This window comes from Amycolatopsis sp. H20-H5 (genome assembly GCF_035828755.1).
In the GTDB taxonomy this organism is placed as follows: Bacteria; Actinomycetota; Actinomycetes; order Mycobacteriales; family Pseudonocardiaceae; genus Amycolatopsis.
This window is the reverse complement of the sequence record NZ_JAYMZS010000022.1, coordinates 1-57,671: the sequence shown is the minus strand read 5'-3', so window position 1 is coordinate 57,671 and position 57,671 is coordinate 1. Positions and strand designations below refer to the sequence as shown.

Below are 57,671 nucleotides of genomic sequence, written 5' to 3'. Positions count from 1 at the left end.
CGTTCTCGAGGACCACGAACACGTCCGGGATGTCGATGCCGACAGCCGAGAGCTTGTCGAACACGTCGGCGGCTTCGACGCCGCGACCGGTGACGGTGTCCCCGGTGATCTCGGCGTGGTCCGCGGCCGCGTCCATCGTCTTCTCCGGCATGGTGTTCACGGTGTCGCGAACCACGAGCTGGTCGACGTAGCGGGTGTCGGAGTACGCCGGGTCCTTGACGCCGGTGGACGCCCACAGTGGACGCTGCGCGTTCGCGCCCGCGGCGGCCAGTGCGCGCCAGCGGTCGGTGTCGAGCAGCGTCTCGAAGGCCACGTACGCGAGCCGGGCGTTGGCGATGGCCGCCTCACCCTTGAGGGCCTTCGCCTCGTCGGTGCCGATGACGTCGAGCCGCTTGTCGATCTCGGTGTCCACACGGGACACGAAGAACGACGCGACCGAATGAATTCCGGCCAGGTCGTGGCCGTTGGCCTTGGCCTGCTCGAGCCCGGCGAAGAACGCCTCGATGACCGCCTGGTAGCGCTGAGTCGAGAAGATCAGCGTCACGTTCACGCTGATGCCCTCGGCGAGCGTCTGGGTGATCGCCGGGATGCCCTCTTCGGTGGCCGGGATCTTGATCAGCACGTTGGACCGGTCGACGGTCTTCCACAGGTCCTTCGCCTCGGCGAAGGTGCGGTCGGTGTCCTTGGCCAGGCGCGGGTCCACCTCGATGGACACGCGGCCGTCGACGCCGTTCGAGGCGTTGTAGACGTCGCGGAACAGGTCGGCGGCGTTGCGGACGTCGGTCGTGGTCAGCTCGCGGACCGTGGCGTCGACGTCGGCCCCGCGCGCGGCGAGTTCCTTGGTCTGCTTGTCGTACGCCTCGCCCTTGGACATGGCGTTCGCGAAGATCGTCGGGTTGGTGGTGACACCGACGACGTGCTTGTCGCGGATGAGCGCGGCGAGGTTGCCCGTCTCCAGGCGCTCGCGGGACAGGTCGTCGAGCCAGATCGAGACACCGGCTTCGGACAGCTGGGCAAGCCGATCAGTGGTGCTCATAACTGCTTCATCCCCTTCGGATGGTTCAGTCTCAGTGAATTAGCTCAGTGAATTACTTGGTCTTCGCGAGCGAGCGGCGAGCGGCGTCGACGACGGCTTCGGCCGTGAAGCCGAACTCGCGGAACAGCGTGCCCGCGTCGGCGGAGGCGCCGAAGTGCTCCAGCGAGACGTTCTCGCCTGCGTCACCGGTGAAGCGGTGCCACGTCAGCGCGAGACCGGCCTCGACGGACACGCGGGCCTTGACGCCGTTGGGCAGGACCGACTCGCGGTACGCCTCGTCCTGCGCGTCGAACCACTCGACACAAGGCATGGAGACCACGCGGACCTTGGTGCCGTCGGCTTCGAGCGTCTTCTTGGCCTCGACGGCCAGCTGGAGCTCGGAGCCGGTGCCCATGAGGATCACGTCGGGCGTACCGTCCGAATCGGACAGGACGTACCCGCCCTTGAGGACGCCTTCGGTGCTGGTGCCCTCGAGGATCGGCAGGTTCTGGCGGCTCAGCGCCAGGCCGGTCGGGTGGTGGATGTCCTCGAGCGCGCCGCGCCAGGCCGCCGCGGTCTCGTTGGCGTCCGCGGGGCGGACGATGTTGAGGCCGGGGATCGCGCGCAGCGTGCTGAGCTGCTCGACCGGCTGGTGCGTCGGGCCGTCCTCGCCGAGGCCGATGGAGTCGTGCGTCCAGACGTAGACGACCGGCGCCTTCATCAGCGCGGCGAGCCGGACCGGCGGGCGCATGTAGTCGGAGAAGATGAGGAACGTCGCGCCGTAGGGCCGCGTGCCGCCGTGCAGCGCGATCCCGTTGAGGATCGAGCCCATCGCGTGCTCGCGGATGCCGAAGTGCAGCGTGCGGCCATACGGGTTGGCGTTCCAGGAGTCGGTGGAGGCCTTCTCCGGGCCGAACGAGTCGGCGCCCTTCATGGTGGTGTTGTTGCTGCCCGCGAGGTCGGCCGAACCGCCCCACAGCTCGGGCAGGACGTCCGCGAGGGCGTTGAGGACCGCGCCGGAGGCGACGCGCGTGGCGATGCCCTTGGCGTCGGGCTCCCAGCTGGGGAGCTGCTCGGTCCAGCCCTCGGGCAGCGTGCGGGTGGACAGGCGGTCCGCGAGCTTCTTGCGCTCAGGGTTGGCCGCGGCCCACGCGTCGAACTTGCCCTGCCACTCGTCGTGCGCGGCCTTGCCGCGGTCGAGCGCCTGGCGGGTGTGCTTGATGACCTCGTCGTCGACCTGGAAGTTCTGCTCCGGGTCGAAGCCGAGGATCTTCTTGACGGCCGCGACCTCTTCGCCGCCGAGCGCCGCGCCGTGCGCCTTGCCGGTGTTCATCTTGGTGGGCGCCGGGTAGCCGATGATCGTCTTCAGCACGATGAACGAGGGGCGGCCGGTCTCGGCCTTGGCGGCCTTGATGGCCTCCTCGATCGCGACGACGTCCTCGCCACCCTCGACGACCTGGACGTGCCAGCCGTACGCCTCGTAGCGCTTGGCGGTGTCCTCCGAGAGGGCGATGTTGGTGTCGTCCTCGATGGAGATCTTGTTGTCGTCCCAGAAGACGACGAGGTTGCCGAGCTCCTGGCGGCCCGCGATCGAGGAGGCCTCGGCGGTGACGCCCTCTTCGATGTCACCGTCGGACGCGACCGAGTAGATGTAGTGGTCGAAGATGCTCTCGCCCGGAGCGGCGTCCGGGTCCAGCAGGCCGCGCTCGCGGCGGGCGGCCATGGCCATGCCCACCGCGTTCGCCAGGCCCTGGCCCAGCGGGCCGGTGGTGGTCTCGACGCCCTGGGTGTGCCGGTACTCCGGGTGCCCCGGCGTCTTCGAGTCCCACTTGCGCAGCTGCTTGAGGTCTTCGAGCTCGAGCCCGAAGCCCGCGAGGTACAGCTGGATGTAGAGGGTCAGGCTGCTGTGTCCAGCCGAAAGGATGAACCGGTCACGCCCCGGCCAGTTCTCGTCCGCCGGGTCGTGGCGCAGCGTGCGCTGGAAAAGCGTGTACGCGAGCGGCGCGAGGCTCATCGCGGTGCCGGGGTGACCGCTGCCGCAGTTCTCGACCGCGTCGGCGGCGAGCACGCGCACGGTGTCCACCGCGCGCGTGTCGGTCTCGGTCCAGTCGGCGGGCACGTTGCGCCGGAGAAGTGGGTTGTTCTCGCTGGTTGAGGCGATGTCGGACACTGAACTCGAACTCCCCGTCGTCAAGGTGATGGCTTCTTTACTCTGTGGTGTTGCCCACGCGCGCTGCTCTTAATCTCAATCGATCCCGAAGGGACGATATTCCAGGTCGGAGCTGTGCGCAGGGGCACTACGCGGCCCGTCCCGGCCAGCCTAATGGTTGGGCCACCCGAGGACCCGCGATCACCCTCAGGAAACAGCACGTCTACGATCGATCGCGGGTTCAAAGTCCCGTGAGTCCGGGGCCACCACACAGTTAGTCCGGGCCCACCGGGGACCACCCGCCCCGAACCTGACGCAGGGAGTGAAATGTCGTTGGTGAACGCTGCGCACGGCCGCAGTGACAGCACCAGCGCCGTGCATGACACCGGTGAGAAGCTGCCCGGTGGCCGGCGAACCATCCGCCAGGTCGTCGGCGCGTACGCCGCCCTCGCGAAGCCCCGGGTGATCGAGCTCCTGCTCGTCACCACGATTCCCGCGATGTTCCTCGCCCAGCGCGGCATCCCCTCGCCGTGGCTGGTGCTCGCCACGCTCGTCGGCGGCACCATGGCCGCGGGCAGCGCGAACGCGCTTAACTGCGTGATCGACGCGGACATCGACAAGGTAATGAACCGGACCAAGCGGCGCCCGCTGGTCAAGGAGTCCGTGCCGCGACGCGGCGCGCTGATCTTCGGGCTCGCCATGGGTGTGGCGTCGTTCGTCGTGCTGTATCTCACGGTGAACCCGCTGTCGGCGATCCTCGCGATCGCGACAATCCTCTTCTACATCTTCGTCTACACCCTGCTGCTCAAGCGCCGGACTTCGCAGAACGTGGTCTGGGGCGGCGCGGCGGGTTGTATGCCGGTCGTCATCGGCTGGGCCGCGGTGTCCGGCACCGTGCAGTGGCCCGCGTTCGTGATGTTCGGCGTCATCTTCTTCTGGACGCCGCCGCACACCTGGGCGCTGGGCATGAAGTACCGCGACGACTATGAGCGCGCCGGTGTCCCGATGCTGCCGGTCGTCGCCAGCCCGCAGCACGTCGCCCGCCAGATCGTCATCTACTCGTGGGTGATGGTCGCCTGGACGCTGCTGCTGATCCCGGTGACGAGCTGGCTCTACACCTCGTTCGCGATCGTCGCGGGCGGCTGGTTCCTCTTCTACGCGCACAGCCTGCAGGCCGCTGTCCGCCGTGGCGAAGAGACCAAGCCGATGTCGCTGTTCCACCGCTCGAACACGTACCTGATGATCGTGTTCGTCGCGCTGGCCGTCGACTCCGCGATCGGCATGCGCCAGATCGGCCTGCCCTTCTAACTCTTCTTGATTGCCCCTGAAGGCCACCTTCACGGCGTTTTACGCCGTGAAGGTGGCCTTCAGGGGCTTTCGGGTCAGGCGCGGAGGCGGGCCGGGGTGATGACCAGGGCGACGGAGAACATCTCGGCGAACTTGTCCGCGGTGCCGAACATCGCGCCGATGCGTTCGGTGTACTTGGCCACGTACTCGGGGTTCCGGTCCGCGGGCGGGACGTCGGTGGCCTGCTTCGCGGTGCCTTCGATGCGGATGTTGTCGCGGCCAAGGTCGGTCACGTCGAGTGCGAGCGAGACGCGGGGGTTCTCCTCGATGTTGCGCAGCTTGAACCTGTCCGGCTGGCTGTAGACGAGGACCGTGTCGTCCTCGCGCACGAGGAACCACACCGGCACGCTGACCGGCTGCCCGTCCGGGCGCACGGTGGTCAGCCAGGCGATGAGAGTCCCCCGCAGCCGGGCCTCCACATGGGTGCGCCGGTCGCCGGACAGCTCTGACGTGAGATTCACTTCGCCAACTCCTCTGGATGGGCTTGCTCCATCGCGAAGGTTAAGCGGGAGGTCCGACAAGAACCGCCGCTTCTAGCGGTTGGCCGCCAGGACGTCTTGGGCGGTCTGCGTGATCGCCTCGCTCAGCGCGGCGTGGAAGTCGGCGATGGCGCTGTGCGGAAGCGTGAAGAACCGGTCGTGCGGCCCGGCGATCGCGATCTCGCCGTTGTTGGCCTCGACCGCGCAGACACCCGGCCGCAGGTTGCTGTCGTAGCAGCGGACCAGCCACTCGCGCCGGGGTGAGTTCTGAGCGAGCACCGAGATGTCGCCGTCCATGAGGGGTCCCTTCGCTGACGTGGTGTATCCGCAAGTATTGATGTACATCAGATTTGCTGGCAATCCCTCGTTAGGGTGAGGGGACTGGCCATGGTCAACGCGGTGGAGTTGACTGATGCCAGTCCCGATCATGGAGGTGGAGTGTGTCCCGTCGTGCCGGTCCCTCGGTGAAGTCGCGCCGGCTCGCGATCCTGCTGCGCAGGCTGCGGGCGGCCAGCGGCCTGAGCGCGGCCGAGGTGAGCAGGCAGACCGAGATGTCGGCCAGCAAGGTCAACCGCATGGAGAACGCCGAAATCGGCTTCTACCTCGACGACCTGGAGAAGATCCTCGACTTCTACCGGGTTTCGTCCCAGCGGCGCGTCGAGATCATGGACATCGCCCGGCACGCCGAGCAGCGCGGCTGGCTGCGCATGACCGCGCCCAACCTGCCCGCCGACTGGCAGACCTGGGTCGACTTCGAGGACGAGGCGAGCGGGGTCCAGCAGTACGCGCCCTTGATGATCCCTGGTCTGCTTCAGACGGCCGAATACGCCAAGGCGATCATCGAGGCGACCGGCAACGGTTTGTCGCCTGATGAGGTCGATGCTCGAGTTGCCAGCCGGATGGCGCGTCAGGGCGTGCTCTCGCGGTCGAAATCGTTGCGGCTGCGAGTGATCCTCAATGAAAGTGTGATCGATCAGCCGTTTTCCTCAGCTGGTGCGCGAGCACGTCAGTTGCGCAGGCTGGTGGATGGCGCGACCCAAGACCACATCACGATTCAGGTGCTTCCCGCCGAAGCTGGATTGCACCCCGGTTTCGTCGGCGGGTTCACCATCCTCGAGTACGACGATGAAGCCAGCCTGGTGTTGCTGGAGAACAAGGTGTCGAGCCTGTTCCTGGATGAGGAAGAACACATCGAGGTCTACTCCCAGTCTTGGTCCACGCTGACCGACCTGTCACATGGCCCGGACGAATCGGTGGAGCTGATCGCTGCCGCTGCCGCAAGATTGTCCTGAACGATCGTGGGACGATGTCCCTATGAGCCCGCGCGATTTCTCCGGTCCCCACTGGAACAAGAGCAGTTACAGCAATGACAGCGCCAACTGTGTCGAGGTGTCTCTAACGGGCTCCGCGATCGGCGTCCGGGACTCCAAGGATCCCGTGCTGCCCGCGCTGGCCTTCGCCTCACCCGCGTGGTCGGCGTTCGTGGGACGGGTGTCGGGAATGAAGTAATCTTGAAGGTCGTTGGCTTCTTGAGCCTCACCACTCCCGATGCGAAAGCAGGCCACCCTTGTCCGTGTCCCCGTCTCGGGAACCAGACACCACGACCGACGACGACCTGGCCCGCGAGCAGGACTACGTCACCACGCTCTACCGCAAACTCGACGTCGAGCGGACCCACGCGCAGAGCAGGTTGACCGAGACGCTGCGCCAGACCGGCGGCACCCCGCAGGCGCGGACCGAACGCGACGTCGCCACCACGCTGTACTCCGACAGGCTGGCCCAGCTAGGGTCGGTCGAGCAGGGCTTGTGCTTCGGCCGTCTCGACTTCGTGCCCGAGAGCGTCGAGGAGACGACGTACGTCGGCAGGCTCGGCCTGTTCGCCGAGGACGACGACTACCGCCCGCTGCTGGTCGACTGGCGCGCGCCGGTCGCCCGGCCGTTCTACCTCGCCACGGCCGCCTCGCCGGACGGCGTGCGCCGTCGTCGCCACATCCGGTCGCTGAGCCGCAAGGTGGTCGGCCTCGACGACGAGATCCTCGACCTCGGCGCCGCCGACCAGGGTCAGGACCTCGGGCTCGCGGGGGAGGCCGCGCTGCTCGCCGCGCTGGAGAAGCGCCGGACGGGTGAGATGAGTGACATCGTCGCCACCATCCAGGCCGAGCAGGACAAGATCATCCGCGCGTCGCTGAGCGGGGTCCTCGTCGTCCAGGGCGGCCCCGGCACCGGCAAGACCGCGGTGGCGCTGCACCGCGCGGCGTACCTCCTCTACACCCACCGCCAGCAGCTCACCACGCGCGGCGTGCTCGTGGTCGGGCCGAACAGCACGTTCCTGCGCTACATCGGCCAGGTCCTGCCGTCGCTGGGGGAGACCGGCGTGCTCCTGGCCACCATCGGGCAGCTGTACCCCGGGCTCGACGCCGTCGCCGTCGAAAGCCGCGAAGCCGCCGAGGTCAAAGGCCGCCTCGCCATGGCGAAGGTGCTCGCCAACGCCGTGCAGGACCGCCAGCGCGTGCCCGAGCCGGTCATGGAGATCGTGTACGAGCACGACATCCTCCGCCTCGACCGCAAAACCTGCCTGGAAGCGCGCACCCGGGCCCGGCGCTCGCGGCGTCCGCACAACCAGGCTCGCCGCCTGTTCGTCTCCGACGTCCTCGACGCGCTGACCCGCCAGGCCGCCCGCAAACTGGGCGACGACCTGCTCGACGCGCGCGACATCCAGGACATCCGCGCCGAGGTGGCCGCCGACCCGAACATCGCCGAGGCGCTGGACGGCCTCTGGCCCAAACTGACCCCGGAAATCGTGCTCGACGAGCTGTTCGCCGACCGCGAACGGCTCGACAGCGCGTCCGGACGGCTCCTGAGCGAAGCAGACCGTGCCCACCTGGAGAGCCCCACCGACGCCGACTGGACCCCCGCCGACGTCCCGCTGCTCGACGAACTCGCCGAGCTGCTCGGCGAGGACGACACCGAAGCCCGCGCCGAGCGCGCGAAGCGGGAGCGCGAGGACAAGGCGTACGCCGAGGGCGTGCTCGACATCCTGGAGCAGGACGAGGAGATCATCGACGAGGAGATGCTGCGAGTCGGCGACGTCCTCGACGCGGAGCTGTTCGCCGAGCGGCAGGAGCGGCGCAGCGAGCTGACCGCGGCGCAGCGGGCCGCGCAGGACCGGACGTGGACGTTCGGGCACGTGATCGTCGACGAGGCGCAGGAGCTGTCCGCGATGGACTGGCGCCTGCTCATGCGGCGCTCGCCGAACCGTTCGATGACCCTGGTGGGTGACGTCGCGCAGACCGGTTCGGCCGGGGGAGCGCGGTCATGGTCGGAGGCGCTCTCGCCGTACGTCGCGGATCGCTGGCGGCTGGCGGAGCTGACCGTGAACTACCGCACCCCGGCGGAGATCATGGCCGTCGCGTCCCGCGTGCTGGCCGAGGTCAACCCGGAGCTGGAAGCACCGGTTTCGGTGCGGGAGACCGGTTTCTCCCCCTGGCAGCGCGACATCTCGCCCGCTTCGCTGGCCGAAGGGCTGCCGCCGCTGATCGCGTCCGAACTGTCCGAAGTGGACGGCGGAACGGTCGCCGTGCTCTGCCCGTCCGCGCGCGTCGACGCCGTCCAGCGCCTGCTGGGCCAGTCCGACGAGCGCGTGAGCGTCCTGAGCGTCGCCCGCGCGAAGGGCTTGGAGTTCGACTCCGTCGTCCTCCTCGCCCCGGACGAGATCCTCGCCGAGTCCCCCCGCGGCCTCAACGACCTCTACGTCGCCCTGACCAGGGCAACCCGCCGTCTCGGCGTGGTCAACACCGGCGACCCGGTCCCAGCCCTGGCTGACCTGGCCCCGTGATCAGACCGCCGCCACGCGTGTCCGCACCGCCGTCACGCGTGTGTGCGATCTGATCACGCGTGACGGCGATCTGATCACGGCTGGGCGTCAGGGAATGACGCGGTTCCTCAGGTTGTGCGGGTACGGGCCTTCACCGTGGGCGTTCAGCTCGGCGGCCACGTTGAAGCTGTAGAACGGGTGAGAGCTGAAGTAGCTGTCCAGATTGGTGCCCCCGAAGCAGATGAAGTCCGCTCCGCCCGCTGAGCGGGGCCCGTTGCACACGCTCAACGTCGGGTAGCGGAACGCGTCGAGCGGGCGGAAGCCGGCCCCGCCCGGTCCGGGAACTGGCAGGTGCCCGATGAGCCCGCCGGGGTCGCCCGGCCAGTTCGATTCGCCGGGCTGCCGCCTGCCGTCGGCGAACAGGACCCCTTGGATGTTCCGGCCGGGCGGTTCGGTTTCCAGGACGGTGCCCGCGACGAGCGCGCCGAGACTGAAGCCGACGATGTAGACCTTGGTGCCGAGGTCGCACCCGTAGGTGACGTAGAGGTTGTAGAGCGCCGTCCTGAGGTTGGCGACTCCGGCGTCGACGTCGGTGTAGAGGTTGATGTCGGCGGCACTGTTGGGGTACGGGATGCGGACAGGGTCGGCTCCTCCCGGCGCCGAAGCCAGCAGCTCCTGGGCGCCGCCGTCCCGGTAGCCCGGAACGACGAACATGACCGGCCCGCAGGGCCTGGCAACTCGGGCGGGCGCGGCCTGTGCCGCGTTGGCCGAGCCGAGGGCAGCACCGGCGAGGCAGACGATCGACAGGGCGACGGACAGGATCCGGCGCCGGTATTGCGTCGCGGAACTTCTCATTTTTTCCTCCTTGTTGCGGTGTGGTGGTCGTGCGTCAGAGAACCTGCCCGACCAGCAAACCGATGAGCAGACACCAGAAACACACTTTGACGATGGTCGAGGCCCGCACCCAAAGTTCCATTTCCCCCGCCTTTTCTTCCGTTCGGATCGCCCGGTGCGTGGAGGGCGCCGATTTCGTTGATTCACCTCCCACGGGTTGTTCTTCAGCCGGCCGACCCGACACGATCGGGTGAGCCGCCTTTCCCGCGATGGGCTCACGCGGTCTAGGTTCGTCAGGCAGTCAGCCGTCCACCTGGCAGGTGGAACTTGCTGATTGCAACCTTAAGAGTCACCGAACCGGTACGGAACGTGGCGGGCCCCGGGGGTGGCATGGGGGCTGGCCATGGGGTCCAGGGGTGGCGCGCCCGGTGGACGGTTCGCTCGCGCGGGCGCGACAATCTGCCGGTGACACTGTGGTTGAGGCTCACTTCGGGCGCCGGAATCGTGCTCGGCGGCGCTGGTCTGCTGTACAACTGCTGGAATGTCGTCGCGGTCTTCGGCCGGGCCCCGATCGTCTTCTGGCAGAGCCTGTTCGGGTTCGCGGTGGCGCCGTTGTTCGGGATCGCGGTGTGGCTGGTCCGCAAACGCCCGGATCATCCGCAGGTTCGGCGGCTGCTGCTGTTCAGCGCCCTGACGGAGGCCTTCTCCGGGTTCAGTGATCAGATCCGGACTTTCACCCTGCACAGCACCGGCGGCTGGGTGTGGCTGGCGAACCTGGTCGTGCTGGGCGCCGCCGCGGTCGCGGTGGTCACCTTGATGGTGATGATGGCGTCGTTCCCCGATGGTGTGGTGGAACGACGGTGGCAACGGGTGGCGCTGCGGCTTGCCTGGTTGCAGCTGGTGTGGGTACCACTGTGGTTGCTGAGCAGTCCCACCGTCCCGGCCGACCTGTATGTGCCCGACCTGTCCGCGCGGGTGCCCAACCCCTTCGCGGTGCACTGGCTGGCGTGGTTGTCCGGTCCGGCCGAGGTCGCGGGGAGGTTTGCCTGGCTGCTGCTGTTCCCGATCCTCTGGGTGCGGTTCCTCCAGGCGAACCCGGAGTTACGGACCCGGATGCGCCTGCTGGCGTACGGGACGGCCGTGACCATCCCGATCTACCTGCTGCTGGGTGCGCTGGCCAGTGGCGTCGCACCGGCCGCTCCGGTGTGGTACCAGTTGCTCATCGGCGCGGCGGTGGTGCTGATGCTGGCTCTCCTGGTGATCATCGTCGTCGGCATCGTGCGGCACCGGTTGTTCGACATCGACGTGGCCGTGCGGCGCTCCGTGGTGTTCGGCCTGCTCTCCCTGGGCATCGCGGTGGTCTACTTCGGGCTCGCCGCGGCACCCGGACTCGCGCTGGGCAACCGGATCCCGGTCGAGTACGCCGTCGTGATGACCATCCTCGCGGCCGCGGTCTTCCAGCCGTTGCGTCGTCGGCTGGACGTGGTGGTGGATCGTCTGGTGTTCGGCGAACGGGTGAACCGCTACCAGCTGCTGACCGCCTTCGGCGCCCGGCTGGAGCAGACCGACGAGCTGAACGAGCTGGTCCCGCGTCTCGCCGACGCCGTCCACCGGGGACTCGCGACCGAGTGGGTGCGGGTGACCCTGCCCGGCGCGAGCGCGTCGTCCGGCCTGCCGGTCGGTGCCGTCGCGATGAGCGTTCCGCTGCAACGCTCTGGCGAGGTGGTCGGCCACATCGAATGCGGACCGAAGAACGGTGGTTTCCACGCGGGTGACCAGGAACTGCTGAGCACCCTGGCCGGGCAGGCGGCCACGGCGATCACGAACGTCCAGCTCACCGCCCGGCTGGCGGAGCAGGTGGCGGAACTGGGACGGTCCCGCGCGCGGATCGTCGCGGCGCAGGACGCCGAACGGCGACGGATCGAGCGCGACATCCACGACGGGGCCCAGCAACACGTCGTCGCCTTGATCATGAAGACGCGTCTCGCCCGCAACCAGCTCGCGCGGGGCGAGCGAGCGGCCGAGGAGGTGCTCGGCGAACTGCAGCACGACACCCAGGAACTGCTCACCGACCTGCGCGAACTAGCGCACGGCATCCATCCGCCGGTGCTGAGCGATCAAGGGCTCGTCCCCGCGGTGCAGGCCAGGGCCGATCGGCTTCCCCTGCCTGTCCGGGTGCACGCCGACGCCGCGCTGCGCGGAACGCGGTTCGAGACCAAGATCGAGGGTGCCGCCTACTTCATCGTCTGTGAGGCGCTGACCAATGTCGTGAAACACGCCGGCGCGCGCCTGGTGGACATCAGCCTGTCCGCCGGCGACGGGTATCTGGCTGTGAAGATCCACGACGACGGCCGCGGTATGGCGTCGACGGACAAGAACGGCCATGGCCTGACCAACCTGCGGGACCGGGTCGAAACCCTCAACGGCCGCCTGCGGATCGACAGCGAACCGGACAAGGGAACCACCGTGCACGCCGAACTACCGAACCGGGACCAGTGATGGCCGCGATCCTCCGAGTGATCATCGCCGACGACAACTACGTGGTCCGCGAAGGCATCCGCCGGCTCGTGGCGGACTCCGGCGAGGTCGACGTGCTGGCCGCCGTCGGCAATGCCGAAGACCTGCTCGACGCCGTCCGCCGCCTGCGTCCCGACGCCGTCCTCACCGACATCCGGATGCCGCTTCCCGGTGACCGCGCCGAGGACGTCGAACACATGGAAGGCATCGAAGCCGCCCACGCGATCCGCGCCGCCTACCCCGGAACAGGGGTCGCGGTGCTTTCGCAGTTCAGCGACGAGAACTACGCCTTCGCGCTGCTCAGCAACGGCACGACCGGTCTCGCGTATCTGCTCAAGGACCGCCTGGCCGACATCGAGGACGTCATCCGCGCCCTGCGCGAGGTCGCCCAAGGCGGCGCGGTGATCGACCCGCTGATCGTCGACACCCTCCTGCGGCGGACCAAGGCGGTCAGCTCACCGCTGGATTCCCTCACCCCGCGCGAACTCGATGTGCTGCGCGAAATGGCCAGGGGGAGAACCAATCCGGGCATCGGGGAGGCGCTGAACTTGAAGGGGCCCACCGTGGAGAAACACGTCAGCTCGATCTTCAGCAAGCTCCACCTGACCGAGGAACCGGTACACCGCCGGGTCTCCGCCGTGCTGACCTATCTCCAGGAGCGCTCCATCGGCCAATGACGGCGTGGCCTACTTTGGTCGGTCAGACGGGTGGACCTGTTCACCGGGTCGGTCCAGGTGGCTACAGTGCCGGGCATGCGCACATTCGGCAAGATCGTGGTCGTCGCCGCGGCCGTCCTCTCGGTGGGGGCCTGCGGATCGAAGACGGACAACGCCGCCCCCGCGGCCACCCAGCCCTCGGCTCCCGCCAGTTCGGTCGCCCCCGCGGGCGCCGCGAGCAAGGGCAAGGAATGCACCGCGGAGGACATCAAGACCACCGGCAAGTTCGGTGAGAACCCGACCATCACCGTCCCGGACAGCTGCGACCCGCCGAAGAAACTGATCGTCAAGGATCTGTCCGAGGGCACCGGGACCGGCGCCAAGGCCGGGCAGCAGCTGACGATGAACTACTCGCTGGTCACCTGGTCGGACAAGAAGAAGCTCGACAGCTCGTTCGACCGGGGCGAGCCCTTCCCGCTGGCGCTCGGCACCGGCGCGGTCATCCCGGGCTGGGACCAGGGCCTCGTGGGCATCAAGCAGGGCGGCCGCCGTCTGCTGATCATCCCGCCGGACCTCGCGTACGGCCAGGGCGGCCGCGGCATCCAGCCGAACGAGACGCTGGTCTTCGTGACCGACGCCGTCACCGTCCCCAACGACAAGGGCTGACCGACTGCCCCTGAAGGCCACCTTCACGGCGTTTTACGCCGTGAAGGTGGCCTTCAGGGGCAATTCAGCCCTGGTGCTGCCAGACGCGGAGGGTGATCCGGCGGCCCTTGGAGGTCTCGTGGATCGGCGGCTGCTCGCTCAGGCGGTAGCCGGACTTGCCCGCCACCGCCTCGCTCGCGAGGTTCTCGGCCTCGATCTGCAGCGTGAGGGGCTCGAGGCCGAGCTCCAGCGCGTACGCCGTGAGCAGTCGTAACGCCCGGCTGCCCAGGTTTCGGCCCCGATACGCCGGGCCGACCGAGTAGCCGAGCTCGATGCCCTCCGCCGCCGCGTTCTCCCGGAACATCAGCACCTCGCCGAGCGGCTGGTCGTCGCCCTCGGTGATCGCCAGCTGGACCGCTTCGCCGTTCGCGTGCCGTCGCCTCGCCCGTTCGAGGTAGGCCACCGCGGCGGCCTTGTCGAACGGCGTGACCAGCGAGGTGTAGCGGCCCACGGCCGGGTTGTCGAACAGTGTCACCATCGCCGGGACGTCGTCGTCGGTCCAGCCGCGCAGCACCAGCCCGTCCCCGGTGAGCCGGACCTCGGCAGGCCAGCCCGTCACGGGATCAGCAGCACTTTGCCGGTGGTGCGACGGCCCTGCAGGTCCTCGTGCGCGTTGCGGGCGTTGGCCAGCGGGTAGCGCGCGCCGATCCGGATGTCCAGCGAGCCGTCCGCGATGGCCGAGAACAGCTCGCCCGCCCGCCAGTCCCGCTCCTCCTTGGTGCGCGTGTAGTGCGCGGAGGTGGGCCGGGTCAGGTAGAGCGAGCCGCCGGAGTTCAGCCGCTGCGGGTCCAGCGGCGGGACCGGACCACTCGCGGCGCCGAACAGCGCGAGCAGGCCGCGGACCTTCAGGCTCGCCAGGCTGCCGTCCACCGTGTCCTTGCCGACGCCGTCGTACACCACGGCCACGCCCTCGCCGCCGGTCAGCTCGCGGGTGACCTCGGCGAAGTCGACCTGGTCGTAGCGGATCACGTCGTCGGCGCCTGCCTCGCGGGCGAGCTGCTCCTTCTCCGCTGTCGACACCGTGCCGATGACGCGCGCACCACGCGCTTTCGCGAGCTGGATGAGCAGCAGCCCGACACCCCCGGCGGCGGCGTGGACCAGGATGTCGTCTCCGGCTTTGACCTCGTAGGTCGACGCGACCAGGTAGTGCGCGGTCATGCCCTGCAGCAGCGTCGCGGCGGCGACCTCGTCGGACACGCCCTCGGGCACCTTCACCGCGACATCCGCGGGCACCAGCTTGCGCTCGGCGTAGCTGCCGAGCGAGCCCTGCCAGGCCACCCGGTCCCCGGCGGCGAACCCGGTGACGCCCTCTCCGGCCGAGACCACGGTTCCGGCGCCTTCCAGGCCCAGCACGAACGGCAGCTCGATCGGGTAGATCCCGGCGCGCTGGTAGGTGTCGATGTAGTTGACCCCGGCCGCCGAGACGTTCACCAGCAGCTCGCCCGGCCCCGGTGCGCCGACCTCGACCTCGGCGAGCTGGAGCACCTCGGGGCCGCCGGTCTGCTTGACCTGCACTGCGGTGGGCATGCCTTACCTCCAGTTGTCGCCGAACTCGTCCTCAGACACAACTATGGCCGAGCCCACCGTTGTTCCGCGTCCCAGGGTCCTGGCGGTTAAGCTCGCCTCGTGGCTGAGCAGACCGAAGAAACCGTCGCCCCTAACGCCCGCCAGCTGGCGGCCGCCCGCTCGTTCGTCGAGCGGCACGGCAAGCCGTCGCGGGCGGTGGTGGAGAACATCGGCCGGATCGGCGCCAGGGTGGTGCTGGTCGGCGCCGACGGCGCGCTTGGCGACGTCGTGGTGCCGAGCCCGGCGACCGGCGACGCGCTGGTCGCGGCCGTCGAGGACCTCGAGGCCGCCGAGTGGGACAGCGCGACGGTGAAGGCCACCAAGATCGGCCCCGAGCACCGCCGCAAGATGGCCGGTAAATGACCCGCGAAGCGATCCTCGTCGCCTGCGCCAAGATGCCCGAGAGCAACGGCGACGAGCACGCCGTCCTGCCCGCGCTGCGTGATCTCGGCTTCGCGCCGCGCTGGGCGTCCTGGGACGACAAGACCGTCGACTTCGGCGCCGCCGAGGTGGTGATCCTGCGCGCGACCTGGGACTACCCCGACCGCCGCGAGGAGTTCCTCGACTGGTGCGAGTCCGTGCCCGCGCTGTGCAACCCGGCCGCGGTGGCGCGCTGGAACACCGACAAGACGTACCTCTCCGAGCTGATCGACGCCGGCGTGCCCACCGTGGCGACCACGCTGGTCGAGCCCGGCGACGACTTCCGCTGGCCGGACAAGGACTTCGTGGTGAAGCCTTCGGTCGGGGCGGGCTCCGTCGGTGTCGCCCGCTTCACCGCGGACGCCACCGGTGCCGCGGCCGGGCACCTGGCCAAGCTGCACGCCGAGGGCCGCACCGCGCTCATCCAGCCGTATCAGTCCAGTGTGGACACCGAGGGGGAGATCGCGCTCGTCTTCTTCGGCGGGATCTACTCCCACGCGTTCGCCAAGGGCGCGATGCTCGGCCGGTCCACAATGGACGCGTCGGGCATGTACGTGTCCGAAAAGCTCGCTGTGGCCAAGCCTTCCGCGGCTTTCCGCGCGTTGGCCGAGGACGCGCTGGACGCGGCCGCGTCCTTGCTGGGACTGCTGCGCGCAGAGCTGCTGTACGCCCGTGTCGACGTCGTCGGAGGCGAGGGTGGCAAGCCCCTGCTGCTCGAACTGGAGCTCACCGAGCCGTCGCTGGGCTTCCGTCAGGCCGACGAGGATGCTCCGCTGAGGTTCGCTTCGGCCGTCCGGCAGCAGCTCGCCTAGGTTCGTCACGCGGATGAGCCCGACGGCCTGGCCTTCGTCCGGTGCCCGTCACGTGGCTAGGGCTGAACTAGGCGGGTTTGACCCGCTTGGCCGCGAGCCGCTCGGCTTTCGGCCAGCGGACGTTGCTGGCCCAGCCGAACTTCTCGAACAGCCAGATCACCCGCGCGGAGACGTCCACCTGGCCGCGCAGCACGCCGTGCCGCGCGCAGGTGGGGTCCGCGTGGTGCGAGTTGTGCCAGGACTCGCCCATCGACAGGATCGCGAGCGGCCAGAAGTTCGCCGCCTTGTCGCGGCTGGCGAACGGGCGGTCGCCGACCAGGTGGCAGATCGAGTTCACCGACCAGGTGACGTGGTGGAGGAAGGCGATGCGCACCAGCCCGGCCCAGAAGAACCCGGTGATGATGCCCCACCACGACCAGCTCAGCAGGCCGCCGAGCACGGCGGGCAGCGCCAGGCTGAGCGTGGTCCAGAGCCAGAAATAGCGGTTGACGGTGCGGAGGTCGTCGTCGGCCAGCAGATCCGGGGCGAAGCGCTCGTAGCTGGTCACTTCGCGCTTGAACATCCAGCCCATGTGCGAGTGCCAGAAGCCGCGCAGCAGCGCGCCGGGCGTCGTGCCGAACAGCCACGGTGAGTGCGGGTCGCCCTCGCGGTCGGCGAAGGCGTGGTGGCGGCGGTGGCTGGCGACCCAGAAGATGACCGAGCCCTGCACGGCCATCCCGCCCGCGACGGCCAGCGCGATGCGCAGCGGGCGGCCTGCCTTGAAGGCGCCGTGCGTGAAGTAGCGGTGGTAGCCGACGGTCACGCCGAGCGTGCCGATGGTGTAGAACACCGCGGCCAGCCCGAGGTCGACCCAGGACATGCCCCAGCCCCACACGATCGGGATGGCGGCGACCAGTGCGATGAACGGGACCAGCAGGAAGGTCTTGAGGATCAGCATCTCCCCGGTTCCGCGTTCGCCGGAGATCAACGGCTTCGGGGCTGTCCTGGGCGCGGACTGCTCGGCGCTGGAGCTCATGGTGCTGAACCTCGCTGGGTTACTCGGGCGAATCGGACTTCTGGGGCGCTGCGTCGCGGTCGAGCCTAGGTGGTCGGCTTGGCGCCGATACCGCCGGTACGTGAAAATCTTATGGCATTCGCCTCAACCGGCGGGTTTGCCGGGCTCACCGGGAAACCGGGGACCTGTCGGCAAAGTCGTCGACTCGCCCACGCGAGTGAGGTCGATCACCCCGGCGAGTGCTGTCGCGTGTGTGCCGGTGTGGCCGGACGTGAATCCAGTTGCTCAGCTCGCGGTGGCGAGGCTCGGATCCGTGGCGGCGGCCGACTTCACCGGTGCCGGGCCGCGATCCCTGGCGGCGCACCAGAGCATCGCCGTCGCGACGATCACGAGCGCGGAGCCCAGGACGTGGAACGAGACCAGCGCCTCGGGCACGCCGAGGGCGTACTGCAGGGAGCCGAGGCCACCCTGGGCGAGCGCGACGATCCAGGTGATCACGTAGCGGCGGCGCAGGGGCTTCGGGGCGCCGGTGCGCCGCAGCTGGAGGCCGAAGGCGGCGAGCATCAGGAGGTACAGCACCAGGAGTCCGCCGTGGATCTGGGCGAGGAGCTCGACGGGGACGGCAAGGCGATGGGTGTTGGGGTCCCCGCTGTGCGGCCCGGCGCCGGTGACCGTGGTGCCCGCGACGAGGAGCGTCCACATCACCACTACCAGGCCGATCAGCAGCCTGCGGCCGGATTCGGGGATCAGCCAGCGCGCGGGTTCGTCGCCCTCGGTGAAGGCGCGCAGGAGCAGGACCGCCAGCCAGACCAGGGGAGTGGAGGCGAGGAAGTGGATCGCGACCGTCCACCATTCGAGCTTGGCGAGCACCGTCATCCCGCCGAGGACGGCCTGCAGGACGACGCCGGCGGGCATGGCCCAGGCCAGCTTCACCAGGCGGCGACGGCTCGGGTGCTCCATCTGCACGCGCCAGGCGGTGATGACGCACAGCGCGGCGACCAGGATCACCACGCCGGTGAGCATGCGGTTGCTGAACTCGATCCACTGGTTCAGGGCGTGCAGCTCGGGCCGGGGCTCGGGGACCAGGCTGCCGTCGACGCACTGTGGCCAGGTCGGGCAGCCGAGCCCCGAACCGGTGACCCGCACGACCGAGCCGGTCACCCCGATCCCGCCCTGCGCGACGACCGCCGCTATCGCGACGGCCCGCTGGACCGCACGGGATGGGTACGGCAACCGGGCGACAAGACTCCGAAACAACACCATCCGATGGTAGAACCCCGATCCTGAGAGCCCTTCCCCGGACCGCCTCCACCCCCCCGCCCCCCGACCGAAGAACCCGCGCTCCGAGCGCGGAACTCGCGCTCCCCGGTGTGGGACTCGCGCCCAGCCCGGCGAGTCCCACACCCACGGGCCTGAGTTCCACACTCGCGGGCCCGAGTTCCGCGTCGTGTCCGCGGTCCACGCACGGTTGACGGCGATTCACACACGCGTGACGTTCGTCGGCGCACGGGAACCGGCCAACATCACACGGGAACCGGCCCGTACGCGGACGGTGTTGGCCAGTTGGGACGTGCGTGGGCGGCGGCCGGGGGTGATTGGGCGGCGGACGTGTGTGCGGGGATTGCCGTCACGTGTGATTGGGCGGCGGATGGGTGTGTGGGGATTGCCGTCACGCGTGTTTGGGGGGACGGCGGAGCTGTTTGGCTAGGTGAGGCGGGTGGTGCGGGAGGCGAGGGCGCCGGCGGCGGCGGCCCAGACGGCCAGTACGGCCAGTGGGCCCCAGGCGAAGTGGCCGTTCATGAGGGCCTCGCGGAGGCCTTCGGCGAGGGCGCCGGAGGGCAGGAGGCTGACGACCGTGCCGATGCCGGACGGGAGCGAAGCCGGGGCCAGGAGGATGCCGCCCGCCAGGAGCAGGACGAACCAGACGATGTTCGCCAGCGCCAGTACGGCCTCCGCGCGCAGTGCGCCGCCGAGCAGGACACCCAGCGCGCCGAAGGCCAACGTCCCTATGATGAGCATCACGATGGCGGCGACCAGGCCGGACGGCGAAGGCGACCAGCCCAGCAGTGCCGCGACGATGCCGATGACCACGACCTGGATCGCGACGACGACCAGCGCGGCCACGACCCGGCCAGCGACCAGGAGCCAGCGGGGGAGCGCGGTGGCCGAAAGTCGTTTGAGGACACCGTATCGGCGGTCGAAGCCGAGTGCGATGGCCTGGCCGGTGAACGCCGAGGACAGCACCGCCAAGGCCAGGATCCGCGGCGTCACCCAGTCCACTTTGGACGCGGAGCCGAGGTCGGGCTCGGGCAGGATGTTCAGCAGGCTCAGGCCGATCAGCAGCGCGAGCGGGATGAGCAGGGTCAGCAGGATCTGCTCGCCGTGGCGCAGGGTCAGGCTCGCCTCGACCCGCGCGTGGGTGCGCAGCATCTTGCCGAGGCGGCCGCGGCCGGGCGCCGGGGTGAAGGTGCCCGCGGCGAACCGGGTGCTCTCGGTGGCTGTCATGCCCTCAGTTCCCGTCCGGTCAGCTCGAGGAAGACCTCTTCGAGCGTGCGCTTGCCGACGTGCAACTCCTCGGCGAGCACGCCCTGCTGCGCGCACCAGGCCGTGACCGTCGACACGACCTGCGGGTCGACCGGGCCTTCGACGAGGTACGCGCCGGGCGCGGACTCGTGCACCCGGTGTCCCTCGGGCAGCGCCGCGGCCAGCAGGCCGGTGTTGAGCCGGGTCCTCGCCTTGAAGCGCAGCTGGGCCGCGTCGCCCGCCTCGGCCGTGAGTGAACCTGGGGAGCCCTCGGCGATGATCCGGCCGTGGTCGACGATCACCACGGCGTCCGCCAGCGCCTCGGCCTCCTCCATCAGGTGGGTGGTGAGCAGCACGCTGACGCCGTCCGAGCGCAGCGCCTCCAGCAGCTCCCAGACCAGGCGCCGCGCCTGCGGGTCCATCCCGGCCGTCGGCTCGTCGAGGAACACCAGCTCCGGACGGCTGATCAGCGCGCAGGCCAGTGAGAGCCGCTGCTGCTGCCCTCCCGAGAGGCGCTTGAACGGCGTCTTCCTGACCTGCTCGAGACCGAGGATGTCCAGCAGCCAGGCCGCGTCGAGCGGGTCGGCGGCGCACGCGGCGACCAAGCCGAGCATCTCGTCGGCGCGGACGCCCGGGTACGCGCCGCCGCCCTGCGGCATGACGCCGATCCGCGGGCGCAGCGCGGCGCCTTCGCGGAACGGGTCGAGCCCCAGCACGCGCACGGTTCCGGAGTCGGGCCGCAGGAACCCTTCACAGATCTCGACGGTGGTGGTTTTGCCCGCCCCGTTCGGGCCGAGCAGCGCGAGCAGCGAACCTCGCTCCATCCGCAGGTCGAGCCCGTCGACGGCGGTGGTGGAGCCGTAGGTCTTCACCAGTCCGGTGATCTCGACGGCGGGGATGTTCACAACCGCCAACGATACGACCTCACGGTCCGGTCAGTTGCTCCGGGGACGGCCGGGAGAACAGGAGCGGGGAGATCCGGCGGACGACGAGCAGGGCGAGCACGGTGACCACGATCGCCGCGACGTAGGAGAACGGCAGCACGTACGAGCGGCCGTCGAAGGTGCTGCCGGTGGGCGGCAGCAGGAACGGCAGCACGGCGCTGACGATCGTCGCGGCCACCCGGAAGCGTGACGTCCCCGCGGAGGCGGCGAGCGGGATCACCGCCCACAGCAGGTACCAGGGCTGCAGGTTGACCTGCAGGACCATCAACGCCCCCAGCGCGACGCCGAGCCCGATCATCGGGCGGTAGCGCCACTTGAAGCTGTCCCAGAGGAACTTGACGGTGATGACCGCGGCGACCAGGTAGCCGAGGCCGCCGATGATCGGCACCAGCGCGTTGGTGTGGTTGCCAAGGCCCAGCGAGATGCCGAGCACGCCGTCGAGGTTGGCGATCTCGGCCGTCGGGGAGATCCACGAGCGGATCATTCCCGGGGTGCCGAGCGCGCCGATCCAGCCCCAGCCCAGGCCGGAGCCGACGCTCAGCGCCGTCAGCACCACGCCGAACAGGGCCGCCATCGGCAGCGCGGCCAGCGCGAGGTCCTTCAGCTTGCCGTGCCAGCGCCGGGCGACCATCACGGTGAAGAACGGCAACGCGAGCACCGCGGGCAGCTTCACCGCGACGCCGAGGGTGATCACCACCACGCCGAGTCCGATGAACAGCAGCTCACCCTTCGCCAGTGGCGGCGGGCTGTCGCCACTGATCCGCATCGGCAGCCTGCGGATGCCCAGTTCCAGCCCGGCGACCATGAGCCCGATGGCCAGCGCGTCGTTGTGGGCACCGGCGACGAAGTGGAAGATCAGCAGCGGGTTGGCGGCGCCGAGCCAGAGCGCGGTCACCGGCTGCACGCCGAACCGCTTGGCCAGCCGCGGCAGCGCCCAGACAATCAGGATCACGCCCACCAGAGCCAGTCCGCGCTGCAGCAGCACGCCCGCCACCACGTTGTTTCCTCCGATGGGGGACAGCCAGCTGCCCAGTTTGAGCAGCAGCGGGCCGTAGGGCGCCGGTGTCTCGCGCCACATGTTCGTCACCCCGGCGGTCAGCGGGTCGCCGATCCCCAGCGCCTGTGCGGGGCCCAGCACGTACGGGTCCATGCCACGGCGCACGATCTCGCTCTGCGCGACGTAGCTGTAGACGTCGCGGGAGAACAGCGGCGGGATGAACAGCAGCGGGGCGACCCACATCGTGATCGTGCGGGCCAGCTGACCCTGGGTCGCCACCCTCGCCCGATCGGGCCGGGAGAACCGGCCCAGCATCAGCCAGGCCAGGACCATCAGGGCCATGCCGGAGAAGCCGAGCGCCAGCGACACCGTGGGCAGCCGGGTGAACAGCCGCAGCACCGGGATCTCCTGCACCGGGTTGATCACCGGCGCGGCGCCGGCGCCGAGCGAGCCGAGCGCCAGGAACAGCGCGCCGACGGTGCCGAACCGGCGGACCACCACCAGCGCCCGCTGCTCTGTCCCGTCGAGGGGCTTGGGCGCACGCGGGCGCACGGGGGACAGGGTCGCCACCGAGCCCGGGGAGTCGATCGTGTCCGCCCCGGCCTCGTCGGTGTCCTGTTTCGCCGGATGCTCGCCCACTGCCACAGTGGAAGGGTAGCCACTCCGTTCGCGGGTGACTCGGGTCACTGGCCGACACCCCGCCTTTGCCGTCCCGCCGGAAATAAGACACACTTGTGTTGTGAAAAAGAACGGGACCTCGGATCCGACGGGTGGCGGCCTGCCCCGCGTCGCGTCTTCCGCTGTCCCGGTGCAGGTCAACGCCGAGGGGCGGACCCGCCACGAGGTCGCCAGGCTGCTGCTGGAGCAAGGTCCGATGGCCGCCGTGGTGGTCGCGGAGCAGCTCGGCATCAGCCCGACGGCCGTCCGCCGCCACCTCGACGCGCTGGTCGCCGACGGCGAGGCCGAGACCCGTGACGCGTCCCGTCGCGAGCCCCGCGGCCGTGGCCGTCCGGCCAAGCTCTTCCTGCTCACCGAGTCCGGCCGGGCCCGCTTCGGGCACGCCTACGACGACCTGGCCGTCTCGGCCATCCGCTTCCTGGCCGAGCACGCCGGTGAGGACGCCGTGCGCGCCTTCGCCGAGCGTCGCGTGGCCGCGCTCGTGGAGCCCCACCGGGGCGCCATCACCGCCGAGACCGAGCCCGTCGCGCGTGCCGAGGCCCTTGCCACCGCGCTGTCCAGGGAGGGTTACGCTGCGTCGACCCGTCAGGTCGGCGCCGGCGAGCAACTCTGCCAGCACCACTGCCCGGTCGCCCACGTCGCCGCGGAGTTCCCGCAGCTGTGTGAGGCCGAGACCGAGGCCTTCGCCAAGCTGCTCGGCACCCACGTGCAGCGGCTGGCGACCATCGCACGCGGTGACAACGCGTGCACCACCCACGTACCCGCCGTTTCGACGGGTATCCCGGCTGCTGTCGAGCCGGAGAGCACAGTGCCATCGAGGGCGGCTCAGTCGCGGCCCTCGGGGCGACCAGCACGGATCCCGGATGGAGGGAAACCCGCATGACTGCCGCTGCCGAGCAGCGCACTCCCACCACAGCGCCACTGTCCCAAGAAGAGACCATCGACTCCCTTGGTAAGTACGCGTTCGGTTGGGCCGACTCCGACAAGGCGGGCGCCGCAGCCCGTCGAGGACTGAACGAGGATGTCGTCATCGACATCTCCGACAAGAAGTCCGAGCCGGAGTGGATGCGCGAAGCACGCCTCAAGGCGCTCAAGCTCTTCGATCTGAAGCCGATGCCCAACTGGGGCGCCGACCTCTCCGGGATCGACTTCGACAACATCAAGTACTTCGTGCGGTCCAGCGAGAAGCAGGCCACCAGCTGGGAAGAACTGCCCGAGGACATTAAGAACACGTACGACAGGCTCGGCATCCCCGAGGCGGAGAAGCAGCGCCTCGTGGCCGGTGTCGCGGCCCAGTACGAGTCCGAGGTCGTCTACCACTCCATCCGCGAGGACCTCGAGGCCCAGGGCGTGCTGTTCCTGGACACCGACACCGCGCTGAAGACGCACCCGGAGCTGTTCGCCGAGTACTTCGGCTCGGTGATCCCGGCCGGGGACAACAAGTTCTCCGCGCTGAACACGGCGGTGTGGTCCGGCGGTTCGTTCATCTACGTGCCCAAGGGCGTCAAGGTGGACATCCCGCTGCAGGCCTACTTCCGGATCAACACCGAGAACATGGGCCAGTTCGAGCGCACCCTGATCATCGTCGACGAAGACGCCTACGTGCACTACGTCGAGGGCTGCACCGCGCCGATCTACCAGTCCGACTCGCTGCACTCGGCGGTCGTGGAGATCATCGTGAAGAAGGGCGCCCGCTGCCGCTACACGACCATCCAGAACTGGTCGAACAACGTCTACAACCTGGTCACCAAGCGCGCCAAGTGCGAAGAGGGCGCGACCATGGAGTGGATCGACGGCAACATCGGCTCCAAGGTGACGATGAAGTACCCGTCGGTGTTCCTCATGGGCGAGCACGCCAAGGGCGAGGTCCTTTCGGTCGCGTTCGCGGGCGAAGGCCAGCACCAGGACGCCGGCGCGAAGATGGAGCACCTGGCGCCGCACACCTCCTCGACGATCGTGTCGAAGTCGGTGGCGCGTGGCGGCGGCCGCACCTCGTACCGCGGCCTGGTCCGCGTCGCGAAGCGCGCGCACCACTCGCGTTCCAGCGTCGTCTGTGACGCGCTCTTGGTCGACACCATCTCGCGCTCGGACACGTACCCGTACGTGGACATCCGCAACGACGAGGTGTCGATGGGCCACGAGGCCACGGTCTCGAAGGTCAGCGAAGAGCAGCTGTTCTACCTGATGTCGCGCGGTCTCGACGAGGCCGAGGCGATGGCGATGATCGTGCGCGGGTTCGTCGAGCCCATCGCGCGTGAGCTGCCGATGGAGTACGCGCTTGAGCTGAACCGCCTGATCGAGCTTCAGATGGAAGGGTCAGTCGGCTAGATGTCTGTCGCAGAGAACAACGTTGCCGCTTCGCTGCGGGAGGGCGCTGTCATCCCGGCGGCTTCCCGCGCGGAGCGGTTCACCTCTTACGACGTCGAGGCCTTCGAGGTCCCGCGCGGTCGTGAAGAGAACTGGCGCTTCACGCCGATGAAGCGGCTGCGGGGCCTGCACGACGGCACCGCCGTCGCCACCGGCGAGATCACCCTCGAAGCCGACGCGGCCCCCGAGCTGAAGATCGAGACGGTCGGTCGCGACGACGAGCGCCTCGGTGTCGCCGGGGTGCCCAGCGACCGGATCGCCGCGCAGGCGTACTCGGCGTTCAAGCAGGCCACCATCGTGACGGTGCCCAAGGAGACCAAGGCCTCGAAGCCGTCGGTCCTGCGGATCACCGGCCCCGGCGCGGACAAGGTCGCCTACGGCCACCTGCAGGTGCGCGCGGAAGCGTTCGCCGAGGCCGTGGTCGTGCTCGACCACGTCGGCTCCGGCACCTACGCGGACAACGTCGAGTTCGTCATCGGCGATTCCGCGCGGGTCACCGTCGTCAGCGTCCAGGACTGGGCCGACGACGCGGTACACGTGTCCGAGCAGCACCTCAAGCTCGGCCGCGACGCCACGCTGAAGCACACCGTCGTCACGCTCGGCGGTGACCTGGTCCGCATCTCGCCCACGGCGACGTTCGCGGACAAGGGCGGCGACGTCGAGATGCTCGGGGTCTACTTCGCGGACGCGGGGCAGCACCAGGAACACCGGCTGTTCGTCGACCACGCGGTGCCCAACTGCAAGTCGCGCGTGATGTACAAGGGCGCGCTGCAGGGCGAGGGCGCGCACAGCGTCTGGATCGGTGACGTGCTGATCCGCGCGGCCGCCGAGGCGACCGACACCTACGAGCTCAACCGGAACCTCGTGCTGACCCCGGGAGCGCGCGCCGACTCGGTGCCGAACCTGGAGATCGAGACCGGCGAGATCGAGGGCGCCGGCCACGCCAGCGCGACGGGAAGGTTTGACGACGAGCAGTTGTTCTACCTCCAGTCGCGCGGGATCGCGGAGGACGCCGCACGCCGTCTGGTGGTGCGCGGGTTCTTCCACGAGATCCTGGTGAAGATCGACGTTCCCGAGGTGCGCGAGCGCCTGCAGGCGGCGATCGAGGCCGAACTCGAAGCCGTCAACGTCTGATTCCGCCCGCTACACAGACTCAGGAACTCAAAGCTATGGCAACCCTGAAAATCAAGGACCTGCACGCCTCGGTCACGACCGACGAAGGCCCCAAGGAAATCCTCAAGGGCGTCAACCTGACCATCTCCTCAGGCGAGACGCACGCGATCATGGGCCCGAACGGCTCCGGCAAGTCGACGCTGTCCTACGCGATCGCCGGTCACCCGAAGTACCAGGTGACCTCCGGCGAGATCACGCTGGACGGCGAGAACGTGCTCGAGATGAGCGTCGACGAGCGTGCGCGGGCCGGCCTGTTCTTGGCCATGCAGTACCCGGTCGAGGTCCCCGGCGTCTCGATGTCGAACTTCCTCCGCACCGCGGTCACCGCGACCCGCGGCGAGGCTCCCAAGCTTCGCCTCTGGGTCAAGGAGGTCAAGGAGGAGATGAACAAGCTCGAGATCTCGCAGGAGTTCGCGGACCGCAGCGTCAACGAGGGCTTCTCCGGCGGCGAGAAGAAGCGCCACGAGATCCTCCAGCTTTCGCTGCTCAAGCCGAAGTTCGCGATCCTCGACGAGACCGACTCCGGCCTGGACGTCGACGCCCTGCGCGTCGTGTCCGACGGCGTCAACGCGTATAAGGCGTCGAGCGAGGTCGGCGTCATGCTGATCACGCACTACACCCGCATCCTCAAGCACATCACGCCCGACTTCGTGCACGTGTTCGCCGGTGGCAAGATCGTCGAGTCCGGTGGCAAGGAACTCGCGGACGAGCTGGAGGAGCACGGCTACGTGAAGTACGTCGGCAAGGCCGAGCCCGCCGTCATCTGAGTTCGTGACGTACGTCCCGGAATCCCTGCTACCCACCGAGAGGAGTTGGCTCGATGACCACCACGGCGTCCAATCGACTGCCCAACTCTGTTCCGCTTGACGTGGCGGCGCTGCGCGCCGACTTCCCGATCCTGTCCCGCACTGTCCGGGACGGGAAACCCTTGGTGTACCTGGATTCCGGGGCGACCTCACAACGGCCGACGCAGGTGCTCGACGCCGAGCGCCGGTTCGTGGAGACGTCGAACTCCGCGGTTCACCGCGGCGCCCACCAGCTGTCCGAAGAGGCCACGGACGCCTACGAGTACGCCCGCGCGCGGACCGCGGAGTTCGTCGGCACCTCACCGGAGGAGCTGGTGTTCACGAAGAACGCCACCGAGGGCATCAACCTCGTGGCGTACTCGATGAGCAACGCCGCCACCGATACGACGCCCGCTGCTGCGTCTTTCGCTGTCGGCCCCGGCGACGAAATCGTCATCACCGAGATGGAACACCACGCGAACCTCGTGCCGTGGCAGCAGTTGTGCCAGCGCACCGGGGCGACGCTGAAGTGGTTCAAGGTCACGCCCGGCGGCAGGCTCGACCTGTCCGACATCGACGAGCTGATCACCGAGCGCACGAAGCTGGTCGCGTTCGCGCACCAGTCCAACGTGCTCGGCACGATCAACCCGGTGGCGGAGCTGGTCGCGGCGGCGAAGAAGGTCGGCGCGCTGACCCTGCTCGACGCCTGCCAGTCCGTGCCGCACATGCCGGTGGACTTCCGCGCACTGGACGTCGACTTCGCGGTCTTCTCCGGGCACAAGATGCTGGCCCCGTCCGGCATCGGTGTCCTTTATGGACGCAGTGAGCTGCTCGAGGCCATGCCGCCCTTCCTCACCGGTGGCTCGATGATCGAGCTGGTCCGGATGGAGAAGACCACCTTCGCCGCGCCGCCGCAGCGGTTCGAGGCCGGGGTGCCGATGACCTCGCAGGCCGTCGGGCTCGGTGCGGCCATCGACTACCTCTCGGTGGTCGGTATGGAGCGCATCGCGGCCCACGAGCACCTGCTCACGGCCGCCGCGCTGGGCGGGCTCGCGGAGAACAAGGGCGTCCGGATCATCGGGCCGACGGACATGGCCGAGCGCGGCGGGGCCGTCTCGTTCGTGATCGACGGCGTGCACCCGCACGACGCGGGGCAGGTGCTGGACAGTCTCGGCATCGCCGTGCGCGTCGGGCACCACTGCGCGTGGCCGCTGCACCGGGCCTGCTCGGTCCCGGCGACCGTGCGCGCGTCGTTCTACCTCTACAACACACTGTCCGAAGTGGACGCACTGGTGAAGGGCGTCGGCGAGGCGCAGAAGTTCTTCGGGGTGGCCTGATGAATCTCGAAAGCATGTACCAGGAGATCATCCTGGACCACTACAAGCACCCGCACGGCCGCGGCCTGCGCGACCCGTTCGACGCCGAGTCGTTCCAGGTCAACCCGACCTGCGGCGACGAGGTCACGCTGCGGGTGAAGCTCGAAGACGGCAAGGTGGCGGATGTCTCCTACGACGGCCAGGGCTGTTCGATCAGCCAGGCGTCGACTTCGGTCTTGACGGATCTCGTCGTGGGGCACACCGTGGAGGAGGCGTTCACCACCATGGACGCCTTCGTGGAACTGATGCAGGGCCGGGGCAAGATCGAACCGGACGAAGAAGTGCTCGAAGACGGCATCGCGTTCGCGGGCGTCGCCAAGTACCCCGCGCGGGTCAAGTGCGCGCTGCTCGGTTGGATGGCGTTCAAGGACGCGGTTGCCCGGACGACCAGTGGAGTTGAATCAGCGTGAGTGAAGTGGACACCGAAGAGACGGCCGAGACCCGCGAGGGCCGTACCGCCGCCGACCTGGACAAGGCGGCCGCCGAGGCGGTGCCCGCCGCCGACCTCGCCAAGCTCGACGACGTCGAAGAAGCGATGCGCGACGTGGTGGACCCCGAGCTGGGCATCAACGTCGTCGACCTCGGCCTGGTGTACGACATCCGGGTCGAGCCGGACAACACCGCCACCATCGACATGACCCTGACGTCGGCGGCCTGCCCGCTGACCGACGTGATCGAGGACCAGGTCTCCTCCGCACTGACCGGCGGCGCGGGCCTGGTCAAGGACTTCCGCATCAACTGGGTCTGGATGCCCCCGTGGGGCCCGGAGAAGATCACCGACGACGGCCGCGAGCAGCTACGCGCCCTCGGCTTCACCGTCTGACCCTCGCTCTCACCGGCGCGATGGGGGTCGGAACCCTTCGCAAGTGTCATGAAAGGGTCTTTCCGGGCAATTTTTGTCCTGAAAGACCCTTTCATGACACTGCGAACGTAACGACGCCGGGTGGTCGGCGATGGATCGGGCGCGGTGCGATGGCCGACGTCTTCCCGCCTGGCACCAGGATCCTCTACCGGCCGGGAGTCGACCAGGAGATCCATCGCGGCGACATCGTCGTGGTCGATTTGAGCGCGTACCGCGATCCGCTGGGGTCGAGGGGCACCGTGGTGCAGCGCGTGATCGGGGTCGGCGGTGACACGGTGGTCTGCTGTGACAGCTCGTGGAACCTCGTCATCAACGGCAAGTCCGTTGTGGAGGGCTACGCCGTGAAGTCCACAGTGGCGGGTCACGTCCCGGGGGCGACGGTGACGTTCTCCGCCAAGGTGCCCGAGGGAACGCTGTTCCTGGCGGGCGACATCCGGAACGACTCCTTGGACTCCCGTGCCTTCGTGGGCGAACCCGGAGGCGGCGCCGTTCCGCTGTCCGAGGTGTACGGGGTCGTCGCCGCCAGCGGCAGCCTGCTCGCGGCCTCACCGCTTCCCCCGGTCACCGCCTTCACCGACGCGGGCCTGCCGGGAGCCCCCGTGAGCGACGGCCGGTACCGGATGCTGGTGGTGATGATGGGCGGCGGCGCGATGCTGTTCCTGGCCGGGTTCATCGCTTCGATCGTGACTGCTGTCCTGTTCGCCGGAAGACGACGAAGAGCAGCCTCAGCCCCACCAGCGCACTGACCACGAGCAGGTTGTAGCCGAACATCTGGGGCAGCGTCAGGTCCGGCAGGAGGCGCGGGCCGCCGGAGCTCGACAGCAGCATCGCGGCCATCAGCCCGCTCGCGCCGCCGACGAAGGCCAGCAGGATCTCGTGGATCAGCCCGGTCACCACGTCGCGGTCGCGTTCGTCGGAGAACAGGCGGATGTTGACCGAGAGCCTGCCCTGTTCCAGCGCGTTGCCGATGCGGTCGATCCGCCGGGGCAGCCGCCGCAGCACCGGCAGCAGCGCCATCAGCTCGTTGGTCGCCGTGCGCCGCAGCGAATCGGGCCGCAGCCCGGCGCCGACCTGCTCGGCGGCGAACGCCCGCGACTCGCGCACGACGTTGAACCCGGGCGCCAGCAGGCCCAGCGTGCCCTCCAGGGTGGCGAGCGAGCGGAACACCGCCGCGATGGGCGGCGGGACGTTCAGCCGGAAGTCGGTGACCACGCGCATCAGGTCGGTGAACATCTCGACGTCCGGCGCCTGGCCATGGCTGAAGTGCTTTGCCACCAACGTGCCGAGCGCCCGCTCCAGCCGCTGCTCGTCGATCTGGTCCGGCCGGTCGACGATCTCGAGCAGGCCGTCGCGCAGCCCGGCCGGGTCGCCGCGGTCGAGCGCGAGCACGAGGTTCTGCAGCCCGCCGCGCAGCGCGGAGTCCAGCCGCCCGACCGAGCCGAAGTCCAGCAGGCCGAGCCTGCCGTCGGCCATCAGCAGGACGTTGCCGGGATGCGGGTCCGCGTGGAAGACACCGCTGATCATCACCTGTTCCAGCACGCACCGCAGCAGTGAGCGGGCCAGCGGGCCCCGCTCGTGCACCGGGACGGTGTCCTTCGCCGCGGCGAGCGGTTTCCCGTCGAGCCGCCGCATCACCAGCACGCGGTCCGTGGACAGTTCTTTGTGGACGGTCGGCAGGGCGATCTCGGCACCGTCGTAGGCGGCGGCCACCGCCATGATGTTGCGGGCCTCGGTGCGGAAGTCGAGCTCCTCCGCCAGTGCTTCGGCGAACCCGTCGGCGAGGTCGACGACGCCGAGCCCTCGGGCCCAGTCGGCGCGGGCCTCCAGCGAAACCGCGACCCGGCGCACGATGTCGAGATCGCTCTCCACCACCGATTCCACCCCGGGACGCTGCACCTTGACCACCACGTCCTCGCCGGTGTGCAGCCGCGCGCTGTACACCTGCGCGATCGACGCCGCGGCCAGCGGCTCGGGGTCGAACTCGGCGAAGACCTTGTCCGGTGCGGCCCCGAGCTCCTCCCGCAACAACCGCGCGACGGCGGTCACGTCGGCGTGGGCGACCTGGTCCTGCAGCCTGCTCAGCTCGTCGACGAACACCGCCGGGAGCAGGTCGGCGCGGGCAGACAGCACCTGGCCCAGCTTCACGAACGTCACCCCGCCCTCTTCCAGCGCGCGCCGCAGGGACCGGGCGAGTTTGGCGTGCCGCACCGTGGCCAGCCCGGTCTCCCGGCGGCCGGTCAGGTACCGGCCCAGCCCGTGCTTGATCGCGATCCGGCTGATCTGCGAGTAGCGCCGGGCACGGCCGAAGCGGGCGCGCAGCGACCGGACGCGGCCGAGCAGGCCGAATCCCACCCCGCCGGGCGACGCGATCTCGGCCACGAACAGGAACACCAGCGTCGCGACGAACGCGGCGCCCGCGGCCGGGACCAGCAGGCCGACCAGCGTCGAGGGATGGGCGTACACGTCGTGGGAGAACCCCTGGACGATCGCGCCCGCCACCAGCCAGCCGATCCCGGCGCCGATCAGGGCCCGCACGGTGCCGATCCGGACGCCCAGCACCCGGCGCGAGGCGACCACGAGCGGCCACAGCATGAGCGTGTACAGCGGCAGGCTGAGCAGTACGAGCAGCAGGTTCGGCATCGCAGTCCCTCACGTCGGGCCCGCCGGTCGCGGGTGGCTGTGAAGAAGCACACCAGTTCCGCGGGGCGGGCGGTTCCCGCTCGGGTCCGCCCCGGCTCCCTCCGGAGAGTGAACTGTCTCCGAGGGGCTGGACCACGCTCTGTACCGGTTCCCCTACTTTCGGACGTGGCCCCGGGTGTCCGTGGGGTCCTAACGTCGTGCACCGAACCGCGGTTTCTCATTCCCCTCAGTCACACATCCTGAACGTGAGCGGCGCATTCTTGCGCGGACCAAGGAGAGACGATGAACGGACGCGGGATCGGGCGAGTGCTGGCAGTGGCACTGGCCGTGGCGGCACCGCTGGGCGCGGGACTGATCGCGGGCCCAGCCGCGCAGGCGGCCCAGGTCACCACCATCTACTACACCTCGAGCGGTGCCCCGGACTACGTGGCCCAGATCGACCAGGGCGCGGCGAACTGGAACGCCGCCGTCAGCGACATCAAGCTGGTCAAGCGCTCGGGCGGCACCGTGGTGTTCCACGAGACCCACAGCGGTGGCAGCTACACCAACACCAACGGCCACGGCCGTGGCGACATCTACCTCGACACGTCGCAGGTCGCCGAGGGCAACGACCCGACGCGGATCGCGGCCCACGAGGTCGGCCACAACCTTGGCCTGCCCGACCACTACACCGGCCCGTGCTCCGAGCTGATGTCCGGGCACGGCCCCGGCATCTCGTGCAAGAACGCGAAGCCGGACGCCCGTGAGTCGGCGAAGGTCCAGGCCAACTTCGCCAACGGCTTCGCCGCCACCCAGGCGGCCGAGTTCCACGTGGTCGTCTACTGACTCCCGCCAGGGAGTGAAGCGCGCGGGGACGTGTCCTGACAAGATCGGGGCATGTCCCTGCGGCGTCCGCTAGGCCCGCTGCTGTCGAAGGTCACCTACCGGCGGTGGGTGTACCTGATCCTCGGCGGCGCGATCAGCGTGCCCTACCTGCTGTTCGCCGCCATCCTGATCCCCTCGCTGGTCCCGGTGGTGGCCTCGGCCTCGAACGCGGCCGTGTTCGGGCTGGTGGCCGCTTTCGTGGTGACGATCGCCTCTTCGTTCATCCCCGCGGTGCGCGCGCTCGAGGGCGTCGCCGTGCGGGAGCTGCTCGACGATCCGGTGCCAGGGGTGGTGTTCGGCCCGGCGAGCGGCTGGCCGGTGCGGCTGCGGTCGAGCGCGATGTACCTGCTGCACGTGGCGGGCGGCTTCGGGATCAGCCTGGTGAGCCTGCTGGTCCCGGTCGGTTTCGGCTTCTCGGTGGCCGCCCCGTTCACCGGCCGGATCGAGCTCTCCGCCGGCTCGCCGATCGTCGTGCCGAAAGGCTGGGTCTCCGCCTGGATCCCGGCGTTGTTCCTGCTCGGCATCGTGCTGCTCGCCTACGTCGCCTGGGCTGTCGGTGGCGTGCTCAGGCGGTGTTCGGTGGCGCTGCTCGGGCTGTCCGCGGCCGACCGGATCACCCAGCTGGAACGGCGTACCGAGCAGCTGGCGGAGCGCAACCGGCTGGCCAGGGAGCTGCACGACTCGGTCGGCCACGCGCTGAGCGTGGTGACCATCCAGGCCGGCGCCGCCCGGCGCACCCTGCGCACCGATCCGGAGTTCACCGAGCAGGCGCTCGGCGCGATCGAGGAATCGGCGCGAGCCGCGCTCGACGACCTCGACCACGTGCTCGGCCTGCTGCGGGACGAAGCCGCGGGCCGGGCCCCGCAGGCCGGGCTCGCCGAACTGCCCGCGCTGCTGTCCGCGACCAGGCTCGCCGGCGCCGACGTCGAGGCCGAGGTCCGGGGCGAGGCCCTGATCGCCGACGTCCCGCCGGTGGTGTCCAGGGAGACGTACCGGATCCTGCAGGAATGCCTGACCAACGCGCTGCGGCACGCCGGTAAGGTTCCGGTCACGGTACTGGTGGAGGTCGGTGAAGACCGCCTCGACCTGCGGGTGTCGAACCGGCTCGGCGGCGTTTCCGTGCCCGGCCGCGACGGTGGCGGCCGTGGCCTGCGGGGCATGGCCGAGCGGGTCGAGGTGCTGGGCGGGACCCTCTCGGCCGGGCTCGCGGACGAGCGGTGGGAGGTCGTGGTGACGGTGCCTTGGGGGAAACGGCGATGACGGTCGGTGTGCTGCTGGTCGACGACGAGCAGCTGATCAGGGCGGGGCTGCGCGCGATCATCGCGTCCGAGCCCGATCTGGCGGTGCTCGGGGAGGCCTCGGACGGGGCCGAGGTGCCGGGACTGGTCTCCCGGCTGCGGCCGGACGTGGTGCTGATGGACGTGCGGATGCCGTCGGTGGACGGGATCAGGGCCACCGCGCACCTGATGTCCACGATGGACACCCCGCCGAAGGTGATCGTGGTGACCACCTTCGAAAACGACGACTACGTCTACGACGCGCTGCTCGCCGGGGCGAGCGGGTTCCTGCTGAAGCGGGCCCGGCCGGAGGAGATCGTCGCGGCGGTCAGGACGGTGGCCGCGGGGGAGTCGCTGCTGTTCCCGGCGGCGATCCGGCGGCTGGCCGAACAGCGTTCCCGCGGCGCGGGCGGTGACGCGCTGGCGAAGGCCGGGCTGACCGAACGCGAGCAGGAAGTGCTGCGGCTGATGGCCGCCGGACTGTCCAATGTGGAGATCGCGGGCAAGCTCTTCCTCGGGGTGCAGACGGTGAAGACCCACGTGGGCAACGTGCTCGGCAAGCTCGGCGCCCGCGACCGGACCCAGGCCGTCGTCAAAGCCTACGACAGCGGGTTCGTCACGCCGACCGGCTGACGCTGACCGCGCGCTGCTCCGGCATCGGGTGTCCGCCGATGCCGCGCAGCACCTCGACCCGGTCGGAGCCGGGCCGCCCGAGCACCCAGCTGGACCCGGCGACGGCCTTGGCGCGCTTCTTGAGCGGCGCCAGCAGCCGTGAGGCGTCGCGGTAGGAGCCGATCGTCCTGGTGCCGCACACCAGCGTCGCCAGCGAGACGGTCACCGGCATGCCCTCGGCCGACCACGGGGTGTCGAGCAGGGCGGCGGCGACGGTGGCGATCTCGTCGAGGTCGCAGGCGATCAGGAAGTCGTCCCCGCCGACGTGGCTCACCCGCATCCGGCGCAGCCGCGACTCCAGCTCGCTCAGGGTGCGCCCGAGGGTGCGGATGAGGTCGTCGCCGACGGCGAACCCGGCCGTGTCGTTGACCGTCTTGAACGAGTCGACGTCCAGCCAGCCGGCCACGAACTGCTCGCCGGCGGCGATCCGGCGGTCGACGTCGCGGGCGAGGGTGTCGCTGCCCGGCAGCCGGGTGAGCGGGCTGAGCGCGACGGCCTCCTCGACCTTCGCCTCGGCGACCCCGCGGACCACCTCGGTCACCTGCACCACGCCCCGGCACCGGCCGCCGCCGTCGACCACGACGACGTCGTCGCCGGTGCGGCCCCAGGCGGCGTCGGTGACCAGTTCGAGGAACTCGAGCGCGCTCGCGTCGGCGTGGATCGTGTGCGGGGTGTCGGCGAGCCGGGCGGCCGGGCGCTTGGCGTGCAGGGCGTGCCCGTACAACCCGGTGACCGCGACCAGGAACCGCGTCCGGTCGACAGACCATTGTGGACGGTTCAGCGCGTCGACGCCGACGATGCCGGACGGACCGTCTTCGGCCACCAGGATCTGGCGGACGTCGTCACAGGTCGCGGTTTCCGGCAGCGTCGCGGCCGGCCGGAGGAAGTCCTCGATCCGCTGGGCCTGGCCGGTGCTCTTGAGCGGCGTGGCCTGTGCCAGGTCGTGTTCGACGCCTGGCCGCGCGAACAGGTTGCCCTGTGCGATCCGGACACCCAGCCCGCGGGTGGCGTCGAGCTGCTCCTCGGTCTCGATGCCGGTCGCGACCAGCCGGACGTTGGTGCGCGAGGTGAACAGCAGCAGCGCCTCGACCACGGCGACGGCGCCGGGGTCGCCGGGCAGCTTCCGCAGCACGCTGCGGTCGAGCTTGAGCAGGTCCACCGGGGCGGCGGTGAGCAGCACGAGCGGGAGGTCGCCGTGGCCGAGCCCGTCGAGCGCCAGCCGGAAGCCGAGCTCGCCGAGGCGGCGCATACCCTCGATGGTCTCCTCGGCGGGCGCGTGGGAGAAGGGCGGCCCGATCTCGAGCACCACGTCGCGGGTGCGGCGGCCGGTCTCGGCGAGCGCGTCGGTCAGCGGCTCGAACGCCGAGGCCGGGGCGGCCAGGGTGGGCGCGGAGAGGTTGAGGTGCAACGGCAGCGGGTTGTGCTGCCGGGACTCCTGCAGGACGGCCGAGGCCGCCAGCGCTATGTCGACTTCGGACAGCCTGCCTTCGCGGCGGGCCTTGGCGAGGAGCTGGTGGGCCGTGCCCCGGCCGGGCCGGGCGAGCGCTTCGAGCGCCACGACCCCACCGGTGTGCAGGCTGTACAACGGCTGGAAGGCGAATCGGACCGCGCGTGGCGTCGTCACCCTTCGATGTTCGCTGGTGAGGCGGGGAAACGAAACCGATGTCGGCTGATGTTCACCGCTTGGGAACCAGGGTTACCTGAAACGGAGTAGTCCCGAGACACACTGTCACCCGATCGGGGGTGATCCTGGCTACTACTGACCGCGAAAGCTGAACGCGAGTGAATTCTCCACCATTCTCGGCAGAGAAGGTTTCACCTTCTCCGGGCAGGAGGCAGTGCGGGCAGCACCAGCCGCCGCCGGACCGCCCAGGGCGCGTCACGGAAGAGTTCGGTCATCGCCGCCGTCGTCCCGGCGACGTCCTCGCGGCCCGAGGTGAAAGCGCGCTGGGAAGGCTCGGGCAACGCGAAGAACCGGTCGAAAAACGACGGAATCGCCGAGGGCGGCATCCCGCGCAGCGCCCGGAGTCCGTGCCGCCGCAGGAGGTGCACGGCCCGCGCGGACGGCGTCCACAGGCACCGGTGCGCCGCTTTCACCGCCGCGCCGGGACCACGGCCGAGATTCTCCGCGAGCGCGTCCGCCACGACGGGCGCCAGCCGCAGCGAGGTGGCCAGGCTGTAGCCGGTCGCCGGGTTGACCAGTCCGGCGGTGACGCCGAACGGGACCGTCGGCCCCCGGGCGGGCACTGGCGCGTCGAGCACGATGCGCACCTTTTCTTCCCTTCCGTGCCAAGGGATTCCCGCGGCGGCGAGCCGTGACCGGAGCCGGGCCGCGAGGACGACCGTGTCGAGCCCCGGGCGGCGGGCGAGGCTGGTTTCCTCGACGAGGACCTCGCCGCCGCCCACCGGGATCGCGTACAGGAAGCTCGGTTCGGCCGCGGCCGCGCGCCAATCCATGAACACCGCGGTGGTGGCCGAATCGGGCACGAGCGCGTCCGCGACCGCGGCGGGCAGCACGAGCCCGAACGCAGTCTGCTCGGCGCGGGGCGTCCCGAGCGCGCCGCCGGTCAGCACCCGGCGCTCGCCGGAGGCGTCCACGACCACCCCGGCCGCCAGCCTGCGTCCGTCCGCCAGCCGCACGGTCGCGCCGTGGCCGCCGTGGTCGACCCGTTCCACCCGGCCGGTGAGCACCTCGACCCGGTCGTCGGTCAGCCAGGCCCGCAGGCCACGGTTGGTGAGCACCAGGTAACTCCGGGACAACCGGTGCGCGGTGGTGCCATAGGCGAGCGCCGACGCCGGCGCGGCGGCCACCGCCGTCGCCGGGAGAGCGGGGACCTCGTCCGCCCACAGTCCGTAGGTCGGCGGCCAGTGCCGCCTCGGCGCCGGGTCCACCAGCGCGGTCGTGAGCCCGCGCCGCGCGCACTCGCGCGCCAGCGCCAGCCCGGCCGGGCCCGCTCCGGCGATCAAGACGTCCACCCGCTGTTTCTACCGCACTTCCCTGCCGCGGGACCGGTGCCGCGGCGGATACGGTGACGCGCATGGACGGCTGGGCGGATGCCGGGCCGCGGCGGATACGGTGACGCGCATGGACGGCTGGGCGGATGCCGGGCCGCGGCGGATACGGTGACGCGCATGGACGGCTGGGCGGATGCCGGGGTGCGGCGGATACGGTGACGCGCATGGAACAGACGGATCCCCGGACCTGGCGGCGCGATCCGGTGAGCGCCGCCGGCGGGTTCACCGACCTGGCGACCAGCCCCTTCCGGGCGGACAGGGACCGCATCGCGGCGTCGCCGTTCTTCGCCCGGCTCGGCGGGGTGACCCAGGTGGTCAGCGCGGGCGGCGCGGGCCTGCTGCACAACAGGCTGACCCACAGTCTCAAGGTCGCCCAGGTCGCGCGCGCGATCGCCGAGCGGATCGCCGGGTCGAGCGAGTCCGCCGAACTCGCGGCCAAACTCGGCGGCTGCGATCCCGACGTCGCCGAGGCGGCGGCGCTGGCCCACGACCTCGGGCACCCGCCGTTCGGCCATCTCGGCGAGCAGACGCTCGACCGGATCGCCCGGCACCGGTTCGGCCTCGCCGACGGGTTCGAGGGCAACGCGCAGACGTTCCGGATCATCACCACCACCGACGTCCGCGGGCCGTCCGCGATCGGCCTCGACCTCACCACCGCCGTGCGCGCCGCGGTGCTCAAGTACCCGTGGGCCCGGCTGCACCGGCCCGACCCGCATCCGTCGGCGATGCGCGTCCCGCCGCGCGGCGCCGCCGAGCCGGAGGACGCGCCCGGCACCGGGTCGAGCAAATTCTCCACCTACAGCACCGAACTCGATGATTTCCGGCAGTCCCGCGCGCCGTTCGAGTCCCGTGTGGAGGGTTGGCAGCAGACCGTCGAAGCGTCCGTTATGGACACTGCCGACGACATCGCCTACGCCATCCACGACCTGCAGGACTTCCACCGCATCGGGGTCCTGCAGCACGCGCCGGTCGCCGCCGAGCTGGGGGAGTGGATCGACCACGCGCTCGAGCTCGCCTCGCTCGACGACTCGACGCTGGACGCCGAGCGCCGCCGTCCGGGCCGCTCGCTCGAGCGGCTCCGCCGTCGCATGCACGCGAAGGACAGCTGGATCGTCGACGACGACGCGTTCGCCAGCGCCGTCCGCCGGGTCCGCGCCGAGCTGGTCGACGGCCTGCTCGAGACCCCGTTCGACGGCTCGAACGAGGCCGAGCTGGCGACCGCGGTCTTCTCCGGCCGCTGGACCTCCCGGCTGGTAGACGGGGTGCTGGTGGTGCCCTCGCCGTCGACCCGGTCCGGGCACGTGAGCCTGCGTCCCGCTCAGTGGCACGAGGTTCAGGTGCTGAAGTTCGTCCACCGGCGGTTCGTCCTGCTGCGGCCCGACCTCGCCCTGCACCAGCGCGGCCAGGCCGGCCTGGTCTCGAACCTGGTCGACGCGCTCGACGCCTGGCTCGGCGACCGCGACGAGGTCTACCGGCTGCCGCGGCGGCTGCACGACCTGGTCGAGCTGGCCCACGCCGAGTACAGCGAGCTCGCCAGGACGGCCCCTGAGCTCCTCGTCGGCGCGACCCGGGAGCCGGTGAGCGGCGCGGACGCCGTCCGCGGGCTGGCCAGGGGGCGCGCGGTGATCGACTTCGTGGCTTCGCTGACCGACAAGCAGGCGGTGACGCTGCTCGACGCGCTGTCGGGCCGGTCGACCCAGCCGTGGTCGGACTCGTTCGTCCTCTGAGGAGCCCGGGGGCCGCTGAGAGACCACGAGTCGCCGACGAGTTGCGGGCTCGTTGTCCGGCGGTTGTCTCGTCTTGTCCGCTGTCTTGTCCGCTGTCTTGTCCGCTGTCTTGTCCAGTGTGGACAGGTTTGACCGTGCGGAACGAGTTCGGAGAGTAACCGGAAATTACCTATCCAGCGTCACTCGATTGGGTGCTGTTTACCAGAACGGTGAGTACTTAGGTTGATCCAGTCGGTAATCATCGACATCGGTCAGCGTGAGTCGGGGCACGCGCCTAAGAATCGGAGGCGCACGTGCGTCCAACCCGTTCTAACCGGAGAAGAACGACGACCCTGGCAGCCGGTGCGGCCGCGGCCGTCGTGGCTCTCGGTCTGGTGTCACCCGCTGTCGCGGCGGCGGACACCTCGGCTTCGCCAGCCGCCTTCTCGGACAACACCGTGCGGCAAATCGCCGCGCTGCAGGCAATCAAGACCGGGCAGACCGCTGGGGAGTCCAAAGTGGACAGCCGGTTGCTCGTCGAGCAGAAGATCAGAGGGCAGCGCCTGAGTGCTTCGGCGGTGCCCGCTTTGAGTTCTGGGGCCCCTCTCTCGCCGACTGGCACCGTGCTGGTCGACATCCGGGCGGACAAGGTCTCGCCCGACCTGCTCGACGGCCTGCGCAAAGCCGGTGCGGGCATTCGCGCGGTCTCGGAGCGAACCGGCAGTGTCCGCGCCGAGCTATCACTCGATGCGGTGACGGCCATCGCCCAACGGGGTGACGTCCGTAAGGTCGAGTCGGCTGATCAGGCGATGACCGCCCGGCAGCTGGCGACCCCAGCGGCAGGCCAGGGCGCTAGCCAGGGCGCTAGCCAGGACACTGTCCAGGTCGCGCCCGAGGGCAAGGAGGACAAGGCCAGCCGCATCGCCGGTGAGCTGAAGCAGGCCCTCGCGGCCAAGGCGAGCGGCCAGGCCGCGGCCACCATCACCAGTGAAGGCGACCGTGCGCACAACACCGACACCGCGCGCCAGCAGTTCGGCGTCACCGGGGTGGGCGTCAAGGCGTGCGCGCTGTCCGACGGTGTCGACTCGCTGGCCGTTTCACAGGCCAAGGGCGAGCTCCCGGCCTCGGTCGACGTTCCCGCAGGCCAGGAGGGCAGCGGCGACGAGGGCACCGCGATGCTCGAGATCATCCACGACCTCGCGCCGAACGCCTCGCTCGGTTTCGCGACGGCGTTCAACTCCGACGCGAGCTTCGCGGACAACATCCGCAACCTGCGCTTCCAGTCGCACTGCGACGTCATCGTCGACGACGTCATCTACTTCAAGGAATCGCCGTTCCAGGACTGGCTCATCGCCCAGGCCGTCAACGACGTGACCGCGAACGGCGCGCTGTACTTCTCCTCGGCGGGCAACGAGGGCAACGTCCTTGACGGCACCGCCGCGCACTGGGAAGGCGACTTCAAGGACTCCGGCAAGAGCGTCGGCAAGTTCGCCGGTGTCGCGCACAACTTCGCCGGGACCGCGGGCAACCAGATCTTCGAGCCGATCTCGGCCGCCTCCTCGGCGGGCGTGCCGGTGAACCTGTTCTGGTCGGACCCGCTGGGCGCCTCGAACAACGACTACGACCTGTACCTGCTCGACGCCAAGGGCAACGTGGTCGCGTTCAGCCAGGACGTCCAGACCGGCACCCAGGATCCGTACGAGCGGGTCAACACCCCCGCGGGCGGTGGCACCGGGCTGCGGCTGGCCATCGTGAAGTTCCGCGGCGACGACCGTTACCTGTCCCTGTCGGCGCTGCGCGGCCGCTTCTCCGACTCGGCCGACGGCCTGAAGGCGTACACCACCCCGGGTGAGACCTTCGGCCATTCGGCCGCGCGCCTCGCCTTCAACGTGGCGGCCACCCCGGCCGCGGCGGCGTTCGGCCGTCCGCTCGAGCCGGGCGACCCGGCCAACCCGGCCGGCCCGTTCCCGGGTTCGTTCAGCGCGGCCAGCAAGGTCGAGCGGTTCACCTCGGACGGTCCGCGGCGGATGTTCTACGAGGCCAGCGGCACGCCGATCACCCCGGGCAACGTCTCCTCCACCGGCGGCGAGGTCCGGCTCAAGCCGGAGTTCACCGCGGCGGACGGCGTCAAGACCAGCGTGACCGGGTTCAGCCCGTTCTTCGGCACGTCGGCGGCCGCACCGCACGCGGCGGCGATCGCCACGCTCGCGCTGTCCGGCAACCCCGGCCTGTCCCAGGTGGACGTCCGTGAGGCGCTGATCAACACCGCGGTCGACATCGAGACCCCGGGCCGCGACAACACCAGCGGCGCCGGCGTCCTGCTCGCCGACCGGGTGCTCGCCTACACCGGCGCCAGCCCGCAGCCGCTGGTCAACGCGCAGAAGCCGACGGTCACCCCGGCCGACGGCGGCTCCTCGCTCGACCCCGGCGACACCGCCAAGGTGACGCTCCCGGTGACCAACAACGGTGACGGCACCGCGGTGTCCACCAGCGTGGTGCTGACCAGCCCGACCCCGGGCGTCACCGTCGCGCCGCGCTCGAAGTCCTACGGCACCATCAGCCCGGGACAGACCGGCGTGAACGACTTCACCATCACCGTCCCGGCGACCCAGGAGCTGGGCGTCCCGGTGGTGCTGAACGCGAAGGTCACCTTCGCCGGCTCGTACTCGCCGACGAACAACCAGTTCTCGCTCCCGGTGGGCACACCTTCGCCGGTCGTCAAGAACTTCGCGTACGCCGGTGACGCCGTCGCGATCCCGGACAACAGCCCGCTCGGCGCCTCGGTGCCGATCACGGTCAGCGGGGTGGGCCGGGCGTCGAAGGTGTCGCTCTCGGTCGACGGCACCACCTGCGACACCGACCAGAACTCGACGACGGTGGGACTCAACCACTCCTACGTCGGTGACCTGGTGGGCACGCTCACCTCGCCTTCCGGCGCCAAGGCGACCGTGTTCTCGCGCAACGGCGGCGGTGGCAACAACCTCTGCCAGGTCGTGTTCGCCGACGACGCGGCGAACCCGTTCAGCTCGGTGACGTCGAACAACGCGCCGTACTCGGGCACCTGGCGCCCGGCCGCGCCGCGCGGCGCGCTGGCGAGTTCGCCCGCCGACGGCACCTGGACGTTCACGGCGACCGACGTGGCCGGTGGTGACATCGGTTCCATCCGCGCGGTTTCCCTGCACGTCAACGGTTTCGTCCAGCCGGGCGCGGCTGCGGACCGGCCCGCCACGGTCCGTCCGGTGGTGAACACCGGGCCGGTCAGGCCGAACTGAGCCACGGCTGAACCGGACAACCGAACAGAATCAGCACCCGGTACGGGGTCGTCGTTCGCGGCGGCGCCGTACCGTTGTGCCATGGCGTTGCGCAATGGCTAAGCCACGGCAGGTCGCGGGCGGCGGGCACGCGGTCGAAGTGACCCCGGATCGGCTGGCCGGCTGGTTCGACCGCTTCTCGGTGCGCAACGACGGGGTGCGCTCGACCGAAATCGCGCCGCACGAGGTCACGGTGACCGCCGCCAACGGCACCGTCGCCGTCGCGCTCGTCCCGTTCGGGCCGCTCACCGAACTCGGCACCCATGAAGGGCTGGCTGTGGGGCCGCTGGTCGAGCACGTGCTCGTCCCGCGCCGGGTGGCGCTGCTGCTGGTCCGCCTCGGCGGGCACAGCGTGGGGATCGCCCGCGGCGCCGAGGTCGTCCTGTCGAGGACCGATCGGCACCTGGTGCACGGCCGGTCGGCGGCTGGCGGCTGGTCGCAGCACCGCTTCGCCCGGCGCCGCGAGGGGCAGGTCCGCCAGGCGTTGCGCGCGGCCGCCGACGACGCCTTCGAGGTCCTCGTGCCGCGACTGTCCGAAGTGGACGCCGTGGTGCTCGGCGGCGACCGCCGCGCCCTCGACGAGCTGCGGGCCGACCGGCGGCTCGCGCCGTTGTTCGCACTGGCCGAACCCCGCGTGCTCGACATCGTCGAGCCCCGCCGGACGGTGCTCGACGACGCCGCCGAGCGGGCCGTTTCGGTGGAGATCAGGCTCCGCGACGCGTGAGTCCCGCCACGGCGGGGGAAATCGCTCGACACCGACCCGTACACTGGGTGCGTGGTCATTCTTCTGGAGTAGCTCCGAACCGGCCCTCGCCTTCTGACGCGGGGTTCGCCGGTTCGTCGACGCTGTCCACCTCCACCACCCTTTACCTGGGAGTTCCTTTGATTACGGCCACAGGTCTAGAGCTGCGCGCCGGCTCACGCATCCTGATCAACAACGTCAGCCTGCGCATCCAGCAGGGCGACCGCATCGGTCTCGTCGGCCGCAACGGCGCCGGCAAGACCACCTCGCTCAAAGTGCTGGCGGGGGAGGGCGAGCCGCACGCGGGCGAAGTCCGCCGCAGCGGTGAGCTGGGCTACCTGCCGCAGGACCCGCGCGAGGGCGACCTCTCGGTGACCGCGAAGGACCGGGTGCTCTCCGCACGCGGCCTCGACGCCCTGCTCCGCGACATGGAGAAGGCGCAGACGGCGATGTCCGAGCTCGTGGACGAAGTCCAGCGCGACAAGGCGATCAGCCGCTACAGCCGGCTCGAGGAGCGGTTCGCCTCTCTCGGCGGCTACGCGGCCGAGAGCGAAGCTGCGCGGATCTGCTCGAACCTGGGCCTGGCCGACCGTGTCCTGGCACAGACCTTGCAGACGCTGTCCGGTGGTCAGCGCCGCCGCGTCGAGCTCGCGCGCATCCTGTTCGCCGCCGCCGAGGCGGGCGCTGGCGGCAAGTCCGAGACGATCCTGCTGCTCGACGAGCCGACCAACCACCTGGACGCCGACTCGATCAACTGGCTGCGCGGGTTCCTCAAGTCCCACGAGGGCGGCCTGGTCGTGATCAGCCACGACGTCGACCTGCTCGCCGACGTGGTCAACAAGGTCTGGTTCCTCGACGCCATGCGCAGCGAGGTCGACTTCTACAACATGGGCTGGCAGCGCTACCTCGACGCGCGGGCCACCGACGAGAAGCGCCGCCGCCGTGAGCGCGCGAACGCCGAGAAGAAGGCGTCCGTCCTGCAGGTGCAGGCCGCGAAGCTCGGTGCCAAGGCCACGAAGGCCGTGGCGGCGAAGAACATGGCCCGCCGCGCCGAGCAGATGCTGTCCGCGCTGGACGACACCCGCCAGGCCGACAAGGTCGCCCGGATCCGGTTCCCCGAGCCCGCGCCCTGCGGTCGCACGCCGCTCACCGCCGAGGGGCTGTCGAAGTCCTACGGCTCGCTCGAGATCTTCAGCGGGGTCGACCTCGCGATCGACCGCGGCTCCAAGGTCGTCGTGCTCGGATTCAACGGCGCCGGAAAGACCACTTTGCTCCGGCTGCTCGGCGGAATGGAAAAAGCGGATTCTGGTACGACCGTGCCGGGTCACGGATTGCGTTTGGGCTATTACGCACAGGAACACGAAACACTTGACCATGATGCGAGCGTGTGGGAAAACATCCGACATCTCGCCCCGGACACCGGCGCACAGGAGTTGCGGAACCTGCTCGGTTCGTTCCTGTTCACCGGTGAGCAGCTCGACCAGCCCGCGGGCACGCTGTCGGGCGGCGAGAAGACGAGGCTGGCGCTGGCCGGGCTGGTCTCCAGTGCTGCCAACGTGTTGCTGCTCGACGAGCCGACGAACAACCTGGACCCGGCCAGCCGTGCGCAGGTCCTTGACGCGCTGCGGAGCTTCGCGGGCGCGGTCGTGCTCGTGACGCACGATCCGGGCGCGGTCGAGGCGCTCGAGCCCGAGCGCGTCATCCTGCTGCCGGACGGGACCGAAGACCATTGGTCCGCGGATTATCTGGAACTCGTCCAGCTTGCGTGAGGCCTGCGGCCATTCGGGTGCTTGATCGTTACCAATAAGCCACTGAATTGGCCCAATGTGATCGCGGTTTCGACTGATTTACGCCCGTCGTCTGGCATTCCGGCGCTCAGTGTTCGATCATTGCGGCGACAGAGGGCCGAATGTGGCCCAGAACACTCTCGGCGGGAAGGCGGATCGACGTGGCTGATCTCAAGAAAGGCGCGCGAATCACCGGCAACACGCGCGACAAGCTAGCCGCTGACCTGAAGAAGAAATACGAGAAGGGGTCGAGCATCCGCGCGCTGGCGGAGTCGACCGGGCGTTCCTACGGGTTCGTCCACCGGGTCCTGTCGGAGTCTGGCGTGCAGCTTCGTGGCCGGGGTGGCGCCACCCGGGTCAAGAAGAAGTAGCGGGCTGCGCGGGGGGCGCAGTTCCGTCTTCGGCACGACGGAAGACCAGCAGGGCACCGAGCAGGATCAGCGGGTACACCAGGTAGCCGTACCGGGTGGCCGGGGTCAGCAGGATGAGTGCGCCGAGTCCGACGGCGATGCGCAGCAGCGCGTCGGAGCCGTTCACGGGGGGCCGGCGCGACAACCAGAGCGCGACCGCCGACGCGGCCGCTCCCAGCAGCACGAACGCGATCACCGTGCCGGCCGGACCGGTCGCGGCGATCAGATGGCCCGGCAGCGGGCTGGCCGCGGGTGAGGTGACCACTCCCATCCCCAGCGGGAACCGGATGACGTGCTCGACGAACGCCGGGGGATTCGCCAGGTACACCGGGACGTGCAGGACGGCCGTGGTCACCAGCAGTGACGCCACGAAGCCGCCCAGTGCACGCGGGCCGCGCCGCGTCAGCAGCAGCACTCCCAGCACGACGGCCGCGGGCAGGACGATCAGCTTCGCGCTGATCACCAGCGCGAGCACCAGTCCCGCGACGACCGCGCGGCCGGTCGAGGCCAGCGCGCACGAGAGCACCAGCAGCCCGGCGATGGCCAGGTCCGGACCTGCCACCGCCCAGGTCAGCGCGGTCAACGGGCAGGCGAGCGCCAGTTGCGCCGCACCGACCGGGATCTTGGGCCACTTCAGCAGGCGCAGGGTGGCGAGCACGCACAGGCAGGCCGCCAGCGCGAACATCCACCGCGCGTCGGTCAGCGCGTTCGCCAGCGGACCGCCGCCGAACAGCGCCCGTGGCAGGCCGAACACGGCCATGACCGGTCCGTACGGGGTGTAGTCGTTCACCACTGGTGACCGGCCGAGGGTGGTGAAGTCCACATAGGGCGTTCCGTGTTCGAGCAGCAGGCTCGCGGACCGTTCGATCACCCAGACCTCGGGCTGCGCGCTCCACGACCCGGGCGTGATCAGCCAGTCGACGCCGGTGAGGCGCCGCACGACGAGCACCGCCAGCGGCACGACCATCGCGAGGACACCGATCACCGCGATGGGCACCCAGCGGGACAGCTGCGGGGCCCCCCGGCGCGACGAGAGCAGCGACCACCCAGTGAAGGCGGCGGCGAGGCCGTAGCCCACCGTCGCGAAGTTGCCCCAGATGCGGTACCCGTAGAACTCCGCGGCGAGTGCGGTGCTGAGCGCGAAGACGAAGAACCCGAGGTAGAGCAGAAGATCGAGGACCAGCTTGTTGCGGGGGAGCAGCCGTTGCAGCCGAGGTGCCGACATCGTTGTCCCCACGTCGTTCCCCCTGCCGTCCCCGCTGTCCGATCGCCCCGTGCCCAGGCTACCGAGCAGGCCGGGCGGGGTTCGCGCCAGGCCGGATCGTGTCAGTGATTTTCCAGGTAGCCGTTCCAAGTAGCCGAAAACGCGATCGGCGGCCGTGATGACGGCCCGACTGAGGGTTACCTTCGCCCGCCGTCGATCCGGGCGGGGCGCACACTGGACGAAGAAGTCCGCGCGTAGCGGGAAGGAATCGTTGGATCAGGACGTTGTCCAGGTCATATGCGGAAAAAACCTCAAGTAATATCGAGGTTTTGACTGGGGATGAGGAGCTCGATGGACAACACATGGATGCTGATGAGCTCGGCGATGAAGTCCGCCGACACACCCAGGGCGCTGACGCGCGGCACCCTGCGCCGGGTCGCGCGCTTCGCCCGCCCGCACTGGCGGCGGCTGGTGGTCTTCCTCGTGCTGACGGTGGCGTCGGCGGTGCTCGCGGTGACCACCCCGGTCCTGGCGGGCAAGGTGATCGACGCGATCGTCGGCAAGCACGACCTGTCGGTGGTGATCTGGCTGGCCGTGGTCATCGCCGGGCTGGCGATCCTCGACGCGGGGCTCGGGCTGGCCGAGCGCTGGCAGTCGACGCGCATCGGGGAGGGGATCATCCTCGACCTGCGGGTGGCGGTGTTCGAGCACGTCCAGCGCATGCCGGTCGCGTTCTTCACCCGGACCCGCACCGGCGCGCTGGTCAGCAGGCTCAACAACGACGTGATCGGGGCGCAGCGGACGTTCACCGCCACCCTGTCCGGTCTGGTCACCAACGTGATCCAGCTGGTGCTCTCGCTGGTGGTGATGGTGACGCTGTCCTGGCAGGTCACCCTGCTGGCGCTGGTGCTGCTGCCGGTGTTCGTGATCCCCGCGCGGCGGCTCGGCAAGCGGATGGCCGGGCTGCAGCGGGAGTCCGCCCAGCTCAACGCCGGGATGACCACCCAGATGACGGAGCGGTTCTCCGCGCCCGGCGCGACCTTGGTCAAACTGTTCGGGCATCCCCTGCAGGAGACCGCCGACTTCGGCGTCCGCGCGGGCCGGGTGCGGGACATCGGCGTGCGCACCGCGATGCTCACCCGCTGGTTCATGACCAGCTTGACGCTGGTGTCGGCGCTGGCGCAGGCGCTCGTCTACGGGCTCGGCGGTTACCTGGCGCTGACCGGCAGGCTCGCGCCCGGCACGGTCGTCGCGCTGGCGCTGCTGCTGACGCGCCTGTACAGCCCGCTCACCGCGCTGGCCAACGTCCGGGTGGACGTGATGACCGCGCTGGTCTCGTTCGAGCGGGTCTTCGAGGTGCTCGACCTCGAGCCGATGATCCAGGAGAAGCCGGTCGCGAAGCCCCTGCCCGAGGGCGGGGTGTCGGTGGAGTTCGACGACGTCCGGTTCGCCTACCCGGCGGCCGACCGCTACTCACTGGCCTCGCTGGAGGATGTGTCCACGTTGGACAACCGGGGTGGTGAGGAGGTGCTGCACGGCATCGGTTTCCGGGCCGAGCCAGGACAGATGATCGCGCTGGTCGGCTCCTCGGGGGCGGGCAAATCGACGATCGCCTCGCTGCTGCCGCGGCTCTACGACGTCGACTCCGGCGCGGTGCGACTGTCCGGTGTGGACGTTCGTGACCTGAGTTTCGCCACCCTGCGGGAGACCGTGGGCGTGGTGACCCAGGACGGGCACCTGTTCCACGAGACCATCCGGGCCAACCTGAACTACGCGCGCCCCGGCGCCACCGAGGAGGAGATCTGGTCCGCGCTGGAGCGCGCCCGGCTCGCCGAGCTCGTCCACGAGCTGCCCGACGGGCTCGAGACAATGGTGGGGGAGCGCGGTTACCGGCTCTCCGGCGGTGAACGCCAGCGGCTGACCATCGCGCGGCTGCTGCTGGCGCAGCCGAAGGTGGTCGTGCTCGACGAGGCGACCGCGCACTTGGACTCCGAGTCCGAGGCGGCCGTCGGCGAGGCGCTCACCGACGCGCTGTCCGGGCGGACCGCGCTGGTCATCGCGCACCGGCTCTCCACCGTGCGCGCGGCCGACCAGATCCTGGTCGTCGAGCACGGCGAGATCGTCGAGCGCGGCACCCACGACGAGCTCCTGGCCCGCCAGGGCCGCTACGCGATGCTGCACCGCACGCAGTTCGCGAAGCAGGCCTCCGCTGTCTGAAGTGTCATGAAAGGGTCTTTCAGGGCAAAAATTGCCCTGAAAGACCCTTTCATGACACCGGTGAGACGTGACTCGGGGCAGGTCAGCAGGTCAGCTTGACCTCGGGGGAGTAGTGGTACTGCCAGGTGCCCGCCGCGTTCTGCGCGGCGGAGTAGTGGCGGTAGGTCTTGGTGCCGATGCCGTCGCAGTCGGACTGGACGCTGCCGTAGGCGGGCACGCCCCCGGCGACCCGGAACTTCCGGGATTGCAGGGTCTTCCAGCCGAACGTCGTCTTGCGCTGCAGGTAGCTCTCGTAGCCCGTCGGGTAGTTCGAGCAGAAGGTGTATCCCGCGTAGGCGAGTGTCCCGGACAGGATCACCGGGGTGCCGGTGATCCACTGGTTGCACGCCGCCGTCGTGCTGGGCGCCGCCTCGGCCGCCTGGGTTGACGCCCCGGCCGGTGCCGCGCTGAGCATGCTGAGGGTGCCCGCCGCCGCCACCGCTGCGAGTACCGCCGCCGTCTGTCGGATCTTGTTCACTGTGCTCCCCGTTTCCTCGGCCGGACGAACGTTCGTCCGGCTGTGACAGAAATATTGCCCCTGTCACACCAGGCGGACCAGTGGCTGTTCCGGCCAATGGCCGCATGTGGCCAGTTCGGCGGTAGGGCCGTGAGGGTCGGCCGTGGCCGGGAAAAGGGGTCTGACCAGGGTGAACTCGTGAGGATCGCCGCGCGGTCAGAGCCCGTCCCGGTCATCGGGTAACCGGACGAAACCCCCCTTTCGGGTTGCCACGGCCGGGGGGAGCTACCGCAGCGCGGGGACGCGGGGGGTGTACTTCGCCAGCAGCGTGGTGTTCGCCTCGTCCCCACCCTCCACATTGGAGCTGCGCCACAGCGGCACGTCGACGCCTTCGGCCTGACCGCGGTCGACGACCCCGCTCAGCACGAGGTTCCACAGGAACGCGTTGAGCACTGTGGACAGTGGCGCGGTGCGCGGTGCGCCCGCCGGGTAGCTCGAGTCGCCGGGCCGTACGCCCGAGTCGAGTACGACGGTCGCCTCGTCGATGAGCGTGGTCGGGGCCCGGCGCGGGGCCGCGGCCACCGACGCCCGCGAGCTCACCGCGATGACCGCCGCGCCGCGCGCCGTGGCCGCCGCCGCGAGTTCGACCGGGTACGGGTTGACGCCCGAGGTGGAGAACACCACCAGGACGTCGTCCGGGCCGGGGGCCCGCTCGGTGAGCACCTGCTCGGCGAGACCGGTGCGCCGTTCGGTGACCGTGCTGTGCTGCGCGCCGTGCAGGGGCAGGAGTTCCGGGTGGTAGAGCGGGTAGACGCAGGCGAGACCGCCCGCCCGGTAGAACGTTTCGGCGACCGCGGCCAGCGAGTGCCCGGCGCCCGCGGTGAACACCAGCGCGTCGGCCCGGATCACCCCCAGCACCAGTTCGGTGGCCTCGGCCAAGGACTTCTCGTTGGACCGTTCCGCTTCCGCCAGCTTCGCGGCGACGTCTTCCCAGCGTTCGGTGGTGCTCACCACACCCGCCCTTCCTTGTCGTGACCGGCGCCGAATGTATCGCGAACACACGGTCCGATGACGGAATAGCGGGCGCCCGCTTCGAGGTTGACCCAATCGCCGCGAACCGTCTCGAAGAATGAGAGGCTCCCCGGGTGAGCGAAGAGGTACCGGAGCTGTCCGTCTGGCACGCCCGTGGTCAGGTGAAGGCCGTCGCGCTCGTCCTGCACGGCGGGACCGAGGTCGGCACGGCCCCAGTCGGGCGGTGGAAGCTGGCCTACCTGAGGATGATCCCGCTGGCGCGGGCGCTGCACCGCGCCGGGGCGGGCAGCGGCCTCGAAGTGCGGCTGATGCGCAACCGGCTCTACGGGTGGAACGCACCCGTGCTCGACCCGGTCAGCGACGCCCGCTGGGCACTGGAGCGGATCCGCGCCGAGCACCCTGGCCTCCCCGTCGTCCTGATCGGCCATTCGATGGGCGGCCGGGTCGCGATGCGGGTGGCCGACGACCCCGCGGTGGTCGCCGTCTGCGGGCTGGCGCCGTGGACACCACCGGGTGAACCGGTCGACGCCGTCGCGGGCCGGGCCGTGCTGATCGCGCACGGGACCCGCGACCGGATGACCGATCCGGCCGCCTCGCACCTGTTCGCCGAGCGCGCCTTGTCCGTCGCGTCCCGATTGGTCCGGTTTGACATCGCCCGTGAGGGTCATGCCATGCTGCGCCGTTCCGCGGTTTGGACACGGCTCATGTGTGCTTTCACACTGGAAGCGGTCGCCGCGGACAAGAACGACGAAACTTTGTCTGCCGCTTGGACCAAGCCGAGTGCCCAGCGGCTGCGAATTCCGGTCTGAGCGAACGGGCGCACCACCGTGCCCGGACGGCCCGGTCGGGACTCGGGCGCGCGCGTCGCGCGTCTGGAATATCATTCACCGGCATTGAAAAGCCGGCCGGAAGGAGTGTCTTGACCACTTCAAGCGTTGACCGTGCGGCTGGGCCGGCCGAGCGGCCGGTACCCAACGAGAACCATTGGCCAGGCCTGGCGACCCCGCCCCATTCCGCCTTCCGGGCGAGGATCGCCGAGAGCCTCTTCCGGCGCGCCGTGCGCCCGCTGGACGTGCGGGTCACCTTCCCCGACGGCACCACGCTCGGGGCCGGCGGCCCGGAAGCGCCGGAGATGCGGCTGAAGCGCCCCGCGGCGTTCTTCCACCGCCTCGGCGTGGACGCCAAGATCGGGTTCGGCGAGGCCTACATGGCTGGCGACTGGACCTCCGACGCGCTGGCCGACGTGCTGACGCCGTTCGCGGAGCGGATGGCCACCCTCGTGCCGCCGGTGCTGCAGCGGTTCCGCCGGTTCGTCGACCGCAGGCAGCCCTCGACCGAGGAGAACACCCTCGAAGGCTCGCGGCAGAACATCCACCGGCACTACGACCTGTCGAACGAGCTGTTCGGCACGTTCCTCGACGAGTCGATGATGTATTCCTCGGCACTGTTCGGCCCGGACGACGACATGACCGCCGCCCAGCACCGCAAGATCGACAGCGTGCTGGACTACGCCGGCGTCCGCGACGGCAGCGCGGTCCTCGAGATCGGCACCGGCTGGGGCGAGCTCGCCATCCGCGCGGCTTCCCGCGGCGCCCAGGTGACTTCGCTGACGATTTCCGAGGAGCAGCGCGCGCTGGCCACCGACCGCATCGCCAGGGCGGGCTTCGCGGACAAGGTCGACGTCCAGCTGTGCGACTACCGCGAAGCCACCGGCCTGTACGACGCCGTGGTGAGCGTGGAGATGATCGAGGCGGTCGGCTCGCAGTACTGGCCGACGTTCTTCTCGACGATCGGCCAGCGGCTGCGGCCGGGCGGGCGGCTGGGCCTGCAGGCGATCACCATGGACCACGACCGGATGCTCGCGGCCTCGCAGTCCTACACCTGGATCCACAAGTACATCTTCCCCGGCGGCATCATCCCGTCGACCCAGGCGGTCGAGCGCGGGATGCACGAGAACACCCAGCTGCGGATGCACGGGGTGCGGGAGTTCGGCCTCGACTACGCCCACACGCTGCGGCTGTGGCGCGAGCGGTTCACCCAGCGCTGGAGCGAGGTCGCCGACCTGGGCTTCGACGAGGTCTTCCGCCGGATGTGGGAGTTCTACCTCGCCTACTCCGAGGCCGGTTTCCGGTCCGGCTACCTCAAGGTCCACCAGTTCGGTTTCGGGGCCAATGACGCTCGGTGACTCCCGTCGCACTGATCGCCACCCAACCGATTAAGGTGTCGCACGTCTGTTCTTGTGGGCCCGGTTTGTCGTAAACCGGGCCCGGCAGACATGATCCGACACGGGGACGGGTGATCAGCGATGACGTATGGCGGAGACCACGGACGGCAGCAGCCGGCCGGCCCGCGCCGGCCATCGGGCCGTCCGCGCGAGCAGCAGCGAGCGCAGATGATGCCGCTCCCCGGCCGGGGTCAGAGTCCCTACGACGAGCGGACCCGGCCGCTGGCCTCACGCGAGCAAGCGCAGAGGCCGCCCGCCGGACCGCCGCCACGGCGTCAGGACCCGCCGGGCGCCTACGGTGACGGCCCGCAGCAGCCACCGCGTCGCCGCCGCCGCTGGGGTCTCGGCCGCATCCTGCTCACCCTGGTGCTCGTGTTCGTCGTGTTCCTCGCCGGGGTGTGGGTCTACCTGGAGTTCTCGATCAACCGGGTGGACGCGCTGAAGGACTACTCCGGTCGTCCCGCCGCGGCCTCGGGCACCAACTGGCTCATCGTCGGTTCCGACAGCCGCGAAGGGCTCACCGCCGCGGATGAAGACCGTCTGTCCACAGGGGACTCCACGGCGGCGGGCGGCCAGCGCACCGACACGATCATGGTCGCGCACATCCCGGACAACGACGTCAAGCCGACGCTGCTGAGCCTGCCGCGCGACTCGCAGGTCAAGATCCCCGGCCACGGCACCAACAAGATCAACGCCGCGTTCTCGCTCGGCGGCGCGCCGCTGCTGGTGCAGACGGTCGAAGGCGCCACCGGCCTGCACATCGACCACTACGCGGAGATCGGCTTCGGCGGGTTCGCGAAGATCGTCGACGCGATCGGCGGCGTGAACATGTGCGTCGAGAAGGAAATGAACGACACGATGACCGGGGTCAAGATCGCCCCCGGCTGCCAGGACCTCGACGGCGCGCAGTCGCTCGGCTTCGTCCGGATGCGCCACAGCGACGCCACCCCGCGATCGGACCTCGACCGGGTCGCGAACCAGCGCAAGTTCATCGGCGCGCTGGTCAGCCAGATCGGCAGCCCCGGCACGCTGCTCAACCCGTTCGACTTCTTCCCGCTGCTCTCCGCCGCGCCGGGCGCGCTGACCATGGACTCCGGCGACCACGTGCACAACCTGGTGGGGCTCGCGCTCGCGATGCGCGGGATCTCCTCGGGCGGGGTCGTGACCACCACGATCCCGGTGACCAGCGGGTCGGCGGAGAACTGGGACAAGACCAAGTCGAAGCAGCTGCTGGACGCGCTGCGCGGCGACACCGAGGTCCCGGACAGCGTCATCCTCAACTGATTGGCGTGGCACGGCCTCGCCTCGGCAGAATCGCGGGATGGAGACACCCGCCGAAACCCTGACCGACGGCGAGGTCGTCCTGCGCCGGTGGCGGCTGGACGACCACGAGCAGCAAGCGCGGGTGGTCGGTGACGCGGCCGCGCACCTCGGCGCGTGGATGAACTGGGCGATGAACGGCTACGGGGAACGCGAGTCGCGGGAGTACCTCGAACGGACCACCCGGAGCTGGGACAGCGGGGAGATCTTCGACTTCGCCATCTCGACCACCGGAGGCGAGCTCGCCGGCGGCTGCGGCCTGACGCCCCGGACGGGCGGCGGCCTGGAGATCGGCTACTGGCTCCACCCGGACTACACCGGCCGGGGCCTCGTGACCAGGGCCGCGCGGCTGCTGACCGCCGAGGCGCTGCGGGTGGGCGCCGCGCACGTCGAGATCAGGCATGACGAACTCAACGTGCGCAGCGCGGCCGTCCCGCGACGCCTCGGCTACACCTTGATCAGCCGGAACGAGCCGCCGGTGTTACCACTGGCACCCGCGTGCGGCGGGGTCGACCACCTGTGGCGGCTGGAAAGGCCCTGGGGCGTGTCTGGTAATTCTGTTCGATGGGCTTCGTGATTCAGGTGGTTCCTGGCGGTGCGGGGCGCCGACCCTCGTACCGGGTCGCACTCGGGTCGTGCGCCCCGTGCCGCCAGGGGCCGCCTGGGCGCGAAGACCGCGAACTTGACTTGCCAGACACGCCCTAGCCGCGGCCGCGGCGCCATTCGTGGGACAGCAGCCAGATCAGGTAGATCCCGCCGATCGCGCCGGTGGCGACGCCGACCGGCAGCTGCTCCTCGGGGAACAGCCGCTGGGTCGCCAGGTCGCTGACCACCAGCAGCAGCGCGCCCATCAGCGCGGACGCGGTCAGCCCCGGTCCCGACGAGCGGGTGAGCCGCTTGGCCAGCTGCGGAGCCGCCAGCGCGACGAACGCGATCGGGCCCGCCGCGGCGGTGGCGACGGCGCAGAGCCCGACGCTCACCCCGATCAGCACGAGCCTGCTGCGTTCGACAGGCACGCCCAGCCCCTTCGCCGAGTCGTCTCCCATCTCCAGCAGGGAAAGCCGGGTGCCGTAGTAGAAACCCAGTGGCAGCAACACGATCAGCGCGATCGCGACCGGGACGACATGCTCCCAGCCGCGCCCGTTCAGCCCGCCGACGAGCCAGGCCTGCGCGGCGTAGGCGTCCTGCACGGACGCCCTCGTGATGAGGTACGAGTTCGCCGCGACCAGCATCGCGCTGGTCCCGATGCCGATCAGGATCAGCCGGAAACCCTGCACCCCGCCCTTGAACGCGAGCAGCGCGACAACGAGCGCGGTCACCAGCCCCGCGGCCAGCGCCCCGGCGGCGACCTCGAGCATCCCGCCGTGGAAGATCACGATGACCAGCAGCGCGCCGGTCGCCGAGCCCTCGGTGAAGCCGACGATGTCCGGGCTGCCCAGCGAGTTGTTCGTCAGGCTCTGCAGGATCGCGCCGCTGACCGCGAGCGCGCCGCCGACGAGCAGCGCCGTCAGCAGGCGCGGCAGCCGCAGCGTCGTGACGATGAACTCGGTCCCGGCGTCGCCGAAGCCGAAGAGCGTCTTCACGACTTCGCCGACCGAGAGCGGGTAATCCCCGCTGGTCATGCTGACCGCACCGGCCGCGAAGACCGCCAGCGCCAGCCCGAGCACGGTGATCGCGGTCCGGCTGTCGAGCCGCACCGACAACAGGCCGCCGCGCGTGCGCAGCACCCGGCCGCGCACCTGCCCGGGACGTTCCTTGAGCGCGCTCACAACCGGGCCAGCTTCCGCCTGCGGCACAGGGCGATGAAGACCGGCGCGCCGAGGAACGCGGTGACGATGCCGACCTGCAGTTCCTGCGGCGGGTCGAGCACGCGGCCGAGGACGTCGGAGCCGATCAGCAGGATCGGCGCGAGCAGCATCGAGTAGGGCAGCACCCAGCGCTGGTCCGAGCCGACCAGGATCCGGGCCACCAGCGGCACGGCGAGCCCGACGAACGCGATCGGCCCGATCGCCGCCGTCGACGCGCCGCACAGCAGGGTCACCGCGGTCGCGCCGAGCACGCGGGTGCGGCCGACGTGCGCGCCGAGCGCCTTGCCCGTCTGGTCACCCAGCGCCAGCACGTTGAGCGGCCGGGCGAGCAGCAGCGCCAACACGATCCCGACCGCGAGGAACGGGCTGACCTGCACCAGCACGTCGCCCTTGCGCCCGGACAGTGAACCGACGTTCCAGAACCGGAACTGGTTGAACGTGTCGGGCTGCAGCAGCAGCACCGCGACGATGAACGCCTGCAGCACCGCCGTCGTCGCGGCGCCCGCCATCACCAGCCTGTCCGGCGTCGCCCCGCCCCGGCCCGACGAGCCGAGGACGTAGACGACGACGGAAGCGAGCGCGGCGCCCGCGAAGGCGAACCACACGTAACCCAGCACGCTGCTCACCCCGGCGAAGGCGATGCCCGCGACGACCGCGGCGGCCGCGCCGTTGTTGACCCCGAGCAGCCCGGGGTCGGCGAGCGGGTTGCGGGTCAGCGCCTGCATGACCGCACCGGCCAGCCCGAGCGCCGCGCCGACGAGCGCGCCCAGCACGGTCCGCGGGAGGCGCAGGTCGTGGATGATCACCGCTTCGGTCGAACCGTCGTTGTGCCAGAGCAGCGACCAGGTCGAGGCGAACGGGATGTTCTTCGAGCCGATCCACACGCTCAGGACGAACATCAGCGCCAGCAGGGCGGCCGCGACCAGCAATCCGGCGAGCCTGAGCGTGCGCGCACGGGTCCGTGGCGGGCCCGCCCCCGCGGCGGCGGGCGGGCGCAGCATGACTGTCACGAAACCTCCTGGACGGGCCGGTTCCGGCACCAGACTCGGCGACTGAGGTGAGGCTAACCGAATGTCCCGGGCGGGCTCAACCGGGCCGGTTTATTAGACTAGCCTTACCTACCTAGACCGCCACGAAACCAGGACGGACGAACGGAGGCCCGGTGACGGCAGCAGGGATCACAGGCGGGCAGGTGCTGCGCCGCGCGATCGACGGCGAGCGGCGGTCCGTGGCCGCGGGTTCGGTGCTCGCGGCCGGCCACCAGGCGGGCGAGGCGCTGGTGCCGGTCATCATCGGACTGGTGATCGACCAGGCCGTGACCGGCGGGTCGGTCACCCCACTCGTCGTCTGGCTGGCGGTACTCGGGGTCGTGTTCGCGGGCCTGTCCTTCAGCTACCGCTTCGCCGCGCGAGCCGCGGAAGGCGCGGCTGAACGCGCCGCGCACGAAATCCGGCTCGCGGTGAGCCGCCGGGCCCTCGATCCCCGCGGCGGCGCGGAAAGCGGCAGGCTCGCGGGTGAGCTCGTCAGCATCGGCACCGCCGACGCGCAGCGGGTCGGCGTGATCAACGCCGTGCTCCCGTTCGGCATCGCCGGGCTCAGCGGCCTACTGGTCAGCGCGATCGCCCTGCTGCGGATGTCCGTCCCGCTCGGCCTGCTGGTGCTGCTCGGGACGCCGCCGCTGCTGCTGCTCGCGCACTTCATCGGCAAGCCGCTGGAAAAGCGCAGCGAAGCCCAGCAGGAACGCGTCGCGCACGCCTCCGGGATCGCCACGGACCTCGTCGCGGGCCTGCGGGTGCTCAAAGGCATCGGCGCGGAATCGGCCGCCGTCGCGCGCTACCGCCGGACCAGTCAGGACTCACTGCTGGCGACCCTGCGGGCGGCCCGCGCCCAGGCCTGGCACGACGGCGCGCTGCTGGCGCTGACCGGCGTGTTC

At 70.1% G+C, this 57,671-nt stretch carries 51 protein-coding genes (1 of these 51 running past the window's edge); 31 read left to right on the top strand and 20 right to left on the bottom strand.

The window, feature by feature from the left end; genetic code table 11:
- Together tal and tkt are read right to left on the bottom strand one after the other, a co-directional pair.
- A protein-coding gene (gene tal / locus QMK34_RS15410; protein ID WP_326414640.1) for a transaldolase crosses the window boundary here: on the bottom strand, positions 1-1,036 show its 5' portion. 80 nt of this gene lie to the left of the window's left edge; only the first 1,036 of its 1,116 coding nucleotides appear in the window; it begins with the start codon at positions 1,034-1,036; its stop codon lies off the left edge, out of view.
- 52 nt (positions 1,037-1,088) lie between these two features.
- A complete protein-coding gene (tkt, locus tag QMK34_RS15405; RefSeq protein ID WP_326414639.1) occupies positions 1,089-3,185 on the bottom strand; it encodes a transketolase in 2,097 nt (698 codons plus the stop codon).
- A 306-nt stretch (positions 3,186-3,491) separates the two neighbouring features.
- On the opposite strand from tkt, the gene QMK34_RS15400 reads away from it, so the two are divergent.
- Positions 3,492-4,472: a heme o synthase gene (locus tag QMK34_RS15400; protein WP_326414638.1), complete on the top strand. Its 981-nt coding sequence runs from the start codon at positions 3,492-3,494 to the stop codon at positions 4,470-4,472.
- 74 nt (positions 4,473-4,546) lie between these two features.
- On the opposite strand, the gene QMK34_RS15395 is transcribed toward QMK34_RS15400, so the two are convergent.
- On the bottom strand, positions 4,547-4,972 hold the full coding sequence (locus QMK34_RS15395; RefSeq protein ID WP_326414637.1) for a TIGR03667 family PPOX class F420-dependent oxidoreductase: 426 nt from the start codon (positions 4,970-4,972) through the stop codon (positions 4,547-4,549).
- 72 nt (positions 4,973-5,044) lie between these two features.
- Entirely contained in the window at positions 5,045-5,287 is a 243-nt protein-coding gene (locus tag QMK34_RS15390; protein WP_326414636.1) for a hypothetical protein, read from the bottom strand.
- Between the two features lie 143 nt (positions 5,288-5,430).
- Here QMK34_RS15390 and QMK34_RS15385 point away from each other — a divergent pair, with 143 nt between their 5' ends.
- From QMK34_RS15385 to QMK34_RS15375, 3 genes are read left to right on the top strand one after another with little or no spacing between them, the layout of a single operon-like run.
- Positions 5,431-6,282, top strand: coding sequence for a helix-turn-helix domain-containing protein (locus QMK34_RS15385; protein ID WP_326414635.1), 852 nt, complete (start codon positions 5,431-5,433; stop codon positions 6,280-6,282).
- Positions 6,283-6,304: 22 nt separating this feature from the next.
- On the top strand, positions 6,305-6,499 hold the full coding sequence (locus tag QMK34_RS15380; RefSeq protein WP_326414634.1) for a DUF397 domain-containing protein: 195 nt from the start codon (positions 6,305-6,307) through the stop codon (positions 6,497-6,499).
- A gap of 58 nt (positions 6,500-6,557) precedes the next feature.
- Entirely contained in the window at positions 6,558-8,825 is a 2,268-nt protein-coding gene (locus QMK34_RS15375) for a HelD family protein (protein WP_326414633.1), read from the top strand.
- Positions 8,826-8,912: 87 nt separating this feature from the next.
- Here QMK34_RS15375 and QMK34_RS15370 read toward each other — a convergent pair whose 3' ends face one another.
- On the bottom strand, positions 8,913-9,659 hold the full coding sequence (locus QMK34_RS15370; protein ID WP_326414632.1) for a hypothetical protein: 747 nt from the start codon (positions 9,657-9,659) through the stop codon (positions 8,913-8,915).
- Positions 9,660-10,103: 444 nt separating this feature from the next.
- On the opposite strand from QMK34_RS15370, the gene QMK34_RS15365 reads away from it, so the two are divergent.
- The 3 genes from QMK34_RS15365 (at position 10,104) to QMK34_RS15355 (ending at position 13,477) form a co-directional block, all read left to right on the top strand.
- Positions 10,104-12,137, top strand: coding sequence for a sensor histidine kinase (locus QMK34_RS15365; protein WP_326414631.1), 2,034 nt, complete (start codon positions 10,104-10,106; stop codon positions 12,135-12,137).
- Positions 12,137-12,832 carry a response regulator transcription factor gene (locus tag QMK34_RS15360; RefSeq protein WP_326414630.1) on the top strand — a complete coding sequence of 232 codons (696 nt, stop codon included), beginning with the start codon at positions 12,137-12,139 and terminating at the stop codon, positions 12,830-12,832. The genes QMK34_RS15365 and QMK34_RS15360 overlap by 1 nt, the downstream gene beginning before the upstream one ends.
- 75 nt (positions 12,833-12,907) lie before the next feature.
- Positions 12,908-13,477, top strand: coding sequence for an FKBP-type peptidyl-prolyl cis-trans isomerase (locus QMK34_RS15355; RefSeq protein WP_326414628.1), 570 nt, complete (start codon positions 12,908-12,910; stop codon positions 13,475-13,477).
- Positions 13,478-13,541: 64 nt separating this feature from the next.
- Here QMK34_RS15355 and QMK34_RS15350 read toward each other — a convergent pair whose 3' ends face one another.
- Positions 13,542-14,075 carry a GNAT family N-acetyltransferase gene (locus tag QMK34_RS15350; RefSeq protein ID WP_326414627.1) on the bottom strand — a complete coding sequence of 178 codons (534 nt, stop codon included), beginning with the start codon at positions 14,073-14,075 and terminating at the stop codon, positions 13,542-13,544.
- Positions 14,072-15,043, bottom strand: coding sequence for a quinone oxidoreductase family protein (locus tag QMK34_RS15345; protein ID WP_326414626.1), 972 nt, complete (start codon positions 15,041-15,043; stop codon positions 14,072-14,074). Before QMK34_RS15345 ends, QMK34_RS15350 begins: the two co-directional genes overlap by 4 nt.
- Before the next feature lie 99 nt (positions 15,044-15,142).
- Between QMK34_RS15345 and QMK34_RS15340 the strand changes: the two genes are divergently transcribed.
- Both QMK34_RS15340 and QMK34_RS15335 read left to right on the top strand, forming a co-directional pair.
- Positions 15,143-15,445 carry a hypothetical protein gene (locus tag QMK34_RS15340; protein WP_326414625.1) on the top strand — a complete coding sequence of 101 codons (303 nt, stop codon included), beginning with the start codon at positions 15,143-15,145 and terminating at the stop codon, positions 15,443-15,445.
- Complete coding sequence (locus tag QMK34_RS15335) at positions 15,442-16,314, top strand: ATP-grasp domain-containing protein (protein ID WP_326414624.1); 873 nt, start codon at positions 15,442-15,444, stop codon at positions 16,312-16,314. The genes QMK34_RS15340 and QMK34_RS15335 overlap by 4 nt, the downstream gene beginning before the upstream one ends.
- 67 nt (positions 16,315-16,381) lie before the next feature.
- Here the strand turns inward: QMK34_RS15335 and QMK34_RS15330 are convergent, their stop codons facing one another.
- The 5 genes from QMK34_RS15330 to mptB all read right to left on the bottom strand — a co-directional run bounded on the left by QMK34_RS15330 (position 16,382) and on the right by mptB (position 22,342).
- Complete coding sequence (locus QMK34_RS15330; RefSeq protein WP_326414623.1) at positions 16,382-17,329, bottom strand: acyl-CoA desaturase; 948 nt, start codon at positions 17,327-17,329, stop codon at positions 16,382-16,384.
- A gap of 264 nt (positions 17,330-17,593) precedes the next feature.
- On the bottom strand, positions 17,594-18,568 hold the full coding sequence (locus QMK34_RS15325) for a COX15/CtaA family protein (protein WP_326414622.1): 975 nt from the start codon (positions 18,566-18,568) through the stop codon (positions 17,594-17,596).
- 444 nt (positions 18,569-19,012) lie between these two features.
- On the bottom strand, positions 19,013-19,813 hold the full coding sequence (locus QMK34_RS15320; RefSeq protein WP_326414620.1) for an ABC transporter permease: 801 nt from the start codon (positions 19,811-19,813) through the stop codon (positions 19,013-19,015).
- Positions 19,810-20,736: an ABC transporter ATP-binding protein gene (locus QMK34_RS15315; RefSeq protein ID WP_326414619.1), complete on the bottom strand. Its 927-nt coding sequence runs from the start codon at positions 20,734-20,736 to the stop codon at positions 19,810-19,812. Before QMK34_RS15315 ends, QMK34_RS15320 begins: the two co-directional genes overlap by 4 nt.
- A 19-nt stretch (positions 20,737-20,755) precedes the next feature.
- The gene (gene mptB / locus QMK34_RS15310) at positions 20,756-22,342 is read right to left on the bottom strand and encodes a polyprenol phosphomannose-dependent alpha 1,6 mannosyltransferase MptB (RefSeq protein ID WP_326414673.1); all 1,587 of its coding nucleotides are present in this window, start codon (positions 22,340-22,342) and stop codon (positions 20,756-20,758) included.
- A gap of 169 nt (positions 22,343-22,511) precedes the next feature.
- Between mptB and QMK34_RS15305 the strand changes: the two genes are divergently transcribed.
- From QMK34_RS15305 to lepB, 8 genes are all read left to right on the top strand, one after another.
- A complete protein-coding gene (locus QMK34_RS15305) occupies positions 22,512-23,333 on the top strand; it encodes a helix-turn-helix transcriptional regulator (protein WP_326414618.1) in 822 nt (273 codons plus the stop codon).
- Positions 23,330-24,778 (top strand): Fe-S cluster assembly protein SufB, encoded by a 1,449-nt coding sequence (gene sufB / locus QMK34_RS15300; protein ID WP_326414617.1) that lies wholly within the window; start codon positions 23,330-23,332, stop codon positions 24,776-24,778. Before QMK34_RS15305 ends, sufB begins: the two co-directional genes overlap by 4 nt.
- Positions 24,779-25,951: a Fe-S cluster assembly protein SufD gene (sufD, locus tag QMK34_RS15295; protein WP_326414616.1), complete on the top strand. Its 1,173-nt coding sequence runs from the start codon at positions 24,779-24,781 to the stop codon at positions 25,949-25,951.
- A gap of 35 nt (positions 25,952-25,986) precedes the next feature.
- On the top strand, positions 25,987-26,757 hold the full coding sequence (gene sufC, locus QMK34_RS15290) for a Fe-S cluster assembly ATPase SufC (protein WP_326414615.1): 771 nt from the start codon (positions 25,987-25,989) through the stop codon (positions 26,755-26,757).
- Between the two features lie 53 nt (positions 26,758-26,810).
- Entirely contained in the window at positions 26,811-28,112 is a 1,302-nt protein-coding gene (locus tag QMK34_RS15285) for a cysteine desulfurase (RefSeq protein WP_326414614.1), read from the top strand.
- Positions 28,112-28,561 (top strand): Fe-S cluster assembly sulfur transfer protein SufU, encoded by a 450-nt coding sequence (gene sufU / locus QMK34_RS15280; RefSeq protein ID WP_326414613.1) that lies wholly within the window; start codon positions 28,112-28,114, stop codon positions 28,559-28,561. The genes QMK34_RS15285 and sufU overlap by 1 nt, the downstream gene beginning before the upstream one ends.
- Positions 28,558-28,974, top strand: a complete 417-nt coding sequence (locus tag QMK34_RS15275) for a metal-sulfur cluster assembly factor (RefSeq protein ID WP_326414612.1) — start codon at positions 28,558-28,560, stop codon at positions 28,972-28,974. Before sufU ends, QMK34_RS15275 begins: the two co-directional genes overlap by 4 nt.
- 149 nt (positions 28,975-29,123) lie before the next feature.
- On the top strand, positions 29,124-29,759 hold the full coding sequence (gene lepB, locus QMK34_RS15270) for a signal peptidase I (protein WP_326414610.1): 636 nt from the start codon (positions 29,124-29,126) through the stop codon (positions 29,757-29,759).
- On the opposite strand, the gene QMK34_RS15265 is transcribed toward lepB, so the two are convergent.
- A complete protein-coding gene (locus QMK34_RS15265; RefSeq protein WP_326414609.1) occupies positions 29,683-31,653 on the bottom strand; it encodes an ABC1 kinase family protein in 1,971 nt (656 codons plus the stop codon). The two genes, lepB and QMK34_RS15265, sit on opposite strands and share 77 nt — an antisense overlap.
- Positions 31,654-31,935: 282 nt before the next feature.
- On the opposite strand from QMK34_RS15265, the gene QMK34_RS15260 reads away from it, so the two are divergent.
- Genes QMK34_RS15260 through QMK34_RS15250 form a run of 3 tightly spaced genes read left to right on the top strand, consistent with a single transcriptional unit; the run spans position 31,936 to position 34,427 of the window.
- Entirely contained in the window at positions 31,936-32,478 is a 543-nt protein-coding gene (locus QMK34_RS15260; RefSeq protein ID WP_326414608.1) for a snapalysin family zinc-dependent metalloprotease, read from the top strand.
- Positions 32,479-32,529: 51 nt separating this feature from the next.
- Positions 32,530-33,777, top strand: a complete 1,248-nt coding sequence (locus QMK34_RS15255; RefSeq protein WP_326414607.1) for a sensor histidine kinase — start codon at positions 32,530-32,532, stop codon at positions 33,775-33,777.
- Positions 33,774-34,427, top strand: a complete 654-nt coding sequence (locus QMK34_RS15250; protein ID WP_326414606.1) for a response regulator transcription factor — start codon at positions 33,774-33,776, stop codon at positions 34,425-34,427. Before QMK34_RS15255 ends, QMK34_RS15250 begins: the two co-directional genes overlap by 4 nt.
- On the opposite strand, the gene QMK34_RS15245 is transcribed toward QMK34_RS15250, so the two are convergent.
- Positions 34,411-36,090 (bottom strand): GGDEF domain-containing protein, encoded by a 1,680-nt coding sequence (locus tag QMK34_RS15245; RefSeq protein WP_326414605.1) that lies wholly within the window; start codon positions 36,088-36,090, stop codon positions 34,411-34,413. The two genes, QMK34_RS15250 and QMK34_RS15245, sit on opposite strands and share 17 nt — an antisense overlap.
- A 191-nt stretch (positions 36,091-36,281) precedes the next feature.
- Positions 36,282-37,442 carry a lycopene cyclase family protein gene (locus tag QMK34_RS15240; protein ID WP_326414603.1) on the bottom strand — a complete coding sequence of 387 codons (1,161 nt, stop codon included), beginning with the start codon at positions 37,440-37,442 and terminating at the stop codon, positions 36,282-36,284.
- A gap of 203 nt (positions 37,443-37,645) precedes the next feature.
- Between QMK34_RS15240 and QMK34_RS15235 the strand changes: the two genes are divergently transcribed.
- The 5 genes from QMK34_RS15235 to QMK34_RS15215 all read left to right on the top strand — a co-directional run bounded on the left by QMK34_RS15235 (position 37,646) and on the right by QMK34_RS15215 (position 45,398).
- Positions 37,646-39,208, top strand: a complete 1,563-nt coding sequence (locus QMK34_RS15235; RefSeq protein WP_326414602.1) for a deoxyguanosinetriphosphate triphosphohydrolase family protein — start codon at positions 37,646-37,648, stop codon at positions 39,206-39,208.
- A gap of 374 nt (positions 39,209-39,582) precedes the next feature.
- On the top strand, positions 39,583-42,459 hold the full coding sequence (locus QMK34_RS15230) for a S8 family serine peptidase (RefSeq protein ID WP_326414601.1): 2,877 nt from the start codon (positions 39,583-39,585) through the stop codon (positions 42,457-42,459).
- A gap of 94 nt (positions 42,460-42,553) precedes the next feature.
- Positions 42,554-43,222: an acVLRF1 family peptidyl-tRNA hydrolase gene (locus QMK34_RS15225; protein WP_326414600.1), complete on the top strand. Its 669-nt coding sequence runs from the start codon at positions 42,554-42,556 to the stop codon at positions 43,220-43,222.
- A gap of 158 nt (positions 43,223-43,380) precedes the next feature.
- Positions 43,381-45,009 carry an ABC-F family ATP-binding cassette domain-containing protein gene (locus tag QMK34_RS15220; protein WP_326414599.1) on the top strand — a complete coding sequence of 543 codons (1,629 nt, stop codon included), beginning with the start codon at positions 43,381-43,383 and terminating at the stop codon, positions 45,007-45,009.
- 179 nt (positions 45,010-45,188) lie between these two features.
- Entirely contained in the window at positions 45,189-45,398 is a 210-nt protein-coding gene (locus tag QMK34_RS15215) for a helix-turn-helix domain-containing protein (RefSeq protein WP_003071237.1), read from the top strand.
- Here QMK34_RS15215 and QMK34_RS15210 read toward each other — a convergent pair.
- Positions 45,385-46,662 carry a glycosyltransferase family 87 protein gene (locus tag QMK34_RS15210; protein ID WP_326414597.1) on the bottom strand — a complete coding sequence of 426 codons (1,278 nt, stop codon included), beginning with the start codon at positions 46,660-46,662 and terminating at the stop codon, positions 45,385-45,387. The genes QMK34_RS15215 and QMK34_RS15210 overlap by 14 nt on opposite strands.
- Before the next feature lie 330 nt (positions 46,663-46,992).
- On the opposite strand from QMK34_RS15210, the gene QMK34_RS15205 reads away from it, so the two are divergent.
- Positions 46,993-48,858 (top strand): ABC transporter ATP-binding protein, encoded by a 1,866-nt coding sequence (locus tag QMK34_RS15205; RefSeq protein WP_326414596.1) that lies wholly within the window; start codon positions 46,993-46,995, stop codon positions 48,856-48,858.
- 82 nt (positions 48,859-48,940) lie between these two features.
- On the opposite strand, the gene QMK34_RS15200 is transcribed toward QMK34_RS15205, so the two are convergent.
- Together QMK34_RS15200 and QMK34_RS15195 are read right to left on the bottom strand one after the other, a co-directional pair.
- On the bottom strand, positions 48,941-49,375 hold the full coding sequence (locus tag QMK34_RS15200) for a hypothetical protein (RefSeq protein WP_326414595.1): 435 nt from the start codon (positions 49,373-49,375) through the stop codon (positions 48,941-48,943).
- A 264-nt stretch (positions 49,376-49,639) separates the two neighbouring features.
- Positions 49,640-50,368 (bottom strand): sugar isomerase domain-containing protein, encoded by a 729-nt coding sequence (locus QMK34_RS15195; protein WP_326414594.1) that lies wholly within the window; start codon positions 50,366-50,368, stop codon positions 49,640-49,642.
- A 131-nt stretch (positions 50,369-50,499) separates the two neighbouring features.
- Between QMK34_RS15195 and QMK34_RS15190 the strand changes: the two genes are divergently transcribed.
- From QMK34_RS15190 to QMK34_RS15175, 4 genes are all read left to right on the top strand, one after another.
- Positions 50,500-51,195, top strand: a complete 696-nt coding sequence (locus QMK34_RS15190; protein ID WP_326414593.1) for an alpha/beta hydrolase — start codon at positions 50,500-50,502, stop codon at positions 51,193-51,195.
- 110 nt (positions 51,196-51,305) lie between these two features.
- Positions 51,306-52,571 (top strand): cyclopropane-fatty-acyl-phospholipid synthase family protein, encoded by a 1,266-nt coding sequence (locus QMK34_RS15185; protein WP_326414592.1) that lies wholly within the window; start codon positions 51,306-51,308, stop codon positions 52,569-52,571.
- A gap of 120 nt (positions 52,572-52,691) precedes the next feature.
- On the top strand, positions 52,692-53,894 hold the full coding sequence (locus QMK34_RS15180) for an LCP family protein (protein ID WP_326414591.1): 1,203 nt from the start codon (positions 52,692-52,694) through the stop codon (positions 53,892-53,894).
- 37 nt (positions 53,895-53,931) lie between these two features.
- Entirely contained in the window at positions 53,932-54,507 is a 576-nt protein-coding gene (locus tag QMK34_RS15175) for a GNAT family N-acetyltransferase (protein ID WP_326414589.1), read from the top strand.
- Between the two features lie 124 nt (positions 54,508-54,631).
- Here the strand turns inward: QMK34_RS15175 and QMK34_RS15170 are convergent, their stop codons facing one another.
- Together QMK34_RS15170 and QMK34_RS15165 are read right to left on the bottom strand one after the other, a co-directional pair.
- Positions 54,632-55,699 (bottom strand): FecCD family ABC transporter permease, encoded by a 1,068-nt coding sequence (locus QMK34_RS15170; protein WP_326414588.1) that lies wholly within the window; start codon positions 55,697-55,699, stop codon positions 54,632-54,634.
- Positions 55,696-56,739, bottom strand: a complete 1,044-nt coding sequence (locus tag QMK34_RS15165; protein WP_326414672.1) for a FecCD family ABC transporter permease — start codon at positions 56,737-56,739, stop codon at positions 55,696-55,698. The genes QMK34_RS15170 and QMK34_RS15165 overlap by 4 nt, the downstream gene beginning before the upstream one ends.
- A 161-nt stretch (positions 56,740-56,900) precedes the next feature.
- Here QMK34_RS15165 and QMK34_RS15160 point away from each other — a divergent pair.
- On the top strand, positions 56,901-57,671 hold a 771-nt coding region (locus QMK34_RS15160), incomplete at its 3' end, for an ABC transporter transmembrane domain-containing protein (protein WP_326414587.1).

Bases quoted from the DNA above. Each gene is read 5' to 3' on its own strand.
- QMK34_RS15255 (WP_326414607.1), top strand. From the start codon at position 32,530: ATGTCCCTGCGGCGTCCGCTAGGCCCGCTGCTGTCGAAGGTCACCTAC.
- QMK34_RS15330 (WP_326414623.1), bottom strand. From the start codon at position 17,329: ATGAGCTCCAGCGCCGAGCAGTCCGCGCCCAGGACAGCCCCGAAGCCG.
- QMK34_RS15250 (WP_326414606.1), top strand. From the start codon at position 33,774: ATGACGGTCGGTGTGCTGCTGGTCGACGACGAGCAGCTGATCAGGGCG.
- QMK34_RS15345 (WP_326414626.1), bottom strand. From the start codon at position 15,043: ATGCCCACCGCAGTGCAGGTCAAGCAGACCGGCGGCCCCGAGGTGCTC.
- QMK34_RS15370 (WP_326414632.1), bottom strand. From the start codon at position 9,659: ATGAGAAGTTCCGCGACGCAATACCGGCGCCGGATCCTGTCCGTCGCC.
- QMK34_RS15400 (WP_326414638.1), top strand. From the start codon at position 3,492: ATGTCGTTGGTGAACGCTGCGCACGGCCGCAGTGACAGCACCAGCGCC.
- sufB (WP_326414617.1), top strand. From the start codon at position 23,330: ATGACTGCCGCTGCCGAGCAGCGCACTCCCACCACAGCGCCACTGTCC.
- QMK34_RS15175 (WP_326414589.1), top strand. From the start codon at position 53,932: ATGGAGACACCCGCCGAAACCCTGACCGACGGCGAGGTCGTCCTGCGC.
- lepB (WP_326414610.1), top strand. From the start codon at position 29,124: ATGGCCGACGTCTTCCCGCCTGGCACCAGGATCCTCTACCGGCCGGGA.
- QMK34_RS15260 (WP_326414608.1), top strand. From the start codon at position 31,936: ATGAACGGACGCGGGATCGGGCGAGTGCTGGCAGTGGCACTGGCCGTG.
- QMK34_RS15360 (WP_326414630.1), top strand. From the start codon at position 12,137: ATGGCCGCGATCCTCCGAGTGATCATCGCCGACGACAACTACGTGGTC.
- QMK34_RS15165 (WP_326414672.1), bottom strand. From the start codon at position 56,739: ATGCTGCGCCCGCCCGCCGCCGCGGGGGCGGGCCCGCCACGGACCCGT.
- QMK34_RS15180 (WP_326414591.1), top strand. From the start codon at position 52,692: ATGACGTATGGCGGAGACCACGGACGGCAGCAGCCGGCCGGCCCGCGC.
- QMK34_RS15380 (WP_326414634.1), top strand. From the start codon at position 6,305: ATGAGCCCGCGCGATTTCTCCGGTCCCCACTGGAACAAGAGCAGTTAC.
- QMK34_RS15265 (WP_326414609.1), bottom strand. From the start codon at position 31,653: ATGCCGAACCTGCTGCTCGTACTGCTCAGCCTGCCGCTGTACACGCTC.
- sufU (WP_326414613.1), top strand. From the start codon at position 28,112: ATGAATCTCGAAAGCATGTACCAGGAGATCATCCTGGACCACTACAAG.
- QMK34_RS15210 (WP_326414597.1), bottom strand. From the start codon at position 46,662: ATGTCGGCACCTCGGCTGCAACGGCTGCTCCCCCGCAACAAGCTGGTC.
- QMK34_RS15205 (WP_326414596.1), top strand. From the start codon at position 46,993: ATGGACAACACATGGATGCTGATGAGCTCGGCGATGAAGTCCGCCGAC.
- QMK34_RS15285 (WP_326414614.1), top strand. From the start codon at position 26,811: ATGACCACCACGGCGTCCAATCGACTGCCCAACTCTGTTCCGCTTGAC.
- QMK34_RS15390 (WP_326414636.1), bottom strand. From the start codon at position 5,287: ATGGACGGCGACATCTCGGTGCTCGCTCAGAACTCACCCCGGCGCGAG.
- sufD (WP_326414616.1), top strand. From the start codon at position 24,779: ATGTCTGTCGCAGAGAACAACGTTGCCGCTTCGCTGCGGGAGGGCGCT.
- QMK34_RS15335 (WP_326414624.1), top strand. From the start codon at position 15,442: ATGACCCGCGAAGCGATCCTCGTCGCCTGCGCCAAGATGCCCGAGAGC.
- sufC (WP_326414615.1), top strand. From the start codon at position 25,987: ATGGCAACCCTGAAAATCAAGGACCTGCACGCCTCGGTCACGACCGAC.
- QMK34_RS15355 (WP_326414628.1), top strand. From the start codon at position 12,908: ATGCGCACATTCGGCAAGATCGTGGTCGTCGCCGCGGCCGTCCTCTCG.
- QMK34_RS15225 (WP_326414600.1), top strand. From the start codon at position 42,554: ATGGCTAAGCCACGGCAGGTCGCGGGCGGCGGGCACGCGGTCGAAGTG.
- QMK34_RS15235 (WP_326414602.1), top strand. From the start codon at position 37,646: ATGGAACAGACGGATCCCCGGACCTGGCGGCGCGATCCGGTGAGCGCC.
- QMK34_RS15320 (WP_326414620.1), bottom strand. From the start codon at position 19,813: ATGACAGCCACCGAGAGCACCCGGTTCGCCGCGGGCACCTTCACCCCG.